Consider the following 57,671-nt stretch of genomic DNA (forward strand, 5'->3'; position numbering starts at 1 on the left):
TTGCTGACTACACGTGCATGACGGACGTCAAGCTGCGTTCGAGCATGGAAGTGGAACGCGGACTGTACATGGCGGAATCACACAATGTGATCATGCGGGCACTTGAGACGGGGCATCACCCGCGCTCATTCCTCATGGCGCCGCGCTGGCTCGAGCAGATGGAGCATCTGCTGGCATCCTCGACAGGAAGTGTTGACGGTGGTGACGTGCCCGTGTATATCGCCTCCGAAGAGGTGCTCGAACACATCACCGGATTTCACCTGCATCGCGGGGCTCTTGCCGCTATGCAGCGTCCCGAGCTGCCGGACGTGTCGGACCTCTTGGCACGTTCGCGCCGGATCGCTGTGCTGGAAGACCTGGTTGATCACACGAATGTCGGTGCAATCTTCCGTTCTGCAGCTGCTCTGGGTGTTGACGCTGTCATCGTCACACCTCGCTGCTGTGATCCGCTGTATCGGCGCTCCGTCCGTGTCTCCATGGGCACGGTCTTTCAGGTGCCGTGGACTCGGCTGGATACCTGGCCAGCCGTTGACGTGCTGCGCGAGGCGGGCTACTGCACGGTCGCCTGCGCACTCAGTGATGACTCACTGAGTCTCGATGAGTTCGTGGCGAACCCTCCGGACAAGAAGGTGGCATTGCTCTTCGGTACTGAGGGCGACGGATTGTCGCGCCGCACCATTGAGCAGACAGATCTGACGGTGCGTATCCCGATGGCCGGCGGTGTGGATTCGCTGAATGTGGCTGCTGCGTCAGCAGTGTTTTTCTGGGCGACTCGCGCACTCAATTAGCTGCGCGATCACCTCAGCACACTGCTCCCATCCTGACACTGGGATCGTCGTGAATCCTGCGGCTTTCACCGGGTAGTCGTTGCCACCCTCGTCAAGCCTGTCCCCGACAAACACTATGTCGCTGGCGGCGATACGTGTTGCCTCGACCAGGTGGCGCATGCCGAACGCCTTGTCAACACCCTGTCGGGTGATATCGACGGATGTGGACCCGCCACCGCGTACCGACAGTTCAGGAACGTCGCGGGCGACCCGCTCAGCCAGTGCAACTTTCTTCGTTCCGTCCGGGTCCCATGCGCGCTTGGCCTCCAGGGGCGCTTCCTGCCCCAGGGCAGAGAAGGTGATCTGTGATCCTCGATCTTCAATAATGTCTCCCCAGGTGTGGCTTTCCCAAATTCCCAGGTCGTGTGCGTGCCGAGTCAGGGACTCGATGGCCCGCTGGCGCTCGTCTGCGCTCAGATCCATCGCGTAGATCTGGTGCCACTGCTGGTCGCGATACCTGAAGTAGCGGGTTCCACACGTTGGCATCAGGTGCAGGCGCTCAAGCTGCGCGTCGTCAGCGTGCAGGTGCGCCAGGACCTGTGTGCGGAATTGGCCGATGTGTCCTCCGGAGATGATGCACACGTCGGCAACGTCGAGGAGCGCGCACAGGCGCTCGTCCATCAGGGACGGGAGCGGCGACTTCGAGGGGGCTAACGTATCGTCCAGATCGAAAGCTGCCAGTTTCACTCGACAGGCTCCTCAATGGTGTCGTCAACGTCAGGCTGCTTGAGGGTCTTGAGTGCGACGGTCGAGGCGACGAGGCCTCCCCACACGAGCAGGATCGAGATGACCATCAAGATGAGTGCGCTCGCTGTCATTGTTCCAGTCCTTTCGCGCGCGAGTCGAGGGAGTGATGCCACTTGGTCACCGTCATGATAACGGCGAAGACGATGATTGCCAGCAGCATTCCCCAGCCGAACATGCCGACAAAGGAGGTAGCATGCCCGTCATATCCGTGCATCACATAGTCGATGAGTGCGCTGATAAGCATGAAGCCCAGGACGATCGGGCTGACTACACCCACGACGAGGTCCCAGAAAGCGGGAACTCGGATCGATGAGACCGAGTTGAGGTGCAGACGCAGTCCCTTCAGGCGCGGACCGGCGAACGCGGAAAGCAGGCACAGCGCCATGGCGGAGGCAACCACGCCGATGTTGTTGACGAAGGTGTCGATGACGTCGAGGACATTCAGCCCCGAGCGCACACCGAACAGTCCCAGCGACAGCACCATCGCAGGCACACCCATGATCATGGCGGCTTTACGCGGGGTGACTCCGAACTTGTCCTGGATGGAGCCGGAAACAACCTGCAACAGTGACAGCAGCGAGGTGATTCCTGCCAGCGTCAGGGACGTGAAGAACAGGACGCCGAAGATGGGGCCGCCTGGCATCATCGAAATAATCTGTGGGAAGGTCACGAACGACAGGATCGGGCCGGTAAGGCCTTCCAGTTCGTTCACGCCAACCTGTTGAGCATGTGCCATGAAGCCGAGGGCGGCGAATACGCCGATGCCGGCGAGCAGCTCGAAGGATGAGTTGGCAAAACCTGCAACAAGGCCGGTTCCGGTCAGGTTTGACTTGGGCTTGAGATAGGAGGCGTAGGTCGCCATGATGCCGAAGCCCACTGACAGCGAGTAGAAAATCTGTGCAAACGCTGCCAGCCACACATGCGGATTCGTCAGCTGATCCCATTGCGGGGTGAAGAAAGCATTAAGTCCTTCCATGGCGCCAGGCAGGAACAGTGCGCGCACCACCATCACCACGAACAGGATGACCAGTAACGGCAGGAAAATACGGTTCGCCAGTTCCACGCCCTTGGTCAGTCCGCGTCCTACGATGAACAGGACGAACAGCCAGATCACGGCCAGGGGGACCAACACTGACAGGACGGGTGTCCATGACACTGAATCTGATCCGTCGAGTTGGAGGAACGTTTCGAGGAAGAAGGTCTGCGAGTCATCTCCCCATGCCAGGGTGATGGAGTGCCACGCATAGCTGGCCGCCCAGGCAACCACCGCTGCGTAGTAAATGAAGATGACGAAGCAGACGCCGACCTGAAACCAGCCGAGGAATTCTCCGCCGGCTGTCATGCGGCGCAGCGCCCACGGCGGTGAGCCACGCAGTTTATGACCGATCGCGTAGTCAAGAAAGAGGATCGGGATACCGACGCAGACGAGTGAGACGAGGTACGGCACCAGGAATGCGCCACCACCGTTGGCGTAGGCCACGCCTGGAAAACGCCAGATGTTCCCCAGGCCGATAGCTGAACCAATGGCTGAGATAAGGAACGCTGTTTGACCGGACCACGTTTCGCGACGCGGTTTGGTTTGTTGTGAGCTCATTTTCGTCACTCCATCACTTGCGGGATGAAGCTCACGCTAGAGTATTGTCAGCGCGCGGTGAAGAAGTATCCGCATATCGGATGGTCTCGCGCCAGACGAGAACGAAGGAAGGCCCATGTCGACCCCACACATTGCAGCTGAGCCAGGTGATTTCGCCCCCGCAGTCCTGATGCCGGGTGACCCGAAGCGTGCCCAGCGTATTGCTGAAACAATTTTGGACTCACCGCGACTGGTCACTGATGTGCGCGGCATGCTGGGCTTCACCGGCACTGTCGACGGTCAGCCACTGTCAGTGATGGGATCGGGAATGGGTCAGCCTTCCGCAACGATCTACGTCACCGAACTGATGAAGTTCTTCGACGTTCACCGCGTGATCCGCGTCGGCACGTGCGGCGGAATCTCACCGAAAGTTCATGTGGGCGACACGATCGTCGCGATCGGTGCACACACGGATTCCGCAATGAATCAGCTGCGCATTCCCGGTGTCAATTTCAGTGCGGTCGCCTCGTTCAACCTGGCGCGAGCCGCCGTCGAGGCCGCAACCGAAGACGACACTGTTCACGTGGGAACGATTATTTCGCGTGACCACTTCTACTTCGCGCCCGACGGTCAGACACAACGCCTGGCGGACTATGGTGTGTTGGGCGTGGATATGGAAGCTGCCGCGATGTATGGCGTGGCGGCAGAGTGCGGCCGAGAGGCACTGACCGTGTTGACGTGTTCGGATCACCTGCTTGACTCGTCGTCGGATATGACGGCGCAGGAACGTGAAACACAGTTTGAGACGACGCTGCGTCTGGCGGTCGCTGCCGCGCTGTCGTGATCTGTCTAAACCAGAGCCGCAAGGTGGAAGAGCCAGGCGATCAGCACGGTCACCGGCAGTGACATGATCGTGGTAATCAGCACAGTGCCCTGCGCGATGTGATTGCCGACGCCTGCCCGCGCTGAGGCGATGAAGGCATTTTGCGCGGTGGGCATCGCGCCCATCACCGTGACTGCCAACAGCGCGTGCCCGTCCATGCCCAGCAGCAGTCCTGCTCCGAACGCGCACGCCGGCTGAACCATGAGTTTGAAGCAGCTGGCGAGTATCACCATGTGCCCGTCCTGGGATCGCACAGTCAGGCGCTGCCCCACCAAGGAAGCGCCAAAACTAATCAGGACCAGCGCCGGCGCGGACTGCCCGATCATCTCGGTCGCGTTGGCGATCAGTGGCGGCACATCCAGGCTCACCGCTGCGCACAGGAATCCGAGGAACGCCGCGATCACCATCGGGTTGGTCACCACGGAGCGTACGATGGTCACAATCGACAGCGTGATACCCGGCGTACACAGGTCGATGAGGACGAAGAACATCGGGGTGAAGAAGCCCAGCTGAAACACCATGATCGGCACGCCGTGTACTGCTGACCCCAGTACGTAGATTGCGATCGGGATGCCGACGTAGGCCGCGTTGTTCAACGAGGACGACATTGCGCCGACCGTCAGATCGCCAATCGTCGGCCGCATCGTCAGGCGAGCGATCAGAGCGAACACGCTGGCGGTGACAACACCGCTTGCCGCTGCCGCGATGAGGGGACGGCCGATGACAACATCGAGGTCAGCTGATGCGATCGTGGAGAACAGGAGTGCGGGCGCGGCGATCCAATACACCAGGTCAGTGATGTGTCCAGTAGCATCGGTCTTGAGGATTTTCGTTGCGCGCGCGATCCATCCAACAGCCATAATGACTGCGATGACTGCGATGCCCTCGATGACTTGTCCCACGCGTCTACATTATGACCACGACCAGGAAAGCGAAAGTCATGTCATGGATTGATCACATGGTGTGGTGGCACGTCTACCCGCTGGGAATGTGCGGCGCCCCCATTCGTCCTCCGTTCGGGGCCGACGCGTCGGCGCACCGGATCACCATGCTGGAAAACTGGCTGGACTACCTGATCGAGCTGGGAGCCAACGGCCTGCTTCTGGGCCCGATCTTCCAGTCAACATCACATGGCTACGACATTCTTGACCACTTCGCAGTTGACCCGCGCCTGGGAGATGAAGCTGACTTTGATCACCTCATTGCCGCGTGCCACGAGCGCGGCATCCGCGTGGCATGTGACGGTGTCTTTTCTCACGTCAGCTCTCGGCACCCGCTGGTCAGCGAGGTTCTCGCTGCCGGCCCCGACAGTGAGCACGCGGACTTATTCGACATTGACTGGGAGGACCCCGCAGGTCCGACTCCACGCATCTTTGAAGGTCACGGTGAGCTGGTTCGGCTCAATCACGCCGGTGCACAGGCGCGCACATACGCCACCGACGTCATGACCTACTGGCTTGAACGCGGCATCGACGCCTGGCGTCTGGATGCCGCCTACTCTGTGCCGAGCGATTTTTGGCGCGACGTCATCGACCCCGTTCGGGCGCGTTTCCCTGAAGCGTGGCTGATGGGTGAAGTAATCCACGGTGACTACACCGACATGATCGAGCAGTGCCATTTTGATTCACTGACCCAATACGAACTGTGGAAGGCAATCTGGTCGAGTATCTCGGATCGAAATTTCTTTGAGCTGCAGTGGTGCCTCGATCGTCACAACCATTTCCTCGATTCCTTCACCCCACAGACATTCATCGGCAACCACGACGTCACGAGAATTGCCTCGCAGATCGGGAGCCAACATGTCGGCGTCGCTCTCGCCATTGTCATGACTGTCGGCGGGATCCCATCGATCTACTATGGCGACGAACAGGGCTATACCGGAATCAAGACCGAGGAGCTCGGCGGCGACGATCAGGTGCGTCCCTCGTTCCCTGATCTGCCCGACCACCTGTCGAATCTGGGCGAATCAGTGTTCCAGACCCACCAGGCGCTCATTGCGCTGCGTCGCCAGCATCCGTGGCTTGTCCATGCGCGCACGCAGGTGTGCGAGGTAACCAACGAGCAGCTGTCGTACCGCTCCAGCGCGGATGGACACACGATCTGCGTTTTTCTCGACCTGCATGATTCTGACGCGCCGCACGTCACGATCACCGAGCCCGGCGGGCAGATTCTTTTCGCATTCTAATTAAAGCCGAGGACGGCGCGGGCGATGCGGTAGATCGATAGCGGGATGACGCGTCCGGGCGTTCCCGGCAGCGAGATCAGCCGTCCGAGCAGACCTGATCTGACCTGCCGGGTGACCTGCGGGTAGTTTCGGTCAGCTTCCGCCCACAGGCGTTCTTTCTCCTGGACGTGTTCTGGTGTGCCAGAGAGCAACAACATCAGGGAGCACACGATGAAATTGATGCGCAGGTAGTGAATCATGTAGCGATACAGGTGTGCAGGGACAGTGGATTCGTCAGGGGTGCCGGCAAGCATCCCCGCGTTGACGCGCAGCAGCTGGTCGATACGTGAAATCATGACTTTTTCGTTCACTGACTGGTCATCGCGGCCAATGAAGTAGCGGTACAGATTCGCATCGATGTAGCGCAGCGTTCGCACATGCGGCAAGGGCACGTAGGAATACAGGTAGTCCACGTAGAAGGTATGCTCCGGCAGGATCATCCCGGATTGTCTGACCAGCTCGGTGCGAAAAATGAGCGTGTGCATCATGAGGTACTGGTCGTAGCGGCACGCACGCATGTCATCCCACCCAATGATGCGATCAGCAGGAAGAACGTTGAGGAAGCGGACCGCATGCTTATGAGATTTTCCTTGTTTCTCGTAGACGTAGTTCGCCACGTACATGTCGACGTCGTCGCCGCGGTCCTGGTCTGCGGCCATCTGATCCAACACGCGTGTCAGCGAGCGCCGGTCGAGCCAGTCGTCAGAGTCCACGACTTTCAGGTAACGGCCAGTGGCCTCGCGGATGCCGGTGTTGAGGGCGCCGCCATGCCCTGCGTTAGCCTGGTGGACTGCGCGGATTTCAGGGAATCTGCGCGCCAGTTTGTCGGCAAGTTCGGGAGTCTTGTCACTCGATCCATCGTCGATGATGAGGATTTCGATGGGGTGCGCATAGCCGATCAGGGACTCGACACATCGGCGCAGATAATCTTGCGAGTTATACGCCGGGATGATGACGCTCAGCAGTGGCTGATGAGATATGTCCACATTGGTCATAGTACGTGATCGAGAATGATCTGAGTGGCAGGAACGGCATCTCGCAGCACAGCTTCGTGGCCGTGATCCTCGATCGACGCGTACGTGCCGTGTGGCAGCAGTTGTGCCACGCGCTTCGTCCAGTCGTGCGGACACACCAGGTCGTCTTCTCCGCGCATGACCAGTGTGGGTGTGGGCACCTGCGGGTAGATGCGTTCAACGCGGTGATCCATCATGGCGCGAATCGTTCGGAAGAACCAGACTGGGCCGGCACGCAGATAATTCGCAACACCCACTGCCATCACGTGCAGCCCATCGTCGGCAAAGTCAGTAATCAGATCCCATGCCTGTTGGTGGAGGGTCCGCCTGGCGGGGTTGATGGTCGGAGCAATCAGAACCAGCTGATCGATCAGGTCGGGCCGTTGCTGCGCCACTTCCACTGCGACCTGGGTGCCCATCGAGTGACCAATCACGATCACGTGACGCAGCTTGTTGTCCCGTATGAAAGCGGCAACGAGTTTGCCGTACTGAGCCATCGACGGGGGGCGCTTCGGAGTGGGTGAATCACCAAAGCCTGGCAAGTCAACCGTATAGGCAGTGCCGTGAGGTGCCAGTTCCCTGGCCAGTCCAGCCAGTGCTCGCCTGCCCATCCCCACGCCGTGAATCATGACGAAGACAGGGCGGGAAGGATCCGGCGCATGTTCCTCGACGCGGTTATCACGCATGGCGTAGACCATGCGGATACGACCGCGCTGGTAGGTGCGTACTTCAACGTCCGAGTCTTCCTGAAAGACCGGGTCGCCCGAGGAATCATCGGTTCCGATATACGCCATCGCTTCTCCTTATTTCAGCTGACCATTCTTCCACAGGTATGACACACTGCCTAATACGAAGGAGGTACCGTGGCTCGACTCGTTCTGATTGATCTTGACGGCACGCTGCTCACACGGACGCAGGACGTGCCACCATCTGCTCAAGCTGCCTGCCGCGAGGCACGCGAGGCCGGACATATTCTGGCCATGTGCACCGGCCGATCCACTCCAGAAATCTACCCGTGGCTGTGGGATCTGGGCTTTTCCGCAGTAATCGGCGGATCAGGTGCCTACGTTGAGGTCGATGGTCAGGTGATCCGAGATGAACGCATCGACCGTGCGGACATTGAATCAGTCAACGAGGTGCTGAGCCGCAATGAGTGTTTGTGGGTGTGGCAAAGTTCCGAGGCCATGCATCCGTCTGCCGACTATTTGTCAGTTTTCCCCGGCAAAGATCCCGACTGGGTGCCGTATATGCGCCAGATCGAACCGTACCTGCGCTCCGGGATACCCGATTCGGCCTCGAAATGTGCGTTCCTGGCACCTCGCGCCGGAATATTTGAGGCGATGAGCAGCCAGCTGGATGAGCGTTTCGACATCATCGGTGGATCGGTGGGTACGGCCGATGCGCGCGTCGGTGAAATCCTCAAAGCACAGTGTCACAAACTGACGGGCGCCCATGTGCTGTGTGGTCACCTTGGAATCAGCATCAGTGACGTTGTAGGAATCGGTGACTCCCCCAATGACCGTGAGCTTCTGGCGGGTGTGGGCACGAGTATCGCGATGGGCAATGGAAGCGAAGACGTCAAGGCGATCGCCTCGTGGGTGACCTCCCCCGTTGACGAGGATGGTCTGGCGCGCGCTTTTGAGTACGCCGGATTGATTACGCGGTAGTTTCCGTTTCGGGCAGGTCATGCAGCAGTGTTGACCGGCGGGCAATCTCCGAGGGGCTCTGAATTGGCAGTCCTCGGATTTTGTCGATCACGATGCAGATAGCAGCCAGGATGGCAACTGGCAGGATCCATGACAGTCCCTGACCATACAGCGGCAGCTTCATGATGGCGGGGATCGCCCGACCAATTTCAATGTCGAAGGAACGCAGAAGGTCGTTGAGTGCGAAAACCGCCGCGAGCGCAACCGGCAGGCGATAGGCCCACACCAGGCGGAAACGCAGTGCGGCCTGGATCAGCGTGAGGAAAATCAGCGTAACGGCTACGGGGTAGAGGAGCGCGTTGAGAGGAGCCGCAATGTCGAGGATGACGGTCAGGCCCAGGTTCGCCATCAGTGCGCCGATGATGGTGAAGATGATGCTCCACCCTCGGTAGTCAACAGCAGGGATCAGGGTCGCGAAATAGGAGGCGGTCGAGGTGATCAGGCCAACCGCCGTCGTCAGACATGCCAGAAGGACGATTCCGGAAAACACCCACGATCCTGCTGATCCGAGGGCGACGTGCGAAGCGTAGGCAAGCAGTTCTGCACCGTTGTTGAATTGCTGGCCAACGGAGCGACCCAGATGCCCCAGCCCCAGGTAGACAAGTCCCAGCAGTACTGCCCCGACCACACCTGACATGATGCAGGCGATGACGGAGGGGCGCCCCGCGGGTACTCCACGCGAGTACAGCGACAGCAGGACAACAATCCCGAAGACCAGTGCAGCCAGCGAATCCATCGTCAGGTAGCCCTCCAGGATGCCGGACGTGAAAGGCGAGGACGCGTATTCCTCGCTCGGCGCACTGGGAGCAGCGCTCAGGCGCGCGGATCCCACGATCACCAGGATGACGATCAATGTCAGAAGGGCGGGAGTCAGATACTTGCCCAGCGCGTCGACGATGCCGGCGCGGCGCAGTGACAGCCATAGGCTCAGAGCAAAGAACGCCACGACGAACAGGAGCAGCGCCACTGTGCCCGATATTCCGGTTGGCCCGACAAACCCCATTTCGTACGCAACGTTCGCAGTACGCGGGATCGCGTAGAACGCGCCGATCGACAGGTAGATCAGTGCCGGGAAGATCATCGCGAAAACCTTGCCGGTTCGCTTGGCAATATCTCCCAGCCCGGCGCCAGACACTGCCACCGCAATAATCGCCAGCATCGGCAGAACCACACCGGTTGACAGGAAACCAAGGATCGCCGGCCAGTAGTTCGTTCCAGCCTGCTGTCCCAGTTGTGGAGGGAAGACCAGGTTTCCCGCTCCGAAGAACATGGAGAACAGCATCAACCCCACGACAATGATGGTGGTCGGGATTCCTGCACGCTTCGCAGATGTCACTGGGCGCCTTTCGATCAACTTTCCTGTGCTGCAGACAGTTTAGCGCTCTCTCCAGCTGAGATGTTCACTCCTTCCGGCGCCACGAGGGTATCTGCCACGGTCACGGTCGTGGCATCGATGGTGCCGTACAGGCAGGTCAGTGTGAGGCCTCCCTCGTCGCGCGTCAGCGTGCCCCAACCGGTGCCCGTCATCACGACGAGGCTGCGGCGCGGCTCGCGGGCAATCCTCAGTTCGCCGGTGAACTGGTTCCACGTGATCCCTGTGAGCTCATCGAAGACGCTCCAACCGGACAGCGCGCGCGTGTAGTGGTCACCGCATTCGATTTCGTTGTACGGATTGCGTGTCGTGCCGTCGTAACGCGCCCACAGTCCGTGCAGGACCGCATAGCCTTCGTCGGTGAGCCCTTCGTGCAGGCAGTGTGCCGCCACCTGATATTCGATGCCCGTCCACACTTCGTCGCAGTATCGTGTGGGCACATCGGGTCGCCCACCGGTCGGCCATGAGCACATCAGCAGACCCGTTTCCTTGCCGGTAGCGAATGAGCGGTAGGGGTGCTCGAAGTCGTCAAAACCGGTGCGTAGGTTCAGGCGTACAACATTCTTCAGCGCCGTCACCACGTGGTCGCGTGGCAGCAGGTATCCCAGGTCAAGCTGGTGCGCCCACCATTGGCCGATGAGCTGGTCAGACAGGCACCCGTCCTTCCACTGGAAGTCGTCGCGATCCCCTTCTTCGAGGACCTGGCGGTAGTACTCGCCGGTGAACAGCGCCTCATCGTAGGCACGTGAGGATGCCTCGAAGCGTTCGCGGTAGTGGCTGGCGCGCTCATCGTCGCCCAGAAGTTTGGAAATCTCTTCCATCGCGCGCAGTGCTGCCAGCCAGTACGTTCCCATGTAGGAGTTAATGCCACACAGGTCAATGTCGTGCGTGGAGGGCTGAATGCCGTGGAGCAGTCCGGTTGAGTCGGGGTCCCATGTGTTTTCGATGTAGTCCATCAGCCGCACCAGGTTCGGCCAGTACTGCTCCAGCCATGCGCTGCCCGCCTGGTAGCGGGCTTCGCGGTAGGTGCGCAGAACGATTGACAGCATTCCGTCAAGCGCCGGATCGCCCGGTCCTCCGATTTCCCGATCCCAGATCTGTGGCGTCTCCAGTGGCAGCAGGACGCGGTGCGGGATGAATCCTTCGGGTGCCTGCGTGATGGTGAACTCTGTTTCGCGCATGGAGCGTTCCATGCGTGGGAAGAGCTTGGCTGTGGCTTGCGCGTAGGCGTGCACGTGCGTGCAATTGAGCGGACATGACCCGCCGACGAATCCAGCCCACATCGGCGTGGATGCGCCCAGGACTCCCTCGAAGGCGAATGTGCGGTCATCAGCACTTTGGAAGTAGCTCGGGGAGCGCACAATTGCGGCCTGTGTGAGCATCCGATCTGCGACTTCGCCGCCCGGTTCGTCGGCCAGGTCAGAGTTCGTCATGGCATCCACCCATGCGCGTGAGTGGTGTTCGAGGGTGTCCCAGTTTTCGTGTACGTACGCGGTGACCTGTGAGGCATCCGACCAGCGTGTGGTGTAGCGGTTTCCCAGCCAGTGTGTGGCCGGAGCGTAGGTGGGTTGTACGCCTCCAAATTGAACGAAGTTGACGTATCTGTTCGGGAAGTGCCATGTGATCGCGACGCGCACTGTGGTGGTTTCACCCGGTTCAAGGAAGAACTGCGAGACCACTCCCCCGTTCCATGTTGATCCTGACGGGCTGGGCATGGGACGCGCTGTGATGCCGTTGGGCTGCGGGTCAGGCAGGTCATCTGGAACACCGTTCCATTCGTCGGGGCCCACCGGCTGGCGTGTCGCCATGAAGTCCATGAACTGCGCCGGATCAGTCCACTGAGGAAGGGAGCTGACGCGCGTGCCTGACACGCTCAGGCTCATGGTGCCTGCGCCGGGATCGCGCGGGGCGGATTCGTTTAAGGAGGGGTTGGTCATGGTGAGTTCGGTCCAACCGTCTGCGCGGTGGACGGTGTTGACGTTGCCGCCGTATCGCGGTGAGTGGACGCCTACCGGGTTGGTCATGCCGTCATGACCGATGGCGTTCTGCAGACCTGCGCCGAGCCAGCCGTTGAGCCCGGTCTTGGGGTCAGTGTTCGTGAAGGTGAAGGTGAAAAGGGCGGCAGGTAGTGCGGAGTCATCTTCGTTCAGCGGGATGAGCGGGGTGAATGCGTCGAGCGTGACTTTCACCGGCAGTGTGTCGTCATCGAATGTCACGGTGCCAAATGGATAGTGTCCTTCGAAGGAGGCACTGGCCATCGGTGAGAAGTCCTCGAGCAGGTCGCGCTGCCAAGTCGGTACGTCATCATCGTTGACCAGGACTGTTGGTTCGTGCGGCTCACCTGGTTGGGCGATCAGGACACACTGTTCGTTGAAAGGCGGCTCCCACTGACTGATGCGTAGGGCAAAGAATGATCCGGGTAGCGTTCCCGTGTGATTTCCGATGTTGTGCAGCTGCCATTGTTTGAGTGATCCGTCCGCAGCGAGCGCTAGGTTTCCCGTTCCGATCCCGCCGAGGGGCAGAGCAGTGAATGGATGTGGGGTGGTCATCGTCGGCCTTTCATGCAATCGATTACATTTTAGGCTAATATTGCTGACAGTCCACGTCAAGACGGGTCTGCAGTGGCGCAGTCATTACACTTGACAGCAACACTGGTTGGCATTTTGCGGAAAAGACACTATGAAAAGAAAACATCAATCCATCGATGCTCCCCAACGCGTGCGCATGATCGATGTCGCTCGCGCCGCAGGGGTGTCAACGGCGACCGTCTCACGCGTGTTGAGCAATGCAGGCACCGTTAAGCCTGACCTCGCTGAACGGGTGATGGAAGCTGTCAGGCGCACGCATTATGTCCCCGATTCAACAGGTCGCGCCCTGCGCCGCCAGCGCTCGGATGTGTGGGCTGTCATCGTGTCGGATATTCAGAACCCGTACTTTTCGCGACTGGTCGCCTCCATTGAGCAGATCGCCACCGCCAACGGCCTGTCGATCGTGTTGTGTAATACGGGTGAAGATCTGGACCGCGAGCGCCGCTTTATTGCCAATGCCATTTCACAGCGCATGTGCGGAGTGATCCTGACCGCGGCGTCGGAAGCTGATGAGAACGTTGAGCTGCTGACCCGGGCCCGCATTGCCACCGTCGTCGTTGACCGGCGTGTCGGATCGTACGAGGGTGACTCGGTGCTCTTGAATAACGTTCTTGTCGGCCGGTTGGCTGCGAATCATCTGATTGAACGCGGCCACCAGCGTGTTCTGTGTTTGTTTGGTCCGTCTGCAGCTTCCACCACGTTTGACCGCTATCTGGGTTTCCAGGCCGCATGGACGGAGGCGCATCGCGATCGTCATGGTTTGCAGCTGGTGGAGACGAATATTCACGCCGGAGGAGCCCGCCAGGCGACCGCGTCCGCTTTGGCTCGAGCCCACCCGCCGACCGCTATCTACGCGGCGAACGCCGTGCTGTCGATGGGTGTGTATCGGGCGGTGCAGGAAAGTGGGCGGCGCATGCCCGAGGATGTGTCACTGATCGGCACCGATGATGCTGACTGGACGACAATGGTGTCACCTCAGGTGACTTTGATTTCGCAGCCCGTGGAGGAAATGGGGACGCGCGCGGCGTCGATTTTGCTGGAGCGGATGGAGGATCCGGACGGGGAGCCACACCATGTGGTCGTGTCGCCATCTCTGATCGAAAGGGAGACGACAGGCGCAACCATCGCGCCTTAGACGCTCATGAGGCGCCTCGCCAGACAGCGCGAGACGCCTCATGAATAGACTCGTCTTACTTGTCGAGAGTCTTGAGTGCTTCCAGCGACTTCTCGACATCAACGACGGGACCGCCGTTTGCCGGTGGTTCCTCATCGATCATGATGTCCTGCTCCAGGACGTAGTATCCGTCAAATCCGGCTTCGTCGAGTTTGTTGACGATCTCGGCGAAATCGATGTCGCCCTCGCCAATGGGTGCGAACATGCCGGCCTTGACGCCTTCGCTCCATGTGAGTTCGCCGGGCAGAAGCTTGTCGGTCATTTCCTTGTGGATGTCCTTGGCGTGGACGATGTCGACGCGGTCGGCGTACTTGTTGACCAGTTCGACTACGTCTGCGCCACCGCAGGCGAGGTGGCCGGTATCCAGGCACAGGCCGACCTTCGAGTTGTCCAGGACGCGCTCGACTTCGTCAACGTTTTGCACCATGGTGCCCCAGTGCGGGTGCAGGCACGCGATCACGTTGCGCTCGGCGCATGCGGCTGAGATACGGTCAAGGTTGGTGAACAGTGTTTCCCAGCCCTTTTCGTCCAGGACTGGACGCTCGTCATAGCCTTCAACGCCGGAGTCAGCTGCGAGGATCAAGTATTTGCCGCCTGCGACCTCGAACGCATCGAGTTCTTTCTGGACGGCGGGAATCGGGTCGGTTTCAGGGTCATGCATGATGGCCAGGAAGAATGCACCGACGACGTCGAGTTCGTATTTGGCGACCTCGGTGGCGCGGGCTTCTGCTTCGAGCGGCAGCCATCCCTGGGGGCCGAATTCTGTGGCGGTCAGACCGATCTGCTTCATTTCCGTTAGGACGCGCTCCGGGCTCATCTGGTATCCCCAGCCTGGAACTTCACATACACCCCAGCTGATCGGGGCTCCTGCAATTTTCATCGTGTCAACCTTTCATGTCGTGTGGATATGCGGGCGATTCAGGACAATGTAATGGATGTGCCGGTCAGAGCGGATTCCTGTGCTGCTTCAGCGATTTGCAGCGCCTTGATCCCATCGGTGACGTTCGGGGTCGGTGTCTGGCCGTGTGCAATCGCGTCGAGGAAGGTGTTGAGCTCATTGCTGTATGCCTGGGCGTAGCGTTCCAGGAAGAAGTTGAGGTAAGGCTCTTTCGATGCGGAGAAGTTCGAAGTGGACAGCTCAACGGTTGTGGCGCGCACATTGTCGGCATTGAGCACACCGTCGGCACCGAAGACTTCCAGGCGCTGGTCATATCCGGGGGCGCAGTGGCGCGAGTTGATGATGGTCGCGACAACGCCGTTGGCGTTGCGCAGCAGGATCATTGTTGCGTCGAAGTCGTTGGCTTTCTTGATCTCCGGGTCGAAGTTCTGGCCGTAGGCGAATACCTCGACAATGTCGCCGAGGAAGAAGCGCGCCATATCGAAGTCGTGGATCGTCATGTCCTTGAAGATGCCGCCTGAGGTGGCCACGTACTGCGGGCTGGGAGCTTCGGGGTCACGCGAGGTGATGGTCACCTGCTCAACCTGGCCGATCTCACCCCGATCGACGAGGGCTTTGATCGCGGCGAAGGACGGGTCGAAGCGGCGGTTGAATCCGAGCATGATGGTCGGGTTGAGGCCTTCGAGGTCCTTCTCGAGCTGCTTAGCTGCCTCGTAATCCAGGGCGATCGGCTTTTCGCACAGTGCGGGCAGGCCGGCTTTGGCGGCGGCAATGATGTGCTGTGGGTGCTGCGGTGTCGGGGAGCAGATGACGACTGCGTCTAGGTTGTCGAGGGCGAACAGGTCCTGCGCGTCGGACAGAACCGTTGCGCCGAATCGCCCACCCAGTTCCTGCGCTGCCGGCTGATACGGATCAGCAATTGCCACAAGCTGTGCGTTGGGGTTGGCAGCGATGGTGTTGGCATGCACGTGTGCGATGCGTCCCGCACCGATGAGACCAATATTGACCATAATAAGACCTTCCTTATTGTCATGAACAACCGGCGTTGGCTATCCCGTTGTGCCTCTATCCCACGATCCTATCACGGCTTGTTCTGACATTAAACCCCGATTCGGCGTCTTTCGGCACCGAATCGACGACAGATGACAGGTCTTTGCGAGATCCTCTACACAAGTAGATATGCCGCAGAAGCAATAGTTAGGACAATAACAATGGCGTTGAAGACATTTTGATTGATCCTGTTGGCGACCAGCTTGCCAACGGCACAGCTCGCAATGACGACGGGAGCCAGAATCAGCGCTATTGTCACAACCTCACGCGTTACCAGGCCTATTCCTGCTGAAAACGGCAGCTTGACAAGGTTAATGAGAAAGAAAAACCACGCCTGGGTTCCCAGGAACCTCTGAACATCAAAACCGGAGGCTAAAAAGTACATCGACATGACGGGCCCACCCGAGTTCGCGGACATCGTCGTGAAACCACCTAACGCGCCATAGATTCCGCGCACGCCGCTTCGTGCGACCGCTTTCTTCATCTTCTCCCCATAGGCGTGCATGAGCGCGAGCGTGAGGAATGTCAGTGCCAGGACAATAATTCCGATGGAGCGACGCACAACCGTGTCGGAGGCGAAGTACAGGAATGCCGCACCACAAGCCACACCGATGATGACAGATGGGATCAGCCGAAAAAGGGTTCGCCAGTCACATGTCTTGAAGTACACCCACACCGCGATTATGTCCCCTACCAGCAACAGAATCAGCAGGACGGCCGTCGATTCCCTTGCCGGTAATACTGCCGCAAACATTGCAACAGCCACGCTGACCACTCCAGGCAGAGCAGTCTTACCCAGACCTACAAATATCGACGCGATCGCTAGGACGATCCACGCTCCCGCTGACAGATCCAACTGACTTCACCTCCCTACATCGCTTTGTCCTCACAAATAATGGTAGATCTTACATGCGAGTACACACCTCTTCGTCGCAGGCAATCTATCACCTCTGAGACCAATTCACACAAACCCCTTTGTTTCTTCAAGCATTTGTGACGACATTAGTGTGCGAATACGATCTTTTGCAGAACTTTCTGCCGCCAAAACCTCCAGATATCATGACAAGACTGTTACGAAGCTTACAAGAGTGTGCTACTCTCATTCCTATCGGGTATTAACGCGCGTTAACATAGATGTTGTACTTCGCACAATATTCGAGAATGCGACTCACAACGAAGAGAGTGGATACATGACTAATCAATCGCCTCAGCTTTCGCCTCGTGAGATCGAGGACCTTGTCGAGAAAACTCCAGCATCAGGTAAACACCGCGGTATAGGCGCGTTGCAGCCGTAGCGACCATTGGTTCGTTCCTGTTCGGCTACGACACGGGAGTGATTTCCGGAGCTCTCCCCTACATGCATTTGCCGTGGGATGCAGGCGGAATGCACCTGAACACCATCCAGGAGGGATGGATCGGCGGGACCCTCCTCATCGGTGCGGCAATTGGTGCACTGTTGGGCGGACGACTTTCTGACCGATTCGGACGCCGTCACAACATCATGCTGCTCGCCGCTCTTTTCTTGGCAGGCGCTTTAATGGTCACCCTCGCTCCCAGCCTGTGGTTCATGTACGTGTCCAGATTTATCCTTGGCCTGGCCGTCGGAGGGACATCAGCAACCGTACCGGTATATCTTGCTGAGACGGCTCCCAGAAGAATTCGTGGAACAATCGTCGCAATTGACCAATTGATGATCGTAACTGGTCAGCTCGCTGCGTTCGCATTCAACGCCGTCATCAATCAGGTTCTCGGCGGCCCAAAGCTGACGGTGCAGGCCGATCCGCTTGGCTGCATCGAGCCCGGAACATACAACTGGCAGGACATCTCCTCGTGGATCTACCTCAAGGAACAGGTCAGTGCTAGCTGTACTCTCAACGCTCAGTCAGACCTGATTGCGTGGGCAGATTCGCTCACTCTCACGTCCGGAAACGGGTCCGGATGGCGCTTCATGATTGTTCTGTGCACGATACCCGCAATCGCCTTGTGGTTGGGTATGCGTCTGATGCCGGAGTCGCCGCGCTGGTACGCGGCAAATCAGCGGTACCTTGAAGCAACCGGTGCTCTTAAGCGGGTTCGTGATGATCGCGACGAGCCGCGTTCAAAGGAATTCACAGAAATGGTTTCCGCGACCGAGCGTGACGTCCATATAAAGAAGGGCACATGGAGTGAGATGATCCGGACCAAGTGGCTTCGACGCCTCCTGGCGATCGGCATCCTCATTGCAGTGGGCAACCAGCTCACCGGCGTCAACACCGTTATGTACTACGCGCCGAAGGTCCTCGAACTTGCCGGCATGTCAACAGCTGTAGCCATTACCGCCCAGGTTCTTAATGGAATCTTGTCTGTCGCCGGGTCATCGCTGGGCCTTTACCTGATCTATCGCTTCTCTCGTCGCGGACTGCTGGCGTGGAACGTGGCGGGCATCGCGGCTTCACTGCTCCTGATATCAATCCTGTTCGGCACGCTGATCGAACCTCATATTGAAGCTGGAACGCTGCCGGATCCCATCGCCGCCTACGGAGTTCTCGGGTGCATGGGAATCTTCATGCTCTTCGTCCAGTCCGGAAACAGTGTCGTGTGCTGGACCATGATGGGCGAGATGTTCCCCGCTCGTTTCCGCGGTCTCATGAATGGCACTGCCGTCTTCTGCCTGTGGGTGTCAAACGCAATCCTGACGACCACATTCCCCTGGCTCATGGCGAATCTCGGCGGAATGGTGACATATGCAGTGTTTGCGGGTATCAACGCTTTGGTTCTGCTCGGGCTCTACTTCTTCATGCCGAAAACGTCCGGCAAGTCGCTTGAAGAGATCGAAGAGGAAATGAAGGAAAACTATTCACAGAGCTGGCGTTACCGAACGGAGCGTACACGCTAAACCTGACGTTATACAGAAAGGCTGTGGGATCGAAATGATCCCACAGCCTTTTCGATGTCTGGTGTCACAACGACATGTCGACCACTGCACGACCCTGAATGTTGCCGACAGCCAATTCGTCATAGCCCTTGCCTGCATCTTCGAGCGAGAAACGCCTGGTGACGATCTGCGAGTAGTTGATGTAGCCGTTGGCGGCCATCTCGACAACCTTGGGCAGATCAACTCGTGTACGTGCACCATAGGAGCCGAGAATAGACTGTCCGCGGCGCACCGTGCGGTTGATTTCAACGCCCGCGGTCTGCACACCGGCGCCCAGCCCAATCGGCACCATCCGCCCACCATCTGACAGAGCATTCAGTGCGGACTCCCATGTTTCGGGACGTCCCAGTGCCTCGAATGCAACGTCGACGCCCTTGCCGTCGGTGAGTGCGAAGACTGCGTCGTGAACATCTTCCTTGGTGGAATTCACAACGTCCGTGGCACCCAGTTGCCTGGCCGCTTCGAGCTTGTCGTCGGCCACGTCAATCGCGATGATCTTGCTGGCGCCGAATGCCTTAGCGATCTGGATGATGTTGGAGCCAACGCCTCCGGTCGCCACGACGGCAACAGTTTCACCAAAGCGCAGGTCTGCTCCGCGGCGCACCGCACCGTAGGCCGTCATCGCCGCGCACCCCAGAATCGCGCCTGGGACAAGGTCAACGTCGTTAGGCAGAACGGCAATCGATGTCGACGGAATGACGCAGTACTGAGCCAGCGCGCCCATCGAGTACATGGCGATTTCCTCGCCGTCGGTGCCGAACAGTCGAGTCTGACCGTCGTAGAGTTTTCCTTCCAAACGGTTGAGGTTAAAAAACGTGTCGCACAGGTCATCACGGCCTTCTGCACAGTGATCGCACTGGCCGCACGGCATCAGGAATGCTCCGGCGACCTTTTGCCCCACTTCCAGGTCAGTGTGGTCGTTGTCGGGGCCTACCTCAACAATTTCTCCGGTCACTTCGTGGCCGAGTACGCACGGGTACGGGAAGGCGATTTTGCCGTGAATAACATGCAGGTCGGAATGACACATGCCACATGCTGCGACCTTGATCAGAACTTCTCGGCTCCGTGGCTTAGGCGTCTTGATCGTTTCTATCTGCATGCCTTTGGCAGGGTCACGCAGTACCGCAGCCTTCATCGTTTCTGGAATTGCCTCTGACATTTTTCCTCCATTGGATTCAGACACTTCTCACTGCCGACGCACCGGATTGTGCTTTCCGGACCGTACATCAATTCTATCCTCATTTGTAACATTTGTAAATGGAATTGAACGTACAAACTATCGATTACCGAGGGAGTCTACCGATCCGCTGTTCGGAGGACATACGAAACGGCGGGCCAGAGCCGAAGCAAATCGGCCGCTAGCCCACCGTCTCATATTGACTGAGTTGAGTCAGTTGTCTTCGTTCAGAACGTCACACGTTCCGGCGTTGACCGCCTTCCAGATTTCTTCTTCGGTCGGCATTGCCGTGGAGCATTCCAGACGCGCTGCCACGATCGCACCGGCACCGTTGCAGCCCTGAATGATCTTCTCCAAATCCCAACCCTGCAGTAGACCGTGCACCAGCGAGCCGCCAAATGCGTCACCAGCACCTGCGCCATTCATGGGCACGCACGGCAGTTCAGGCACAACCAAGCGCTCGTCGGCCGTCTTGGCCAGTGCGCCGTCGCGCCCCTGCTTGACGATGGCGATCTTAACGCCGCGTTCCAAGAGTGCATCTGCAGCACGCTCGGGGTCCTTCTCCCCTACTGCAATTTCGCATTCGGTGCGGTTACCCACTGCCACGTCGGTGTATTCGAGACACTCGGCGTAACGCTGTCTAGCGAGTTCAATGTCGTCCCAGAAGATGGGCCGCCAGTCCATATCGAAAATTGTGTATGGCTTGTGGCCGCGCATCTTCAGTGCGTCAATGTGGGTGGTGTAGGAAGGATCCTCTGACAGGCCGGTGCCGCTGAACCAGAAAATCTTGCAGTTCTTCACGGTTTCCTCGGGCAGATCGGAAGTCCTGATCTGCAGGTCCGGAGCCGACGGCTCGCGGTAGAAAAAGAACGGCGCGTCGGGAACAAGCTCGCAGAACGTCACCGGTGTGTTCAGGTTCGGATCGGTGATGACGAATTCATCGCTGACACCTAGGCGACGCATTTCGTCGCGAACATACTTTCCGAATGGATCGTCGCCCACACCTGTCAGGATTGCCGCATCTTCACCCAGTTTTGCCGCTGCCACCGCGACATTCATCGGCGATCCGCCGAGGAACTTTTGAAACGTCTTTACTTGATCAAGGGGCGTGTTCACCTGAAGGGGGTAAACATCCACGCCACTGCGGCCAACGGTTAGAACGTCGTGAACTGCCATGACCTTTCTCCTCACTTCGTCGTGCTATTCAGCTTGGACATTTCCAGTGTACGACAAAGTCGAGCATTTGTCACTACATTTAGCGACTATGCTCAGCTTTGTTCAGTGATCAGTCAGTCTCACAGGCCCTTGGCGGCCTCGATCAGCGTCTGGGCGCTCATCTCGAGTCCCTTGATCATGTCGTACTGGTTGTCCTCATGTTCGACAGAGACGTTCATATCCGGGTTGATCGCCGCGACTGCCTGGCAGAACTGCGTCCAGAAGCTGACGTCATTGCCACCACCGAGATATACGAAACGCCATGCAGGATCCTGCGGCCAGACCTGGCACCAGTGTGCCATTGCGCTGGGGTAACGATCGTCCTCATTTTCCGGCCAATGGCCGAATCCTGTATCCAAGACGCCCTTGGTTGCCACCCCTGCCTCGATCTTCGTGTCCTTGGCATGGACGTGCAGAATGTGGTCACCCAGCAGGTCGATGCATGCGAGAATGTCCATCTGCTGCCACATCAAGTGGGACGGATCCAGGTTCACACCGATGTTGCGCACACCGGTACGCTCGACGAAGTCGAGGAATCCGTGTGGGGTGAAGATCGTGTTATGAGGGTGAAGTTCCCAGGCGATCTTCACGCCCGCATCGCCGGCACGCTGATCGATCTCCTTCCAGTAGTCGGCAAGGACATCCAGCTGGTATTCCAGCACCTCCCCATACACGCCGTCCCACGGGTTGACCACCCACGAGGGGTAGCGTGCACCGGGGTCGGAGCCGGGTGCGCCCGACATTGTGACAACCTCGTTGACGCCGAGCAGGCCAGCCAACTTGATGGCTCGTTTAAGGTCATAATCATGTTTGGGACCGACGTCGGGCAAAGGGTTGACGGGGTTACCGTTTGCATTGAGTCCGGCAAGTTTTATCTCCCTGTCAGCGAAGATGCCGAGGTATTCGTCGCGTGCCGTCTGCGAACTCAGAAGCAGATCCACATGCGCGTGCGGGCTGGGTACGAAGCCGCCGACGTTGACCTCGGCACCGTTCAATCCCATTGACTTGGCGATATCGAGTGCCTCTGCCAACGGGTAGGAGCCGAGGCACTGCGTGTAGAAGCTCAGTGTTAAAGACATGGTGTTCCTTCCGGTCGTTGAGAATTACTGTGACTATTTGATGTCGACGCTGGCGCCGCCATTCGCGGCAGATTCTGCGACAGCTGCCTGGATACGCATGGCGCGGTAGCCGTGGTCGAATCCGGGAACCTCGGGAAGTCCCTCGTCGATGCCGGCAACCTGGTCAAGGAATGCGCGTGCCTGGTAGGTGAACTGGTCGATCTGGGTGACACCGACGCCTGCGAACGCCATCGAGGAGCCATCCTTAAAGTACGGGAAGTCGGGTCCCACCAGTATGCGGCGCGATCCTGTCAGGCCGCGCGCTCCTGCGTTGTCAGCCAGCTTGATTTCTGCTGCGCGTGACATATCAAAGGCTGCCTTGGCTTTCGTGCCGCTGACTTCGAATTCAAGCTGGTTCGGATCGCCCACAGTGATGCGTGACACCGCCAGCGATCCGACCGCGCCGGATTCAAAGTGCGCGGTAAAGATGGCCGCATCGTCGTTTTCCACCTTTTCGGTTGCCTTCGCATCGGTGGAAATCCCTCGACCTCCGGACACACCCTGCACTGCCGGTGGACGCATGGTAATCGCAGTGGCGAATGCGGCACCCGAAACGGACTTGATCTGCCCGCATACAAATTCCGCGGTGTCGATCAGGTGTGACCCCACATCTCCGAGGGCGCCTGACCCCATCGGCCCCTTGTACCGCCATGCGATCGGGGTGTTCGGATCGGCTCCGTAGTCGCAGGTGTAGCGACCGGTGAAATGGACGATATCGCCCAGCGCTCCATCCTCGGCCAGTTTGGCAATTTCAGCGATGCCAGGCTGGCGACGGTATCCGAACCCAACGCCTGTAACGACGTCGGCCGCAGCAGCAGCTTCTGCCATTGCACGGGCATCGTCGAGGTTGTCCGTCAAGGGCTTCTCACACAGGACGTGCTTTCCGGCCTTGATCAGTTCCAGGGCGATTTCACGATGCAGTGCATTCGCGACAACGATCGAGACCACGTCGATTTCCGGGTCTTCTGCAATTTCGTGCCAGTCAGTGACGGTCTTGTCGTATCCGTATGCGCGTGCGGCATCTTGCGCGAATGGCTCATAGGCATCGCAGATTGCAGCATATCGAAGCTGCGGCAGCTTATGTGGATCGTAGATAGTCGTGGCCTGCCGCCACGCGTTGGCGTGCGTGCGACCAGCCATTCCTGCGCCGATAACAGCTACTGAAATTGTGTGACCATTCATCATGACTCCCTCGTCGATCATCTGTTGGTGAGTCACCGCCCCGAGCTACGCAAGCGGTGAATTAACGGCGCTATTCATACGCTAACGCGCGTTAACTACGAGTAATAGTATGGTTTGTTCTCACAACTGTCAAGGCGAATCGTAAAGTGAGTCGCACTACGGGCGGGCGAGGTTGCGTGAGGAGGCACGCACGATCAGACGCGGCTCAACGACGCGTTCGGTTCCGACCTGCCGGTTTGCCTCGATCAGGTCAAAACTCAGCTGCGCCTGCTGCGCCGGCTCCTGGTCGATCGAGGTGAGGAGGAACTGCGGATTCTCCGCCAGATAGGTGTTGTCGTAACTCATGACCGGGAAGTCAATACCCGGCCTGGCGCCAGATGCCTTCAGATACGCCACAACATCGATGGCCATCAGATCGTTTTGAACCAGATAACACGTCGCCTCGCGTGACGTCAGTTCTCCTAAACGCCCATCGCGGATCGTGTAGTGCTCCAGTTGCAGCCCAGCCGCATCTGTTTCCTGCTCGATGGCAGCAAGACGATAGCGTGTAGACGCATCGGTCTGATCATTTGTCACGTACACCACCTGCGTACAGCCGGTGTCGACCGCGTGGTGCGCAATCAGGCGCGCTGCTTTGAATTCATCAATATGAACCGTGCTGATGAGCTCATGCGTCAAGGGAACACCGGCGGCAACAACCGGGTAGCGTTCGGCAATCGACTGGTAGATCTGGGAGTCCTGATCGGGGGTGACCAGGATGATGCCACGCACACGTAACTGATCGAATTGGTCCAGCAACCGCTCCAGACGCCCCAGATGCCCGGCAGCTGTCGCGGCCAAGGTGAGCAAACCGCGCCGATCTGCTTCATTCTGGTAGGCGGAGACGAGCGATTCGAAATATGGGTTGCGCAAATTGGGCAGCACCACGCCCACCAGAGTGCTTCGAGCTGATGCCAGAGTCGCGGCCGTGAAGTTTCGGCTATAGCCCAGTTCTCGCGCGACTTTCTGGATTCTCTCCACGGTCTCTGGCGCTACGCGGCCAGAGCCTGACAGTGCGAGGGAGACCAGTCCGCGTGAAACGCCTGCCGCTTTGGCGACATCAGCTTGCCGAACCGGTTTCATGTGACTTCTCCCCTGCTTGTCGATGCACGCTTGACCAACTTGGTCGGCACTGCTATTTCCACGTCATCAGTCCGGCCTTCGCGGCGTTCCAATACCAGCCGAACAGCCAGCTTACTGAGCTGCTCAGCTTCCTGATCCACTGACGTCAATTCGGTTCCAGGGAAACGTGCCAAATATGTATTGTCGAATCCGGCCACACCAACATCCTGGCCGATCGTCAGCCCTGCCTGCAGCAGGACAGAGATGACGCGGAACGCCGTCATATCGTTGTGTGCAACGATTCCAAAGCCTGAGCCATACCGAGCGATGATGTCCTTTACGGTGGTGACGATGTCCTGATCTGAGACCACACGGGTCAGCACGTCCTGTCCGCGTGATGTCACGACTGACGCGTACCCCGCCTGCCTCAGTGAGGCCGTTTCACTCTCCATATCGATGTCGGTACAAATATGGATAACGGGTGCGTATCCCTCGTCCATCAGATCCCCGGTGACGAGGGCACTCCCGCCCTCGTCATCTGCGCGAACCAGATCGATACCGGCAGGCGCTGACGAGGCTGTGAGGATCACAGCGGGTGTTCCCCGTGTCAATGCGGCCAGTTCGTGAGCTTTATGGCGCGGCGACACGAGCAATAATCCGTCGACCCCGAAGTCAAGGAAGCGTTCGATCGCGGATTTTTCGCGTGCAGAATCGGAGGTGGCGATAAACAGCCCCAGGCGTTCAGCGTCGCACGCCTCGCGCGTTTGCTGAGCCAACACGGCATAAAACGGGTTGTTGAGGTTCGGGAGCAGCATTCCGATGACGCCGCTGGATGCTGTCGCCAAGGAGCGTGCTGTCGCATTGACGCGATATCCGCTCTTTTCTATCGCCTTGAGGACTGCCTGGCGTGACGAGGGCGCCACTCTCGGATCATCATTGACAACCAGCGAGACTGTCTGACGGGAAACCCCCGCCATGCGAGCAACATCTGTCTGTGTGATCCGCATGCGGGGGCCTTCCTGTGAGTCTGGACTGTCCTCCAGCTTATCGAGCATCCGGAAACTCGGAGCGCAGACGCTCCAAGACCCGCGTATTCATCTCATCGGCCCATTCATGCCACCCAAAGATGCACACGGAGAAGACTCCATCGAAGTTGACCTCGCGCAGTGCGTCGAACAGTTCGCTCCAGTTGACCTCGCCCTGGCCGATTTCATTGTGCTGGTGGACTCGGGCGTCAACACCGGGCGGGTTGACGATGTAGCGGTTACCGTCATTGGCCGCGTGGTTGTAGGCATCGGCCACGTGCACCTCGCGCAGCTTCGGTGCGCAGTGTTTGATCATCCGTTCGATGTCGCCCTTGCCTTCGGAGATATGGAATGTGTGAGGCCCGCAGTACTCGTAGCCGATCCAGTCCTTGTTGACGCCGCGGATGATGGAATAGGCCTCGTCGTGAGTTTCGACAAAATCGTAAGGGTGCGGCTCCATCGCCAGCTGGATGCCGTATTTTTCGAAGTCACCAGACAGCTCGTCAATCGACTTGTACCACTGGTGTTCACACTGGACGAGGGTGTTGGGGTTGCCGGAGAACTCGGAGACTATTTTGCGCACGTCCAGGCGGTCAGCAGCTTCGAGCAGGGAGCGCCAGTTGCGCACCTGCGCCTGACGTTCCTGTTCGTCAACAGATGACCAGTTAAAGACCGGGTTGAGAGTCTCGATCTTCACTCCCGTATCTTTTTCAGCTTTCTTGAGCTCGTCAATGAGGTCGTCATCCCACTTCGGATGGCGCTGCCAAAAGTGGAACTCTGTGTTGGGTGATAGCTCGACGTAGTTGAAACCAAGCTCACGAGCCTTATGCAGGGTCTGAGCCGTTGACATGGAGCGGTAATACATGTTCGGATCAAGTGCGATGTGAACCATTGCGTCCCTTTCGATGTGAAAAATGTGCGGTGTAAGGATCTGACTCCGTTTGTCGGTCCTGCATTAACGCGCGTTAAATCGGTAGTTCCAATGTAGCTGTTTTACACACGAACTTCAATAGCGCGGCGAGTCCAGCGAGGCGCTCCCAGGTATAAACAGATCCGGTGAGCGCCCCACTGTCTGTCTCAGGCGTAGAAATCAGGCTTGTCGATCATGCTGACTCGAACAACCTCCCCGCCCTTTTCCTGCGATTCCAGTGCTGCGTTGACAACGGCAGTTGCCGCGTACCCGTCCCACGCCGTCGATCCAGTGTGTTCATCGCGCGCTACTGCGTTGATCCACGCCTGTACTTCCGCGTTGAACGCTGTCTGGAAGCGATCAATGTGCGATCGACAGATCGGATTACGGTTGCCAGCCATGTCGCGGATGCGGATGCCCTCCTGATCTCCGAGGCGCACTGCCGCCGTCTCCAGGACGACTTCACACTCGATGGAGTATCCCCACTGCAGACTGACGTTAACTTCATCATCGAGGCGAATGCCGGAATCTGTGTACATGACCAACACGATGGGCTCATGCAGATCCTCGCGCGCCTTGGTGGTCTGACGTACCGGATCGACGCGAACCTCCACGATTTCTTCGCCCGTCATCCAGCGCATGGTGTCGATCTCGTGGATTGCCGTGTCATCGATGAGCATGCGCGATGAGTAGTTCTCTGGCACACTCGGGTTGCGATGCCTGTTGTGCACCATGAGGATCGGACCGTTTTCACCGGCATCGGCAATAGCCTTGATCGAATTGTAGGCAGGATCGAAGCGGCGCATGAATCCCACGGTAGTCAGGCGCTTACCTGCCTTCTGTTCGGCGTCCATAATGGCCAGACAGTCCTCGGTAGTCGTCGCCAGCGGTTTTTCACAGAGTACATATTTGCCAGCTTCGATCGCGTTGATCACGTCGGGGGCGTGCACACGGCCGAAGGTGGCAATCAGCACTGCATCAACATTCGGATCTGCAATCAGTTCCTGGCCTGACGCATACGCTGTCCCACCAACCGCATCTGCGACCTGCTGCGCGGCCTCCAGGTTGACATCTGCGGCTGCAACAATCTGCCCCCCTGACAAGTCATTGATGATGCGCTCGACATGGGCCCGCCCCATTCCGCCGCAACCAATCACACCGATTCGCACGGTCATCGTCTTCCTCCTATTTGTTCCGATTTGCTAGAGCGTGCCAAGGCCAATGGAGGCCAGATATTCGCGCGTCTTAATGGCATTGGGCAGCGGGAAATCAGGTGCACACGGGTACATGTCCTGCTCGCACACGCAGTAGATCTCTCGATCAAGTTCCGAGAGCGCGTCAATGAGCTGAACCATGTCGGGGGCGCCGGCAGGTGGACGCACTGCTGCTCCCTTCGCGACCGCCTCGCCAAATGGCCAATCCTTCTCATGGGCTTCACGTGCAATGTCCATGTCGAAGGACTTGATATGCACATAGGTAATGCGCTCGGGGTACTTCTTGATCATTTCGATCGGGTCGCCTCCGCCGTAGACGATGTGTCCGGTATCGAGGCAGAGGTTGACATACCGAGGATCGGTGGCATCGAATATGCGGTAGATCTCTTCGGGGGTCTCAATGTGGGAATCGCCGTGCGGATGCAGCACCATTTTCAGACCATAATCATCAAGCAGCAATTGTCCCAGCTTGTTGGCGTTTTCGATGTAGAGCTTCCAGGTGTCTGGATCCAGCACACGATCATCCGTCCATTCCCACGTCTTATCATCGCGGTACAGCGGAGGCAGGTGCACCATGTATTCGGCGCCCACCGCGGCAGCCGTTTCCGCCATCTCACGGAAATGGCGCTCAGTTTCTGGCCATGCTTCCTTCTTGTGCAGGATGCCCCACCCTGTACCTGAGACGACCTTGAAGCCAAATTCATCAGTCCACTTGGTCAGCTCCTTGGGATCAGTCGGGAAGTATCCCCACGGTCCGGTTTCAAGAATCTCAAAGCCTGCCTCGGCCATTTCCTTCATCGCCTGGCGTGGCTCGATCTGCTTGTCATCTTCGGCAAACCACACTCCCCACTGGTCGGGACACACCCCCACGACCAATTTGGAGTATTTCGGGTTTTCGGTGTTCCTGGATTTTCCGCTCATCATTGAACCTTTCTCTTCAGCGCACCTGCCTGAATGGGCTCACGTCGCTCTTCTTTCACCCTTTTGGCGCGCGCCAAACGTGTATCGCGCATCACTGACTTATTCAAGTGAAAGTCACACATTTGTCGCTACATTCCCCAAATCCCTCTACATCAGGCTATTTACCATCATGAAGGGCCTCAAATTTGGAGTAGTGCACCACAATTGACACTTTGTACTAGCAATCGCCAGATGTATACGTTACTGTAATGACCGTACGAGCGAGGTGAGCCTCCTCGGACACGCCATGCACTAGGTGGTGCGAATGCCCACCAAGGCATATCGCGCCCGAGTTGAAGGAGAAACGCTTTGCAGATGATGCAGGCTGAGGCTTATGCCCCAGCGATTTCACTCTCATTGCTCAGCCGCGACTGCTCCATATCCCACGGACAGCGCCATTCTTTCACGCCTGCACCTACTTGCTGCAGACGATCCTGAGACGAATTATCCGCGAGGCCTCGCACACTTTCTCAGATCATCCCACTGACTTCCATAAACAGAATCCGCTATGCCTGGAACCTCAGACGTGAGGGAAGAAACGACATTAATCACGAAAAAACGAGTCTGAGACGGCATATTCAGAAAGGAAAATTCCACAATGACTGCACTCGTTGACACCAGCATGACCATGCCAGCAATCCGCGAGCAGGAGTACGCCCACAGCGGCACCTTTACAATTGTCCTGACGGTTCTGCTTGCTCTGGCCGCCGTCCTGGCAATCGCCGGCCTGTTCGTTAACCCAGCGCTGACCATCGCAACCGGTCTGGCCACCTCGATCCTGACACCAGTCGTGGTCGTCCGCCAGATCCTGAAAGCGGCTGACCAGATCTGATCTGGTCGCACGACGCATCAAGCGCGGCAGCAGGAACACACCCGTTGCCGCGCTTGCTTTATGTCTTAAGACGCGAGCAGCGGTAGGCGACTGAGCCCAGTCCCCTACCGCCCGCTCGTCATCTTCACAGGTAAAGGCGCTGCGTTGCCTTCTTCTCTTCGTACTCCTTGCGAGCCTCGGTGGTCGAATCGATGCGCGAAACCTCGGCCACTGCAACATCCCACCAACTTGAGCTCGGCGGGTTCGGTCCGTACAGGTCAGTTTCGATGTGGATCATCGTCGCCCTGTCGGATGCTTCGGCCTTGCGGTAGGCATCGCGGAACTCGTCCATCGTTGTCACGCGCAGTACGTCCAGGCCCCATGATTCAGCATTCTTGGCGATATCGACCGGCAGGTTGTCACCCGGCTCGTTGTGCGCATTGCCTGCACCCATCGTGTAACGGGTGCCGAACCTCTGGGATCCGTGCGACTCTGACAGCGCGCCGATCGAGGCGAAGCCGTGGTTCTGCAACAGGACATAGATGACTTTCACGCGCTCCTGAACGACGGTGGCCAGTTCCATCGGCAGCATCTGATAGGTACCGTCACCGACGATTGCGACAACCTCGGAATCAGGATGAGCCAGCTTAACACCCAAGCCGGCTGGGATTTCATATCCCATGGTCGAGAAGGCGTACTCCACGTGATACTGCGTCGGGTTCTTCGCCTGCCACAGTGCCTGCAGGTCGCCGGGCATAGATCCGGCAGCGTTGATGACGATGTCGTTGTCACCCATCATCTCGTTCAGTGCGCCGAAGACCTCCAGCTGGGAGGGCAATGGCTGATGATCAAGGTGGTACAGCTCCTTCGTGGTTTTCTCCCACGCTGCCTTCTCATCAGCGATCCTGTGCGAGTACTTATCATCGACATGCCAGCCATCAAGCGCGCCGGTCAGTGCGACAAGTGCCTCTCGCGCGTCAGCCACCAGCATTTCTCCAGCATTCTTCACTGCATCGAAGGGCTTGACGTTGATGTTGACAAATGCGACATCCGGGTTCTTGAACTGGGTGTGCGAAGCTGTCGTGAAGTCCGAGTAGCGTGTGCCCACACCGATGATCAGGTCAGCTTCGTCAGCCAGGTGGTTCGCACTGTCGCAGCCCGTCGATCCCACGCCGCCGACGGCCTGAGGGTGATCGAAGTTGATCGCACCCTTGCCTGCCTGAGTGTCAGAGACCGGCATCCCGGTCGCGGCCGCAAAGTCACGCAGGGCCTGGGATGCCTCGGAATACTTCACCCCACCGCCGGCAACAACCAGCGGCTTTTTCGAAGCCTTAATGGCGTCAACCGCACGATCCAGCGACGCCTGGTCCAACGGAGCGCGACGAATGTGCCACACGCGCTTGCGGAACGCCTTGACCGGGAAGTCATACGCCTCGGCCTGCACGTCCTGAGGCAACGCCAGCGTCACTGCACCCGTATCGGCCGGGTCAGTCAGCGCACGGAAAGCCTGCATGAGTGACGGGAGCAGCTGTTCAGGACGATTGATCCGATCGAAGAACACGCTGACCGGGCGGAACGCATCGTTGACCGAGGTATCCAGTGTCTGCGCGTTCTCAACCTGCTGCAGCACGGGATCGGGGTAACGGGTGGCGAAAATATCACTGGGGAACAGCAGAACCGGCAGACGGTTCGTCGTGGCCAGTGCGGCGCCTGTGACCATATTCAGTGCGCCAGGTCCGATCGAAGACGTGCATGCGAAGATACGCTGACGGTTGGTCGCCTTGGCGTAGGCGGCAGCCGCGTTGACCATTCCCTGCTCGTTGCGCGGCATGATGTAGGGCAGGGATCCGCCATCGGGTTCGGGGTCCAGCTCGTTTTGCAACAAAGCCTGTCCGATTCCCAGGACGTTGCCGTGACCGAAAATGCCGAATGCACCGGAGACAAAGCGATGTTCTTCCCCGTCATGCTCGACGTACTGGTTCACCAGGAAACGGACGATTGCCTGTCCAACTGTGAGGCGTACTGTTTCTTCGTTGGCCATTACTTCACCTCTGATTCTTTAATCGGGAAGAACGGGACTCGTTCGTCAATGTCGAGCCCTTCCCATTCCTGTCGCATCCACGTGTGGACCGGGTCATCTGTCATGAGCCATACTGAGTCTTCAGCCGGGCCGCCCATCACGTTGAGATAGTACATGTCGTATCCGGGCGCAGCTGCCGACGGACCGTGGTAGCCATGAGGCACGATAACGGTGTCACCGGAGCGCACTTCGGTACACACATCGATCGGGTGTCCCGGCGAATCATAGACGCGCTGCAGGCCCAGGCCCTCAGTTTTTTCGTCGCTGCCGGACAGGCCACCCTCGCGAATCTCGAAGTAGTAAATCTCTTCAAGGACGCGTTCAGTCTCTGTGTGCTCATCGTGCTTGTGAGGCGGGTAGGAGGACCAGTTGCCGCCGGGGGTCAGCACTTCGGTGACCAGCAGGTGCGACGTTTCCACCTCATTGCCGAGGGCGTAGTTGTTCACCTGTCGAGTCCAGTTCCCGGAACCACGAATGCCGCTGTTGACTTCGTCAATCGGGCAGTACCGCACGGGCAGATCTCTGGCCGCCTTGGTTGCCGGCAACGCAAAGCGGCCGTCGGTCGTTGCGGTGAGCGTGAATTCCTTGCCGCGCGGGATGTAGATGTAGTCGGTGACTCCGGTCCAGATGGATTCGCGGCCAGCTAGCTCGTAGCGTTCGCCGTCGACCTCGACGGTTGCTGAGCCTTCGAGGGGAAGAACCAGCAGTTCTTCGCCCTCGGTGTCGACTTTCTGGGACTCGCCTGCTTTGAGCGCGACGACGCGCAGCGAGCACCATTCCCAGCCAGCACGTTCAGCGGAAATCGAGGTCTGGAACTTGCCTTCGGCCGTGGATCCGGCCTTGATGACGTATTTTTCGTTGTCGTTCACAGTAACTCCACAGTATTGTCGACAGCTTTGGTGACATCGCCATCGGTCGGGAACAGAAGGGACCGCCCGATGACCAGGCCAAAGACGTTCGGTTGTTGCAGGGCGACGTGCCACTTCTCCAGTGTCACGTCAGCATCCTTGGACACCTCGCCGCCCAGGATCAGCGACGGTAGTGTCGCAGCTTCCATGACGCGCTCCATGTCATCGACACATGGCAACTTCAACCAAGTATAGGCGGATGTGCGACCCAGGCCCGAAGCAATAGCCATCGACTTGATGACGGCATCAGGAGTCAGGTCGTTCACGACGGAGCCGTCCACCCACTTCGACATGAAGGGTTCGATCATGGTGACCAGTCCCCTGTCCGACATTGCGTTGATTGCATCGGCTGTCGCCTTGAGGGTGTTGGCCGTGGCGGGGTCTTCCAGGCAGATACGCGTCAGCGTCTTGCCACCGTCCAGCCTGGCCTTTTCAATGCCGTCCGGATCGTAGCAGTTGAATTGGTCGTCCATTTCGAACTTCGAGCCGCGCAAGCCCACGCGGTTCATCGAGCCGTAGACAAGTTTTCCGTCCAGAGCTCCCAGCAACGTGAGATCCTCAATCATGTCAGCCGTACCCAGGAAGCCGTTGACACCGGGTCTGCTCAATGCTTCCACGCAACGCTCGAGCACGTCGATGCGGCTGGCCATCGCCATGTCATCGCTTCCTGCTCCCAGCGCGCCGCGCGCAGGGTGGTCACAGGCGATGATCATGAGCTTGTCGCCTTTCTTCAACTCGCCCGGCTTGCGTGATTCCAAAGCTTGCGCAATCCGCTGCGGTTCATACATCCTGATCTCGGGAATTTCCCTGATAGCTACCATTTCTTCTCTCATCGTCCTACGAGCCCTATTGCTCACGGTCACTCCACCAGGATCGGTCGGGCCAGCGTTGTGCCCGTCCGGCTCTTGGTTCTTGACTACACTCATTATCTCTCACATAGTTCCCATCGTCAAGATTTTGTCAGTACAATTTAAGGTTTTCCTGTGCAGTTAGATACAACAAGAGGATTTTGACACTGGGTGAACTTCCTTTTTATTTGTCATCTCCAACCCCTTCAAAATGAGGTATCATTCGGAGTTGACATGACTAGCGTGTACACAACATGACGTGGATCCTGGCTAATGCTCCTTCACCATCGTGGCTGATGAGCACCTTTACCGCGAGAACACGACAACAGGCAGTGGGAGATTGACATGACAACTACCAAGTCAGACGAGGAACACCTCGACGAGCCCTTTATCCTCGAAATCACCATTAATCGTGACTCGCCGGTTGCTCTGCATCAGCAGATTTCTGTACCACTGGAACGCATGATCACCAAGGGTGAGATCCTGCCCGGCCAGACAATTGAGGACGAGGTGTCACTGGCGAACCGCTTGCAGATCTCCCGCCCGACGGTTCGACGCGCATTCCAGGATCTGGTGACGAAAGGACTGCTGTCGCGACGTCGCGGTGTCGGAACGCGGGTCTCCCCCAGCCCGGTTCAACGCCAGGTGAAGCTGTCAAGTCTGAACGAGGACCTCATCAAAGCCGGCCACACCACCCGCACGGAAGTCCTGCGCTACGAGGTGCGTTTTGCTGATGAGGACATCAGTAAGAAACTCGCGTGCGATGAGGGGACGGAAATTGTGTTCTTCGAGCGTTTGCGGTGGCTCGATAACTCTCGCCTTGCCTTGATGCAGAACTACGTGCCCTCCGACATTGCCCCGTCGCTGACCGACCTGGCACGCGACGGCTTCTACCATTGCCTGGCCCAATCTGGTGTCCACCTCCAGTCGGGCTATCAGCAGATCGGAGCGAAGAATGCCTCAGACTATGAGGCGGAGATTCTGCACGTTGATCCGTCGGCTGCCCTCGTCACCATGAAGCGAACGTCGTATGACGAGTCGGGGCGGATCGTCGAGTACGCGACGCACTGCTACGACGCTGCGCAGTATGCCGTGACGATGCCGCTGGTGACGGCCTAGCGCCTTTTGCCGCTTAATTTTGCGGCCAGAAAACGTAGTTGTTTCCGCCGCGAGGCTCGCCCACAGGCAGGCTGACGTCAGTGGGCAGTCGCAGATCACTGAGCCCGACGATCACGCGCTGGCCGTCAAATTGGCTCCAATATTTCAGAGTCTCGTTCTCTGAGTCGCCCTCCCAGTCGGATTCAACCAACAAAACACAGTGCGCCTTGGCCGCTTGTCTGGTTTCAATACATAGTTGACAGGTGTGTCACGTCATAGTTGACACGGTGTGGGGGCGATGTGTCGGGTCATCGTTGACAGGTGTGTCACGTCATCGTTGACACATGATTGAAACAAACAAAAACGAAGTAATCGTCTCCAGCGTTATCGAAGCAGGCATGAACATCAGCGAGGCCGTGAAGCGTTTCGGCATCTCACGCCAATGGGTCTACACCCTGATCCAGCGTTACCAACAAGACGGCCTGACAGGCCTGCAGTCCCGCTCATGCAGACCCCACCATCACCCCCACCAATGCCCACCCCACGTGGTGGATCACGTGCTGCGGTTACGCGCCACGCTGATCGAGCAAGTTCTTGATGGCGGGGCTGAAAGCATATGGGCGCGTCTTGACGAACACGAACGCCCCAGCGTGAGCACGATCTGGAGAATCCTCAAAAAGCACAACTGCGTTGTGCCTCAACCCCACAAGAAACCACGATCAGCATGGAAACGATTCGAAGCCGCAGCACCTAATGAAATGTGGTAATCCGACTTCACGCACTGGCACACTCAAACCGAGCAAGTCGAGATCATCTCCTGGCTTGATGACCACTCACGTTCCTCCTGCACGCAAGCGCACACCCGCGCATCACTGGCCCCATCGTGGTGGAAACCTTTACCACCACGACGCGCACCTACGGGTACCCGCGCTCCACACTGACCGACAACGCCATGGTCTACAGCACGCGCCACGCGCGCGGAGCACGCGCCCAAAACCGCCAACGCAACGCGTTTGAACAACTCCTTCACGACCTGTGCATCATTCAGAAAAACGGGCTCCTCGGCCATCCCACCACACAAGGAAAAATCGAACGCTACCACTACACGCTCGAAAAATGGCTCGCCGCCCAACCACCAGCCCCAACCATCACCAGCCTGCACAACCAACTCGACACATTCACCCGCATCTACAACTACGAACGCCCCCACAGAGTCTTCAACAGGCGCACCCCACACACCGTGTACACAACCACACCACCCGCACACCCCACCACCGAGCTATTCGAGAGGATCTGGCGAATATGACACGACAGTGTCGCCATCGCAGGCAAAGTCACCATGCGCCACTCAGGAAAACTCCTCCGCCTCGGCATCGGCAGACCCTACGCACACCACCCAGTCCTCATCCTCATAGCAGGCAACGACACCATCACCATCGACCGCACCATCGGAGAAATCATCGCCGAACACACCATCGACCCCACACACAAAAAGACCGGGACACCGCCAACAAACTGTCAACAATGTCCCGACACATCACAGTGGTAGGCCCAGGGGGAATCGAACCCCCAACCCACAGATTAAAAGTCCGATGCTCTGCCAACTGAGCTAAAGGCCCCTGTTACTCCAACTACAGCAGCATAGCGGCCCCACGCCCCGCCTCCAAGTTCACGGGGCACACCTCACGCACGCGCGCGGCGAGAAACAGGCAAAAAATGTGACCCCTGACCAGGCGGTGTCAAGAATGTGTCAGGAAAAATCGGCGCCGCGTCAAGAACGCGTCAGTTTTCATTCGGGCCCGGGCGACCTCGACGTTCAATAGCAGTGCCGCTCAACCGAGCGACTTCGCACGCCGGGTACCCCGGTTGCGGATCCGCCACGCCGGAGGGTTTCCGGCAGCATCATTCAGGAGCCATACCGTGCTCGACATTGTGTTTGTCGTATTGACGACCGTATTCTTCGGAGGATGCCTGGGCCTCGCATCGGCGGTGAGCCTGCTGTGACCATCCTCGATATCGCCTGGCTGCTCATCTGCGCAGCCGCAATCGTGTACGTGACCTATGCACTCATTCGACCGGAAAGGTTCGGGTAGTCATGGCGTTCATTCAAATCCTCGTTCTCATCGCGGCACTCGTCGCGGTGCATCGACCGCTCGGCGCGTACATGGCGCGCACCTTTACCTCTGAGCGCCACCTGTGGCCGGAGCGGCTCGTGTACCGCTTCGCGGGGATCCGAACAGACCGAGAGCACTCGTGGCGAATTTACCTTCGCAACATTCTCGCCGTCTCCCTCCTGAGTGTGCTCGGCCTCTACATCCTGCAGCGCGTTCAGCAGTGGCTGCCCATGGCGCACGGCCTCGGCCCCGTCGAAGAGACGCAGGCGTGGAACACGGCAACCTCGTTCGTGACCAACACGAACTGGCAGTCGTACGGCGGTGAAACGACGATGTCCCATCTCACGCAGATGCTGGGCATGTCGTTCCAGAACTTCATTTCGGCCGCCGTCGGAATCTGCGTGGCTATCGTGATCATCCGCGGTATTGCCCGCCACGGCACGGATAAGCTCGGTAACTTCTGGGTTGACCTCGTGCGCTGTAACTTCCGCATCCTTTTGCCGATCGCGTTCATCGGCGCGATCCTTCTGATCGCCGGCGGCGCCATCCAGAACTTCAACGCCGCCCAGCACGTGCACACCCTCACCGGTGGAACACAGATCATTCCCGGCGGGCCCGTCGCGAGCCAGGAAGCGATCAAGGAGCTCGGCACGAACGGTGGCGGTTTCTTCAACGCGAACTCCGCGCACCCGTTCGAGAATCCGAACGGCCTCACAAATCTCATCGAGATCTTCCTGATCCTGCTTATCCCGTTCGCCCTCCCCCGCACCTACGGAATCATGGTGGGCGACAAGCGTCAGGGCTGGGCTGTTCTCGGCGCGATGGCTGTTCTCGCGATCGGTTCGCTCGCCGCCACGACCTCCCTCCAGCTTCACTTCGCGGGCGATCATCTCGCCGCGATGGAGGGCAAGGAGGCGCGCTTCGGGATCGTCGGTTCGAGCCTGTTTGCGACCGCGACGACGCTCACCTCAACGGGCGCCGTGGACTCGATGCACTCCTCCTACGAGCCGATTTCCGGCGGCGTGTTGATCTTCAACATGCTTCTCGGTGAAATTGCGCCGGGCGGCGTCGGTTCCGGCCTGTACGGGATGCTCGTCATCGCGATCATGAGCGTGTTCATCAGCGGGCTCATGGTGGGCCGCACGCCGGTCTACATGGGTAAACGCATCGGCCCGACCGAGGTCAAGCTTTTGAGCCTGTACATCCTCGTCGTGCCCGTGCTCGTGCTCGTGGGATCGGCAGTCGCCATCGCCCTGCCGTCGACGGCGGCGTCGCTCGCCAACGGCGGCCCCCACGGCTTCAGCGAGGTGCTTTACGCGTTCACGTCGGCGTCCAACAACAATGGTTCCGCCTTCGCGGGCCTCAATGCGAACACGCCGTTCTTCAACGTGGCGCTGGGCCTCGCCATGCTGCTTGGCCGCTTCCTGCCGATGCTGTTCGTGGTGGCGCTCGCGGGCAAGCTCGCCTCCAAGAAGGTTGTCGCGACCAACCGCGGCACCCTGCGCACTCACACACCTCTCTTTGCAGGCGTCATGACCGGCATCGCGCTCATCGTGACCGGCCTGTCTTTCCTTCCGACGCTCGCTCTTGGACCACTTGCTGAAGGACTCATGTAATGACTCAGGTACAGGTGACCGACCGCGTTTCTTCGCAGCCTCACGAGGAGAAGACCGCGAATTCCGGATCAGGCTTCACGCCGCGCGCTCTTGCCAAGGCGCTCCCACAGGCGCTGCGCAAGTTGAACCCCGCGCACATGGTGCGCACGCCCGTCATGTTTATCGTCGAGATGGGCGCGCTCATCACGATCATCGTGGGCTTTTTCAAGCCGAGCGTGTTCGTGTTCTCGCTCGCGATCTGGCTGTTCCTCACGGTCGTGTTCGCGAACCTCGCCGAGGCTGTGGCTGAGGGTCGAGGTAAGGCGCAGGCCGATGCGCTCCGTTCCGCGAAGACAGCGGCCGTGGGCCGCGTGCGCCGCGAGGATGGAAGCATCGAGGAGGTTTGCGCCGCGGGTCTTCGCCCCGGTGACATCGTCGTGGTGTGTGCGGGCGAGACGATCCCGGGCGATGGCGACGTCGTCAAGGGTGCCGCGACGGTCGATGAGTCTGCGATTACGGGCGAATCTGCTCCCGTGATCCGCGAAAGCGGCGGCGACCGTTCGGCGGTCACGGGCGGCACGCGCGTCCTTTCGGACGAGATCGAGGTGCGCATAACCTCGGAGCCGGGCAACACGTTCGTGGACCGCATGATCGACCTCGTCGAGGGCGCGCAGCGGCAGAAGACCCCGAACGAGATCGCTCTTTCGGCGTTCCTTTCGGTGCTCACGCTCATCTTCTTGTTCGTCGTCGCAACGCTCGTTCCCATGGCCGATTACGCGGGCGCGAAGCAACCGATCGAGGTTCTCATCGCCCTGCTCGTGTGTCTTATCCCCACGACGATCGGCGCGCTCCTTTCGGCGATCGGTATCGCCGGCATGGATAGGCTCATGCGCCGCAACATCATGGCGACGTCGGGCCGTGCGGTCGAGGCCGCTGGCGACGTGACAACTCTGCTGTTGGACAAGACCGGCACGATCACGGTGGGTGATCGCCAGGCGAGCGCGTTCATTCCCGCCCAGGGCGTGAGCGAGGACGAGATTGCCTACGGCGCGCTATTGTCCTCTCTCGCGGACGAGACCCCCGAGGGTCGTTCGATCGTGGAGTTCGCGACGACGACCATGGGCGTTGGCCCGATTCCCGAAAACGAGTATCGAAACGCTGAGTTCATCCCGTTCAGCGCGGAAACGCGCATGAGCGGCGTGCAGCGCACTCCCGAGCACTGCATCGTCAAGGGCGCGGCTTCCGAGATCCTCAAGTGGGTCACCGCGAAGCGCGGAACCGTCACGGAGGATGTCAACGAGACTGTGCGGGAGATTTCTTCCGACGGTGGCACGGCCCTCGTCGTGGCCGAAGAGAAGGCCGGGGCCCGCCGCGTGCTCGGCAGCCTGCACCTCAAGGATGTCATCAAGGAAGGCATGACGGAGCGCTTCGCGCACCTTCGCAAGATGGGCATTCGCACCGTCATGATTACGGGCGACAACGAGCTGACGGCGCGTGCGATCGCGAAAGAGGCCGGTGTTGACGACTATCTCGCGGGTGCAAAGCCCGAGGATAAGATCGCGCTGATCCGCAGTGAGCAGCGCGGCGGCAACATGGTCGCGATGACGGGTGACGGCACGAATGACGCTCCGGCGCTTGCGCAGGCCGACGTCGGCGTGGCCATGAATACGGGCACGCAGGCCGCGAAGGAAGCGAGCAACATGGTCGATCTCGATTCGGATCCGACCAAGCTCATCGAGATTGTCGAGATCGGCAAGCAGCTTCTCATCACGCGCGGTGCTCTCACGACGTTCTCGATCGCGAATGACGTCGCGAAGTATTTCGCGATCGTTCCCGCGATGTTCGTGAGCGTGTTCCCCGGCCTCGATCTGCTCAACGTCATGCGCCTGAGTTCACCCGAGTCGGCGATCCTCTCGGCCGTGATCTTCAACGCGCTCATCATCGTTGTGCTCATTCCTCTCGCGCTCAAGGGCGTGAAGTATCGGCCGGGTTCTGCAAACCAGCTCCTCGGCCGCAACCTGCTCATCTATGGCCTGGGCGGATTCATCGTTCCGTTCATCGGGATCAAGCTCATCGACCTCGTCGTGAGCATCATTCCCGGGCTCTAACCATGAGGGCCGAGCCGCGAGGGCACCGCTTCTCGTGACCTCTCCGGCTCGGCCCCACCACCACTGTCGTTTTTCTCTCGATTGGAAAACTCATGAACTCGACACTCTCGGGCATCGTCTCCGCCATGTGGCGCTCCACGCGCATTCTTCTTGCCCTTCTCGTTGTGCTTGGCCTGTTTTATCCAGCGGCCGTGTGGGGCGCTGGCCGGGCGTTCGCTCACAATGCCGACGGTTCCATGATGAGCCTCGATGGCCGCACCGTCGGGTCGTCCCTGATCGCTCAGGACACGTCGAAGGATCCCGCCCTGTTCCACCCCCGGATGTCGGCGGACGACTACGACGGTTTGGCTTCGGGCGGCTCGAACTTGAGCCCTGTCGGCGAGGAGATCACCGCGCAGATCGCTGAGCAGCGCGCCCTTATCGCCCGCGAGAACGGCGTTGATGAGGCCGTTGTCCCCGCGGATGCGGTGACCGCGAGTAGTTCCGGTCTCGACCCGCACATCAGCCCGGAGTATGCTCTCATCCAGATCGAACGAGTGGCGAAGAACTCGGGGCTTTCGCGGTCAGCTGTTGAACAGCTCGTCAAGAAGCACACCCAGGGGCGAACCCTCGGCTTTGCAGGTGAAGAGGTCGTCAACGTCAATGACCTGAACCTCGACCTGCTTGCGGCGAAGGACCGACATGAACACGGTGCGCGGTGTACTCAAGGTGTATCTGGGGGCTGCCCCCGGCGTAGGTAAGACCTGCGCGATGCTCGAGGAGGCCCACGACCGCCTGAAGGGCGGGGAGGACGTCGTCGTGGGCGTCGTTGAAACCCACGGGCGTTCGGGGACCGCCGCGAGGCTTGAGGGGCTGCCGGTGATTCCGCCTCGGCGGGTGAGCTATCGCGGCTCGACGTATGACGAGCTTGATGTTCCGGCGATTATCGAGCGTAAGCCCGACGTCGTTCTCGTGGACGAGCTCGCTCATACCGTGCACGGCGAGGATACGACGGCGAAGCGCTGGCAGGATGTGCACCGTTTGCTCGATGCGGGCATCAACGTCATCTCAACCGTGAACATTCAGCACCTCGAGTCCCTCAACGACGTAGTCACGAACATTACGGGCCACGTGCAAAACGAGACGATTCCCGATCCGGTCCTGCGCGAAGCGGAGGAGGTCGAGCTGATCGACCTGAGCCCCGATGCGCTGCGCGTGCGGCTGCGGCAGGGGCAGGTGTACGGGCCCGCGACCGTGGATGCGGCGCTCAGCAAGTTTTTCCGCAAGGGGAACCTCACGGCGCTTCGCGAGCTCGCGCTTTTGTGGCTCGCCGATCAGGTCGACGATGGTCTCGAGAAGTACCGCAGCGAGGAAGGCATCAAGGAGCCGTGGGCGGCGCGCGAGAGGATCCTCGTGGCCGTGGGCGGCGGCCAGAAGACTGCCGCCCTCATTCGCCGTGGCCGCCGCATCGCCGGGCGGATCGCCGGCCGCGAGCTCCTCGTCGTTCACGTCCTCGCGGCGGATGGCCCGCCGCGCATGTCGCCCGAACAGATGAGCGAAGCGCGTTCCCTCACCGAATCTCTCGGCGGCTCGTGGCACGTGCTTTCGGGCGATGACGTCCCGCGCACGCTCCTCGATTTCGCCACGACCGTGAACGCGAGCCAGCTCGTTGTGGGAGCTTCGCGTCAGGGCTTCGCGCAGCGGCTGCTCATGCGGTCCACGAGCGCCACGATTATCGACGGTGCCGGCGACATCGACGTGCACATCGTCGCCGTAGACCCGCCCGCCACGCACTGGTCGGCTCCTGCGCCGTCCACGAGCCTCTCCCCCGCGCGGCTCGCGACAGGCTGGGTACTCGCGACCATTCTCACGATCGTCGTCACCCTCGCGAACCTCGCGCTCGGCGATCCCACGGCGCACCTGCCCACGGCGATTATGAGCTTCGTGCTCGCGTCCGTCGTCGTCGCCCTCGTGGGTGGCCTGTGGCCGGCTCTCGCGACGGCCATCGGCGGCGCGCTATTGCTCAACTGGTTTTTCACCGCGCCCACGCACACGCTGTCCATCACGGAACCGAAGAACATCTTCCTGCTCATCGTGTTCGTGCTCGTCGCGGTCCTCGTCGCCCAGGTCGTCGACGGCGCTGTGAGCCGCCAGCGCGAGTCCCAGGAGGCGCGCCGGCACGCGCAGCTCATGACGGAGCTTGCCCGCTCCGTGATCCGCGACGGGATCGGCATTCAGGAGATCCTCGAGCAGATCGCCACAACGTTCGGCCAGGATGGCGTCGCCCTCGCCACCGTCGAGGGCACGACGCTCGTGCCCGAGTACGAAGTGGGCATCCGGATCGAATCGGTCACGCTCGCCGACGAAGCCTTTTCGCTCGACGACCAGCACGTTCTCGCCCTCGTTGGCCGCCCGCTCACGTCGAGTGAGCAGCAACTCCTCGAAGCCTATTCGGGCCGGCTCGTGAGCCTCATGACCCAGGAGCAGCTCAACCGGACCCGCACGCAGGCCCGGCAGCTCGAGGCCGCGAACTCCGTGCGTACGGCGCTTTTGACGGCCGTCTCGCACGACTTGCGCACCCCGCTCGCGACGATTAAAACGGCCGTCTCCGGTCTCCTCCTCGACGACGTTGATCTTCCCCGCGACGCACAGGTGGAGCTTCTGCGCACGATCGAATCGTCCTCGGACAGGCTGGATCGGATCGTCGCGGACCTCCTGGATATGTCGCGCATCCACACGAATAAGCTCAAGGTTAAGGCAGTCACCATCGGACCCGCCGAACTGGTTGCCCAAACCCTCCGCCACATGGACCCCTCCCTCGTGCCGCCTTCGCTCGACGAGCGCGTCCCGCGCGAACTGCCGGCAATCACGACGGATGCGGCGCTCATGGAACGCGTGCTCGAGAACCTCATCAGCAACGCCGCCAAACACACCGACTCGGGGGTCACGATCGACGCGACACAGGATGACGAGCGTATCCTCATTCGCGTGATCGATTACGGACCCGGCCTCACCGAGGAGAGCAAGGCGCGCCTGTTCACGCCCTTCACGCGCTTCGGTGACACGACGAACAGCCACGGGCTTGGCCTCGGCGCCGCGGTTGCGCGCGGGCTCGCGGAAGGCGTGGGCGGCACGCTCACCGCCGACGATACTCCAGGAGGTGGGCTCACAATGGTGTTGTCACTGCCGCTCACGATCACCCCAGCCACCACCGACAGTGTGCCCACCCCCGCACACGAGACCACCACCGTTGGGAGCGCGTCATGATTCTCATCGTCGAGGACGATCCGGCACTGGCCAGGGCCATGACCGTTAACCTCACGGCCCGCAAATACCAGGTGCTCACGGCAACGACCGGGGAGGAGGCGCTCGTCATGGTCGCCGACAACCCGATCGAGGCCGTCCTCCTCGACCTCGGCCTGCCGCACATGAGCGGCCTCGACGTCATCGACGGGATCCGCGGCTGGTCAGACGTCCCGATCATCGTCGTGACCGCCCGCCACGAAACCTACACGAAGATCGAGGCGCTCGATCGCGGCGCCGACGACTACGTGACCAAGCCCTTCGCGCTCGGGGAGCTCCTTGCGCGTTTGCGCGCCAACCTCAGGCGGCGAACGTCGGGCTCCCCCTCCCCCGTCGTGACCACCACCGACGGTCGCCTCACGATCGACCTCGCCGCAAAAACCGCGACCGTCAACGGCACGCCCGTGCGCCTAACCCCGCACGAGTGGGGCATCGTGAGCTACCTCGTGAACCACCCCAATCAGCTCGTGCGCAAGGACGAACTGCTCGAGAACGTGTGGGGCCCCGAATACACGAACGGGGCCGGCTACGTGCGCGTCTACATGTCGCAGATCCGCCAGAAACTCGAGGAGGATTCCTCCGCCCCGCGCTACTTCCTCACCGAGCCGGGCCTCGGCCACCGCTTCGTGCTTGGCAGCTAGCGTCAACGCGGTGAGTAGCTCGCGACCAGTCGCGCACACATCGCGCTATAAAGCGTTGCTCACAGGCTGGCTCCGAGTCTTGAGGTCTTCCCACGAATCGGAATCAGCAATGTCATCTTCATACGCGATGAGATAGCCCCATCGCTGGCCTTCGAAGGCATCCTCGGCGACCAATCGACGGACGAGCGATTCCGCAGCCTTGCGCTTTTGCTTGCACAACCGCGTCTTCTCATCCCTTCTCGGATTTACCCTCGATGATCCAGTGGACACCATCGGTGTCAAGGGCAACGAAGTCCGGGAAGTAGCGATCCTTCGGGTTGTAGTAGACGAATGCACCTGCGTGTGGGTGCAGGCGATGCCACCACACAATGCTTGAGGAGGTGTTCAGGAGCTTCGCCAACACGTACTTTCCGCTGTAAGAGTCGAATGATTCAGACTCCATTAGGGACTTGAACCAGCCACCATAGGTGCGGCGCACCACGAAATCGGCGCGGCCCTCAACCTGATCGTGGATCGTTTCTCCGATCGGCAGGCTGTGGTCCTCGATCCGCATCACCTTTGGATAGACCTTAGGCACCTCACGAGTAGACTGCAGAATCTGGTGCACGTACCCCTGAATGAGCTGTTGAAGTTGATTTTGTGCCGAGTCCAAGGTATCTGCCCTGCCGGTGACTGGACGCGGTAGGTGGCGGCGTTGACCGTCAGTGTCATCGCCCCGGTGCCTTTGATCGTGATGATCGGTACCGCGTCGAGCAGTCCGGGGTTGGTGACCTGTCCAGAGGCGGTGAGCGTGTGGGGATAACGCTGCGATGGAATCTTTCTTCGCTCTTGTACAAAAGAACGTTCTTGATCGTGGCTCTTGGAACAGGCGCCGTGAATTATCTGCCGCGATCACTCACTGGATTGAACGGACATATCACAGGAAAAGACGGCAACGAGCACTGGGTAAATTGACACCAATCGAATACGAAACAATCATGGAATCAGCCGCATCCCTTGCGGCCTAAAAATCAGAAGGAAAACTGTCAACCAGACCCTCAGCAGACCCAAAAGACAGCGTTGGATGTGACTTTCAGGCCAGGTCAAACGTAGTGCTTTGATGATGCCTACCCCGCCATCGGTTACCACTACCGTCGGGGCTGGTAGCCGGTTCATTAATGCTTGGTAGGCGGCAGAGTTTTCCCGTTGGCACCACTGCCAAGCGATAATCTTTTCCCCGTTGGTAGCGGTGATTAGACACCAGCCGTAGGCAAGATAGATTCCATCAAGTAGCACCTGATCGTAGACCTCGCCAGTGACCGATGGCTTGGGCACCTCGACTTGCCAACACCAGGCGCATTTAGTGGCAAAAGAGGTTTTAGCTACCCCGAGTTGGCTAACCGAATAGCCTTCTAGCAGCCATTTTATAAACAGGTCTGCTTGGGCTCTAGCGCTCATATCAGGACGTGATTTAACTGCCGAGGACCCGCAGGCCAGGCAACGCCACCTAGTTCGCCTAGAGCTAGTCTTACCGTTCTTTACAAGCCTTTGTCCGCATACACCACAAACCGGTCGATTACAAGCACTCTTCACACAATATGCTCTCAAAGCATATTCAAACCGTCATAACCCTTGATCAAACCCCAAAAAAATAACGAATTTATACACACAATTCAGGTATTAACCCGGGAATGACTTGGTGGATCTTTTTACCCCACTTTCGCAAGCCGACATCGATACCGCCAAAATCAACCAATTGTTGAACGAACTTAAACAAGCAGCGGACAAATGCGCCCAGGTGCCCCCGGCGACACTTCCGTCATTCCACCAGTGCCAGTTGCTTACTGAACTAGCGAACAAACAGGGCATCACCCTGCAGCAGCTGTCCGAAAATATCACCAAGGGTCAAGGCCTGCTGGCGATCGCGGACAAACTTTCCCAGGCTGATCCACAAGAAATGAAGGCGAAGCTGAACGCAGCAGATCAAGGAGTTAAGGAACTTAGCCGGCAAACCGCCCTTACCCCACAGGCTCGACCGGAAAGCAAAAACCGACTCTAAGAGATGGCACTTATGCCTTGGCGAACGGATTAGACCAGGCGCAACGGGGGGTTCAGAAACTTTCTGCCGGAGCCTCTACCCTAGATAAAAATTCCGGACAGTTACGCACGGGGGCTAATGCTCTCAGCGGCGGCCTTGATTCGCTTTCCCAGGGTGCGGGCAAAGCCTCCGAGGGTGGAAAACAGTTAGCGGGAGGAATCGACAAGTTAACCACCGGTGCTTCCAGCCTAGAAGATGGACTACGTGATGGCGCTGAGCAGGTTCCCACTGTAGATAAGGGACAGGCGAAAAAAGTTTCGAAGGCCGCTAGTGGGGTCACGGACGTGAAATCGGTACGCCAAAATCCGGTTCACGATAACGGTGCCGGATTCGCCCCCTTCTTCATGGCGCTATGTTTGTGGATCGGCGGGATTGCTATCTTCTTGATTTTCCCCGCCCTGGATTTGCGGCGTCACCCCGAAGAGAGCTTCTGGAGATGTGGTTTCCGGTCTATGGCTATCGGGGCGCTCTTTGGCGCTCTGCAAGCAGTTACTGTAGCAACTGGGCTGCAACTGTTCCTAAAGCTAGATGCCCAAAACTTCGGGGCCTTAATCTTGATAGCGGTACTGGCTTCTATCGGATACCTGGCAGTGAACCAGGCTTGCGTAGCCGCCCTCGGATATCGAGGACGCGCCCCTTCGGTAATCCTGCTCTGCCTGCAAATCACCTCTACCGGAGCTACCTTCCCGGTAGAAACCGCCCCTAGGTTCTTCCAGTTCCTCAGCCCACTGCTCCCCATGACCCATGTGGCGCGCACTATTCGCGCGGCGATTGCGGGCGGAGAACTGCACTTAGGTAAGGCGCTAGTGGTATTGGCAATCTGGACGCTACTGTCCTGGGTGGCAACTCTTATTTCAGCGGCACGCCGCAAAGGTCAGCGCCCCATGCCCTATGATCCGGCACTGACTTTTAAGAAGGTTCCTTCGGTGTCTTCGCCCTTGGGGGCAAACTCTGCCAATAACGTTGAGGACTTTGACCAAAGCACCCGCCAAGCCAAAGAAAACCTGCCTAGCTGATTGTGCCGGGGAGCGTAGGTATTAAGCGGGACAAAAGATCGGTTCCTGTAAAACTTGCCCACCCCACCATTATGCACGGGAATAAGTTTTATCCGAGTCGGCTAGGCGGGCGTTAAATCCGAAAAAGACGCTGTCTTTTTCGGATTTTGGGCAGGAGGAAAAACTTATTCCCGTGCTGGACGGAGTGGGAGGTGCCCGGTGTGCGCCTGGCTACATGACTTTCGTTTTTTCGACCTCTTTGGCAATATCGTGGATCCGCCCGGCAATCGTATGCCGTAATACCAGACCGAGCACTAAGTTCGGAATCACAAACACCAGGATCATCACCAGGTTATAGGCAAAATCCCCTGCATAAATCCCGGCGATAGCTGAACGCATCAAATTAATCGCATAGGTGGCGGGCAGCCAGGGACTGATGTTTTGGAACCATTGCGGCAATAGTTCCAACGGATAAGCTCCACCAGCGGCAGAAATCTGTAGCACCAGTAACAACACTGCTAAGGCTTTACCCGCATTAGCCAGTGCCACCACCAGCGTATAAACGATAACGGTAAAGACGGTGGAAATAACCCAGCCTGCCAAAATCAGCAGGAAGGGATGGGCTGGTTCAATCTCCACAAACACAATCAGCCCGACCATCAGCAATGTGGATTGTGCCATCCCAATTACCCAGAACATAAAGTAACGCCCCAGATATTCTTGCGCCCCGGTAAATATAGACTTTTTTTCTGCGGCTTTCGCGGCTGTTTTCGCATCGGGAGTAGGTGCGGTTTCACTTGCCTTCGTTTCCGCCCCTTCCGACCGGGACAATTCCTCTGCATTCGCATCCGCACCGGCGACTGCATCAGGATCTTTCCGGACTCCCCTGCTGGCCAGATAGCGTTTAGCCACATTCTCAGAAACATCAGTGCGCAGGAAAACCCCCGCCAGGAGCGCCCCCACCCATAGAGCGATAACGGTGAAAAGCGGAGTCATCCCCACCCCAAAGGTGGCGACTGGGAACACCGCATTGCGTTTTACCGCTATCGGGGACGAAATTAGTCGGGCAAAATCTTTGGGGTCAGCTCCTAACGTGGTGACGATTTTTTTCAAGTCCCCTTGCGACTGGGCAGACGAAATCTGTTCCCGAGCCTGATCCAAGCGGCGGGCTCCCTCACGCATCTTTGTCGCGGTATTGTCCAGGCTATTTTGAGCCCGACGCATACTCGCTATCATCCCGCCCGCACTTTCCGACAGATCGGTTTGCACCGCCTGCAGATAGGAGCGGAAAATCTTCACATTTTTCCCGGCAGAATCCAGGTTCTTACGCAGGCTCTCAATTCTTGGCTGTAAGTTTTTCTCAAAATTGGATCGAGCGGTGGCAATAGCCTGTTGCGCGTCTGCTATGGCTTGGCGGGCTTTCTCTCTCAGGTCAGAATCGAGGGTTACTCCCCTGCGTAGGTCAGATGCAATACTGCCCAGTCGCTCGGACAAGGTTTGTTGGCGAGCTATCGCCGCGTCCAGCTCGGACAGCAATCGGTCAACGGCTGGATCCTTCCCTTCTAAATCCGCCCCGTCCGGTCCCAGTGCCTGCTCGAGTGCGTCCCGTGTTTGTTGGAAGCCAGCGATTTGTTTATCCAACAAAGTTTTCAGCTGTTCGACTGTGTCCGCACTGCTCTGGCTGGTGCTATTGGCCGAATTCAGCAACTCGTCTAACTGCTTTTGCAGATCGGAGATATTGCCTTCTGCCAGTCTCACAGCATCGTCGAGCCCAGAGGATACGGATGCGAGGGGATTGGTTGTTCCGCCGGCACCTTTTTTCCCGGAATCAAATGTGGAGTCAACAGCCTCCTCAAAGGAATCCTGCACCCCTGCAGCCAGCTGTTTTGCTCCGGTGGCGAGTGGCACCGCCGAACCTATCAAGGTAGACAGAGAACTAACGGTGTTCGCCCCGGAATTCAGTTCTGCAGAGAGGGTTTGGAGGTGGTTGCTCAGCCGATCCAGAGCTGCCTGAGTATCAGCATGCTCTAGATAAGAGGACACGTCCTCAGCGATAGCCACGGTGGCTTCTGCCAAGGTTTGCGAAAACACCGTGTTGATCTGCGCGGTGACTCCCTGGGCGCCTTGCGTGGTGAGATTGGCTGAGAGCGGGTTCTTCTTTTCATTGGTGTGCAGCGTGATATTTGCCGGGGCTGCTCCGCCGGCATAGAAGGTAAACATGGACTTTGAAAAATCCGCCGGTAACACAATTGTCGCGTAATATTCCCCCGAGCGTGCACCCTCCAAAGCCTGATCTTTACTGGTTATTACCCAATCAAACTGGTCGTTTACTGCCAGTTCCTTAAGTACCGTGTCTCCCACATTTACTTTGACGTTCAGTATCTTGCTGGTGTAACCGTCGTCGGTGTTAGCCACAGCAATCTTCAGCTGTCCCGAATTTGAGAAGGGATCCCAAGTAGCCAACACGTTGAACCAGGTGAAGAACATGGGCACGACAATCAACAGGACCAGGGAAATCCGAACCATAATGCTGCTGCGAATCTGACGGAAATCGTCTCGGATGATGAAAAGTACTTCGTTCATCGCGTCTCCTCGCTGGTTGCGGAGGCATCGGATTCGCCAGCCGACTGCTCAGAACTATCATCCGCAGCGTCTACCCGCACAGACGCGCCAATGAGGCGACGTTTACTGCGACTGCGGTAATGTTCGCTGCTCAGGTTCTCCGACCGATTTGCGGTTTTGATAGCATGCGCGTCTCGCTGGCGAGCTAGGCTCTCGAAAAGTTCATCTTCCGTCAGATGCGACAGTCCCTCGGCTCGTTCGATTGAGCTCTTTAGTACAACTACGCCAACCAGAGTCCCCATGATGGCCACTCCCCAAACCGCTACTAATCCCAGGAGCACGGGTTTACTGGCGGAGGTGAGCCAGGAAATCATCCCGAGCACAACCAGTACCAAAATCCCCACGCTACTCAGTCCCTTAATCAAAGCGGGATAGCGGGCATTGAACTCTTCTTGACGTCGCCGGATACGGGTGGAAAATTCTTTTCGGTTCGCCAGCAGCGCAATGATGTTACTCAAGCGGTAACCCCGACTTTGTAGCTGAACGTCTTCATTCACGACCAGTTCAGTGCGAGCCAAATCATCGTAGAACAGCTGGGTGAAGTAACCGAAACGACGCCTCCCCACAAACCCTAGAAGGAACATGGTGACGCTCATGAGCAATAGAACCGCCATAACATGCCAGAATCGCCCGTGATAGAACCCGCCGATAGTCTCTCGGATCGCGTTGATGCCGTAAGAAAACGGGAGCATCGGGGAAAGCTGGCGGAAGAATCTGGGCATGAGCTCGATCGGATAAATGCCCGAGGCACCGGGAATCTGCAACACCACCAGCAAGATTGCCAGGGCTCGTCCCACGTGACTGAACGCGGCTGCTAAAGCATAGATAATTGCCAAATAACACGGGCCGATCAGCATAGAGGTAGCAATGAAAGCGGGAGCGTTGGCGGCTTTCACTCCCAGCAGCAAACTGCCTACGCTGACAATTAACCCCTGCCCTATGGACAGCACCCCGGAGAGCATGAAGCGCCCCAGATAAGCCGAGCGCAAACTCAACCAGTCAAAGCCTTCTTTATCGACTTCTACCCGGAAAATTATGACCAGGATGAGCGCACCAATCCACAGGGACAGATTGAGGAACATAGCCGCCATTCCCGAACCATATGAGTTGATGGGAAAGAGGGGCTTCTGGTCGAATTTTACTGGTGAGGTTAAGTAGCGTCCGATATTGGTCGGATCGAGCCCAATGACTGTTTTCAAAGTTCCCGTCCGAAGCGCGGTAGCCAGAGTCGCCACATCGTTTTGCGCCCCGCTAGCCGTATTGGACAGCAGGTTCAGGTCGTCCTGCACCTGATCAAGCACCTTTTGGGTGTCCCCAATCTGGTCATCGATTCCGCGGGTAAGCGTAGAAATTTCTTTAAGGGAAATCCGCGCGGTACTCACCGCGGAGTTGATGGCTCCCAGCTGCGCCGACAGCTGCGTTACCTGGGAGTTTAACTGAGATGCGGTTCGAGTGGACTCTTCCCGCAGACCAGTGGCGCCGTGTTGCGCGTCCGTCAGAGCCTGATTAAAGGATTTCATCAGTGCCTGCAAATCCTTGCTAGCCTTGGTGGCATCCGCCCCGGTTTTCCCGACCTTGTCGAGCAAATCCTGCATCTCGTTCAGCTGAGATTTCAACTCTGCAGCGAGCTCTTGTGTCTGCGGGAATCTTTCTAAAATCGCAATCTGCTCACGCATTTTCTCTATCGAGGTATTCGCTCTTTTAATTCCGGATTGCAGCTGCGAGTCTATTTCGGTAAGTTTATTTGTCGCATTGGAGACCGCCGAATCCGCCGCCGCCGAGGATTCATTGAGTGCTTTTTGGGCGTTAATACTGGCTTGTCCCGCCTGAGCAGCAAACTCGGAAGCATCAGAGACGACCGTCCCTAAAATTCCTTGCGCATCACTTAAAGCCGCGGAAACATCAGCCAATGCCGGGTCAGCTGCAGCCAGCGTAGCCCGGACTTTTTTCATAGTCTGTAAGGAACCCGTCACAGACGCACTGGCGGAATCCAAGGTGCCTTGCGCATCGACCAGATCCCGGTTAATACCGCTCAAGGCATCTAAAGCACTGCCCTCAGCACCAGCAATATTTGCGTCGATCTCTAGGGCACCGTCGCGCAAAGCTTGCGCAATGGCCTCGCCTACCTTGCCCCGGAAAGTTGAGGTGATTTGAATATCGAGTTCATTTGCTCCCGCACCGGTAATTTTGGGGGCAATGGCGCCTTTCTTTTCATTCACGTTGTATTCGATGGTCGGCTGATGGAGCTGGCCGCTGAAAATATCAACTAAATCTTTACTAAAGGTCTTAGGGATGACAAAAGTCGCATAAACTTCCCCGGTTCTGATTTTGTGATTGGCTGTGGCTTGATCAGTAAACTGCCAGCCCAGCTGCTTATTCTCTGACAATTTGTCGACTACCAGGTTGCCAACATTTAGCTGACCAGTTAGTGCGGATTCCGTTCCCACATCGTTGTTCACTACCGCTATGGGTAGGTTTTCCGTCGCGTTGTAGGGGTTCCAAAAGGCCAAAATATTCAGCCAAGTGTACAGGGCTGGGGTGACCAAGATACCGATGACCATAATCAGGGATCGCGGAACCGCAAAAATCCGCTTTACGTCACGAGCAAACACCCGGCAGCTATCTTTCACCCTGCCATAATAACCTTGTGTTCAGATTCTGCAATTTCGCTCTATATCCCATTCAAAATCCCACGCGGAGGAATCCTAGTTTGCGAAAGTTTTACGCGTTCATCGCGGGATTTAGGTCAGGCAGACCCGCTCTAATTACATCCCTAAGAACTCTTTGACCTTTGGGAGTTCCCCTCGCATCTGTTCGTATCCGGCGGCGAAGCTTTCTTCCAGTTTCTCGGGATTATCTTCAAAATTCGCCACCCCCATATGCTGCGGATAAAACACATAAGCCTTTCCCTCGGACTCCAAACGGTCTAGTTCGGCTCGGGTTCGGTTGTAATTTATAGGGCGTTCAATAAGACTCTGAGCTGCCTGCGGGTACCGCGCTAGCAAGCAGCGGTACGCCAAATCAGGTAGGCGATTTTCTTTCACGTATTCCCGCGGTCGGGTCAATAGAACCAAGAACTTTTCGTAACCATCTGCCTGCGCCACGTCCAAAGGAATTCCGCCAGAGCGTCCTATTGCTCCGTCCATGTACGCCTCACCTGCAATATAAGTGACTGGTGTAGCTATAGGCATGGATCCCGAAGCCTTGCATACGTGGGTTAGTTTTTGCTCCGAATCCACCTGAATCTGTGAAAAATATATTTCTTCTCCGCGCTGCGCGTTATATACACCTATCCGCCATTCGGCTGGATTTGCTACGAAACGCGCATAGTCCAGCTCGAGCATCCCCCCAGGCTCGGTCATGTCGTAGTAAATGTGGTAAGTGTCGAAAATCCCCCTACCTTTTAGCGCGCAGGTGGATTATTACGAGCACTACATCAAAAATCACGACGGCTGGCAATACGTCGACATCTACACCGATGAAGGAATCTCTGGCACTTCCACGAAACACCGCGAGGGATTCAACCGCATGATCGCCGACGCCTTAGCTGGTCGCATCGACATGATCGTCACCAAGTCCGTGAGCCGTTTCGCCCGTAATACCGTCGATTCTTTGACAACCGTGAGGAAATTGAAGGATAAGGGTGTGGAGGTGTTTTTCGAGAAAGAAAACATCTGGACACTCGACTCCAAAGGCGAACTACTCATCACCATCATGTCGAGCCTTGCCCAAGAAGAATCCAGATCTATCTCCGAGAACGTCACGTGGGGTCACAGGAAGCGTTTCCAAGACGGTAAAGTTTATATGCCCTACGGTAACTTCCTCGGATACAATCGCGGCCCAGACGGCAAGCCCGTAATCAACCCTGAGCAAGCCCAAATCGTGCGCCGCATCTACCGCCAATACCTCGAAGGCATGAGCATCCCCCAAATAGCGACATCATTGGAAGCGGATGGGATTCCCACACCGATGCGGCGGGCAAAATGGAGCCACACCACCATCCACTCCATCCTCACCAACGAGAAATACAAAGGCGATGCACTCTTGCAAAAGCGTTTCACCGTAGATTTCCTCACCAAGCAGCGCAAAACCAACGAAGGTGAAGTCCCACAATATTACGTGACCGGATCTCGCCCAGCCATCATCGATCCTGAAACCTGGGAACTCGTGCGCTACGAGCTAGCAAAAAACACGAACCAAGGCCGGCGCGAGCGTGCCTTCACCGGTATGGTCTACTGCGCTCACTGCGGCGCAGCCTACGGCAGTAAGACCTGGCATTCCACTGATAAATATCGGACTATCGTCTGGCAATGCAACCAGAAATTCGCAGTTCCTCACCCAAAGAAAATGCCCGTACTACGCGATAGTCAGTTGCAGACAATCTTCCAAACAACACTCGCCAAGCTCATCAAAAGCCAGCAACTCATCGACTGGGACTACCTGATTACCACCACATCAGACACCACCGATTTAGAAGAACAAGCCTTACAGCAAGCAAGTGAAATCGAGGTAACTACCAGGCTCATCAACCAAGCCATCACCCGCAACGCTCATCACTCCCAAAATCAAGACGACTACCAAGAGCGCTTCACCCAGCTCAAAGCCCGCCAACGTGAAGCCATTACCGCCTACGAAACAACTCAGGTAGAAATTGAGCGCCGCCACGGTATCAAAGCCAAACTCACCAGGTTTAAGAAAACCATCCAAAACGCCACCCTCAGCCAAGACTTTGATCGAGCAACCCTGCGTGCTCTTTGCCAGCACATCCAGATCACACCATCGGGCAAGGCGAGCGTAATCTTTGCTGACGGCACCAAAATAAAAATCCCAGCAGACAGCTATTAGAGCCACGCAAAACAAAAGGGCTGACCACCACTCAGGTAGTCAGCCCTATTTTTATGCCTGCGAGCAGGACTTTTAGATTTTGCGCGCGTTTTCAAATTTTGCGCGCACCTTTGCGCAAAACCCTAGTTTTGCGCAACTGTATCAATTCAGTGTGCTCGTGGTGGAGCTAAGGGGATTCGAACCCCTGACCTCTTCCATGCCATGGAAGCGCGCTACCAACTGCGCCATAGCCCCAAATGGGTGTCACCAAAGGCGACCTGTTCACTATAGCGAATCAGGACGCCATCGCACAATTCACACGATGTGCAGGTGATCACGCCCCGATTGCCTGCTCGCTCCACCCCACATTGTGCGCAGCCAGCTGCCAGCCACCGTGCTTGCGATCGGGAACAACCTCCGACCAGTGGCAATTATCCAAGCCCCGCAAACCGCGGAAAGAACCCGCATCCAGACCGAGCAGTGTTGTCACCCCGCGGGAGATCGCCGACCCGTGCGCCACGACAATCAGCACGTCCCCCTCGTCCATGCCCTGCGACACGTCGGCAACGCCTGCAGCAAAACGCTCCCCCACCTCGCCGGACGGCTCGATACCCGCACCCGCAGACTCACCGGTAGCGGACCACTGGTCGAAAAACACCGGCATTAAAGAACGGATCTGCTCAATCGTCGCACCCTCAAAACGTCCATACGAACGCTCGATGAAGCGCTTATCAGCATGAACACCGTCAACCGTCGTCCCACGCTGACGCAGCGCCGCCGCGACGATCTGGGCAGTTTCAGCCGCTCGCTTCAACGGTGAGCTCGCCACACGCACGCGCACAGCCGCCCCAGCAGCGGACGCTGAAATACCGACACTGGCAGGCGCACTGGTCACGCGCTGAGCAAGCACACCGGCTGCACGCCTGGCCTGCTCGCGACCATACTCATTCAACGGCACATCGGACATGCCCTGGAAACGCCGAGCCACATTGTGGTCCGTCTGTCCGTGACGCATACACACGATACGGGCAGGTGACATGGCACAGTTCCTTGAATCCGACGCCCTTACGCGCCGAGCGCTTCCAAGTCCCGGTCCGCGTCAAGCTCAGTAATCGGCTGGTCAGCCCACAAGGACTCCAATGCGTAATACTCGCGATCCTCATCGGTCAGGACGTGGATCACAACATCCGCGTAGTCAATCAGAACCCAGTGCCCCTCGGTGCGTCCCTCAATGCGCTCGGGGTAAAGATCCAGCTGAGCTGCCAGCTCATCCATGATGTTCTCTGCAATGGCACTGACCTGGCGTGCAGATGAAGCCGAACAGATCATAAAGGCTTCGGACAGCGGCATACGTGCGCGCACGTCAATCATTTTCATGTCGGAGGCAAGTTTGTCAGACGCGGCCTGAGCCGCAACGGCGATAAGTTGGCTTGTGTGACTGCTGACTGTCACAAACACTCCCTACTGTTGGTGAACTCCCCTGACACCTCCAGTGTGCCACGACTACTGCTCGTATGGGTCATCAATCCCAGTTTGTGGCGCAGATGTATCCCGATACAGCCCATACTTCGCGATGTACTGCACCACGCCGTCAGGCACCAGATACCACACAGGCTTGCCCTGGTTCACGCGATTACGGCAGTCAGTCGACGAGATCGCCATAGCGGGCACCTCAAGCAGGCGAATATTCGAATGCGGCGTCAACGGCTTCTTCAGCTCATGTCCAGGTCGCGTCACGCCGACGAACTGAGCCATCTCAAAGAGCTTGTCGGAATCCCGCCACTCAGCAATACGTTCGAGGGCGTCCGCACCGGTGATGAAGTAATAATCCGCATCCGGATCCTGGTTCTTCAGATCAGTGAGGGTATCGATTGTGTACGTGATCTTTCCACGATCAATGTCCACGCGGGACACTCCGAAACGCGGGTTCGAAGCTGTAGCGATCACCGTCATCAGATAGCGATGCTCAGCCGGAGTGACGCGCCGCCCCTTCTTGAAGGGCTGAACGGCGGTCGGCACGAAGATCACCTCATCGAGGTCGAATTCGCTCATCACTTCAGAAGCTGCCACGAGGTGGCCGTGGTGAATTGGGTCGAATGTTCCGCCCATGATACCTACGCGTCGTCGCTGTGTCACAAAGATCCCCTTTAAGTAAATCCCAGACCGGTGAGTTCACACTAGCCCAAGCCACGGCTGCGCAGACGCATTCCGGTCACATGTCATGAACGGATATGCCCATCACCCTCGATAATCCACATCGTGCTGGTCAGCTCCTCCAGGCCCATCGGGCCGCGGGCGTGAAGTTTCTGCGTGGAGATCCCGATCTCAGCGCCCAGTCCCAGCTGGCCGCCATCAGTGAAACGAGTCGACGCGTTCACGGCGATCGCCGCAGCATCCACCTCACGACTAAAACGGTTCGCCGCAGCCAGCGAACGCGTGCAGATGGCCTCAGTATGTCCGGTCGAATACGTTCTGATGTGCTCGATCGCCTGATCCAGATCATCCACCACGCGCACGGCCAGATCCATCGACAAGTACTCGCGCGCCCAGTCCTCCTCTGTTGCTTCCTCCAGCATCGCCGAGTCAATCGATGGGTCGGATGCGTACTGCAGCGTCTGTGCATCGCCGTGGATGCGCACGCCCGCAGTCGTCAGGCGCAACAAGGCACTGGCCAGGAACTTTTCAGCGACCGCGCGGTGCACCAGCAATGTTTCGGCCGCATTGCACACACCCACGCGCTGAGCCTTCGAGTTGAGGATGATTTTCTCCGCCTGAGCCAGATCGGCATCTTCATGGA

The 57,671-nt window shown here is 58.2% G+C and carries 51 protein-coding genes, 2 tRNA genes and 3 pseudogenes (2 of these 56 cut by a window edge); 20 read left to right on the top strand and 36 right to left on the bottom strand.

Features of this window, described 5'->3' with window-relative positions; genetic code table 11:
• Nucleotides 1-788: the 3' portion of a TrmH family RNA methyltransferase gene (locus AC1EJZ_RS03775; protein ID WP_480294099.1), read on the top strand. Its footprint begins 67 nt before the window's first position; only the last 788 of its 855 coding nucleotides appear in the window; its start codon lies beyond the left edge, outside the window; its stop codon occupies nt 786-788.
• Here the strand turns inward: AC1EJZ_RS03775 and AC1EJZ_RS03780 are convergent.
• From AC1EJZ_RS03780 to AC1EJZ_RS03790, 3 genes are read right to left on the bottom strand one after another with little or no spacing between them, the layout of a single operon-like run.
• On the bottom strand, nt 750-1,514 hold the full coding sequence (locus tag AC1EJZ_RS03780; RefSeq protein ID WP_480293984.1) for an HAD-IIB family hydrolase: 765 nt from the start codon (nt 1,512-1,514) through the stop codon (nt 750-752). The genes AC1EJZ_RS03775 and AC1EJZ_RS03780 overlap by 39 nt on opposite strands.
• Nucleotides 1,511-1,645 (bottom strand): methionine/alanine import family NSS transporter small subunit, encoded by a 135-nt coding sequence (locus tag AC1EJZ_RS03785; protein WP_092648501.1) that lies wholly within the window; start codon nt 1,643-1,645, stop codon nt 1,511-1,513. Before AC1EJZ_RS03785 ends, AC1EJZ_RS03780 begins: the two co-directional genes overlap by 4 nt.
• Complete coding sequence (locus AC1EJZ_RS03790; protein ID WP_092648500.1) at nt 1,642-3,168, bottom strand: sodium-dependent transporter; 1,527 nt, start codon at nt 3,166-3,168, stop codon at nt 1,642-1,644. Before AC1EJZ_RS03790 ends, AC1EJZ_RS03785 begins: the two co-directional genes overlap by 4 nt.
• Nucleotides 3,169-3,283: 115 nt before the next feature.
• On the opposite strand from AC1EJZ_RS03790, the gene deoD reads away from it, so the two are divergent.
• Nucleotides 3,284-3,991: a purine-nucleoside phosphorylase gene (gene deoD / locus AC1EJZ_RS03795; RefSeq protein ID WP_092648499.1), complete on the top strand. Its 708-nt coding sequence runs from the start codon at nt 3,284-3,286 to the stop codon at nt 3,989-3,991.
• Between the two features lie 5 nt (nt 3,992-3,996).
• Here deoD and AC1EJZ_RS03800 read toward each other — a convergent pair whose 3' ends face one another.
• A complete protein-coding gene (locus tag AC1EJZ_RS03800; RefSeq protein ID WP_092648498.1) occupies nt 3,997-4,932 on the bottom strand; it encodes an AEC family transporter in 936 nt (311 codons plus the stop codon).
• 38 nt (nt 4,933-4,970) lie between these two features.
• Between AC1EJZ_RS03800 and AC1EJZ_RS03805 the strand changes: the two genes are divergently transcribed.
• Nucleotides 4,971-6,215, top strand: coding sequence for an alpha-amylase family protein (locus AC1EJZ_RS03805; protein ID WP_480293985.1), 1,245 nt, complete (start codon nt 4,971-4,973; stop codon nt 6,213-6,215).
• On the opposite strand, the gene AC1EJZ_RS03810 is transcribed toward AC1EJZ_RS03805, so the two are convergent.
• Both AC1EJZ_RS03810 and AC1EJZ_RS03815 read right to left on the bottom strand, forming a co-directional pair.
• The gene (locus AC1EJZ_RS03810; RefSeq protein ID WP_257590413.1) at nt 6,212-7,240 is read right to left on the bottom strand and encodes a glycosyltransferase family 2 protein; all 1,029 of its coding nucleotides are present in this window, start codon (nt 7,238-7,240) and stop codon (nt 6,212-6,214) included. The two genes, AC1EJZ_RS03805 and AC1EJZ_RS03810, sit on opposite strands and share 4 nt — an antisense overlap.
• Nucleotides 7,241-7,245: 5 nt before the next feature.
• Nucleotides 7,246-8,061, bottom strand: coding sequence for an alpha/beta fold hydrolase (locus AC1EJZ_RS03815; RefSeq protein WP_058236541.1), 816 nt, complete (start codon nt 8,059-8,061; stop codon nt 7,246-7,248).
• 69 nt (nt 8,062-8,130) lie between these two features.
• Here AC1EJZ_RS03815 and AC1EJZ_RS03820 point away from each other — a divergent pair, with 69 nt between their 5' ends.
• A complete protein-coding gene (locus tag AC1EJZ_RS03820; RefSeq protein ID WP_480293986.1) occupies nt 8,131-8,934 on the top strand; it encodes a Cof-type HAD-IIB family hydrolase in 804 nt (267 codons plus the stop codon).
• Here the strand turns inward: AC1EJZ_RS03820 and brnQ are convergent.
• Both brnQ and AC1EJZ_RS03830 read right to left on the bottom strand, forming a co-directional pair.
• A complete protein-coding gene (brnQ, locus tag AC1EJZ_RS03825) occupies nt 8,924-10,309 on the bottom strand; it encodes a branched-chain amino acid transport system II carrier protein (protein ID WP_092648493.1) in 1,386 nt (461 codons plus the stop codon). The genes AC1EJZ_RS03820 and brnQ overlap by 11 nt on opposite strands.
• Nucleotides 10,310-10,323: 14 nt before the next feature.
• The gene (locus tag AC1EJZ_RS03830) at nt 10,324-12,894 is read right to left on the bottom strand and encodes a GH116 family glycosyl hydrolase (protein WP_058236538.1); all 2,571 of its coding nucleotides are present in this window, start codon (nt 12,892-12,894) and stop codon (nt 10,324-10,326) included.
• 130 nt (nt 12,895-13,024) lie between these two features.
• Here AC1EJZ_RS03830 and AC1EJZ_RS03835 point away from each other — a divergent pair, with 130 nt between their 5' ends.
• Nucleotides 13,025-14,068, top strand: a complete 1,044-nt coding sequence (locus AC1EJZ_RS03835; RefSeq protein ID WP_082628506.1) for a LacI family DNA-binding transcriptional regulator — start codon at nt 13,025-13,027, stop codon at nt 14,066-14,068.
• A 55-nt stretch (nt 14,069-14,123) separates the two neighbouring features.
• On the opposite strand, the gene AC1EJZ_RS03840 is transcribed toward AC1EJZ_RS03835, so the two are convergent.
• The 3 genes from AC1EJZ_RS03840 to AC1EJZ_RS03850 form a co-directional block, all read right to left on the bottom strand.
• Complete coding sequence (locus AC1EJZ_RS03840) at nt 14,124-14,987, bottom strand: sugar phosphate isomerase/epimerase family protein (protein ID WP_058236536.1); 864 nt, start codon at nt 14,985-14,987, stop codon at nt 14,124-14,126.
• A 38-nt stretch (nt 14,988-15,025) separates the two neighbouring features.
• On the bottom strand, nt 15,026-16,015 hold the full coding sequence (iolG, locus tag AC1EJZ_RS03845; RefSeq protein WP_058236535.1) for an inositol 2-dehydrogenase: 990 nt from the start codon (nt 16,013-16,015) through the stop codon (nt 15,026-15,028).
• A 155-nt stretch (nt 16,016-16,170) separates the two neighbouring features.
• Nucleotides 16,171-16,911: a sulfite exporter TauE/SafE family protein gene (locus AC1EJZ_RS03850; RefSeq protein ID WP_058236534.1), complete on the bottom strand. Its 741-nt coding sequence runs from the start codon at nt 16,909-16,911 to the stop codon at nt 16,171-16,173.
• A gap of 334 nt (nt 16,912-17,245) precedes the next feature.
• Between AC1EJZ_RS03850 and AC1EJZ_RS03855 the strand changes: the two are divergent.
• Nucleotides 17,246-18,930 (top strand): annotated as a pseudogene (locus AC1EJZ_RS03855) (MFS transporter).
• Between the two features lie 64 nt (nt 18,931-18,994).
• Here AC1EJZ_RS03855 and AC1EJZ_RS03860 read toward each other — a convergent pair.
• From AC1EJZ_RS03860 to AC1EJZ_RS03900, 9 genes are all read right to left on the bottom strand, one after another.
• Nucleotides 18,995-20,104: a zinc-binding dehydrogenase gene (locus tag AC1EJZ_RS03860; RefSeq protein WP_058236877.1), complete on the bottom strand. Its 1,110-nt coding sequence runs from the start codon at nt 20,102-20,104 to the stop codon at nt 18,995-18,997.
• Nucleotides 20,105-20,359: 255 nt separating this feature from the next.
• Nucleotides 20,360-21,322 carry a 5-dehydro-2-deoxygluconokinase gene (gene iolC / locus AC1EJZ_RS03865; protein ID WP_070726535.1) on the bottom strand — a complete coding sequence of 321 codons (963 nt, stop codon included), beginning with the start codon at nt 21,320-21,322 and terminating at the stop codon, nt 20,360-20,362.
• 119 nt (nt 21,323-21,441) lie between these two features.
• The gene (locus AC1EJZ_RS03870; protein WP_480293987.1) at nt 21,442-22,440 is read right to left on the bottom strand and encodes a sugar phosphate isomerase/epimerase family protein; all 999 of its coding nucleotides are present in this window, start codon (nt 22,438-22,440) and stop codon (nt 21,442-21,444) included.
• Between the two features lie 33 nt (nt 22,441-22,473).
• Entirely contained in the window at nt 22,474-23,697 is a 1,224-nt protein-coding gene (locus tag AC1EJZ_RS03875) for a Gfo/Idh/MocA family protein (protein ID WP_480289770.1), read from the bottom strand.
• A gap of 120 nt (nt 23,698-23,817) precedes the next feature.
• A complete protein-coding gene (locus tag AC1EJZ_RS03880; protein ID WP_058236531.1) occupies nt 23,818-24,783 on the bottom strand; it encodes a LacI family DNA-binding transcriptional regulator in 966 nt (321 codons plus the stop codon).
• A complete protein-coding gene (locus tag AC1EJZ_RS03885) occupies nt 24,780-25,769 on the bottom strand; it encodes a LacI family DNA-binding transcriptional regulator (protein ID WP_074026178.1) in 990 nt (329 codons plus the stop codon). The genes AC1EJZ_RS03880 and AC1EJZ_RS03885 overlap by 4 nt, the downstream gene beginning before the upstream one ends.
• A gap of 37 nt (nt 25,770-25,806) precedes the next feature.
• On the bottom strand, nt 25,807-26,679 hold the full coding sequence (locus AC1EJZ_RS03890; RefSeq protein WP_070726532.1) for a sugar phosphate isomerase/epimerase family protein: 873 nt from the start codon (nt 26,677-26,679) through the stop codon (nt 25,807-25,809).
• A 185-nt stretch (nt 26,680-26,864) separates the two neighbouring features.
• Nucleotides 26,865-27,872 (bottom strand): Gfo/Idh/MocA family protein, encoded by a 1,008-nt coding sequence (locus AC1EJZ_RS03895; protein ID WP_480293988.1) that lies wholly within the window; start codon nt 27,870-27,872, stop codon nt 26,865-26,867.
• Nucleotides 27,873-27,899: 27 nt separating this feature from the next.
• On the bottom strand, nt 27,900-28,832 hold the full coding sequence (locus AC1EJZ_RS03900; RefSeq protein WP_058236875.1) for a TIM barrel protein: 933 nt from the start codon (nt 28,830-28,832) through the stop codon (nt 27,900-27,902).
• A 637-nt stretch (nt 28,833-29,469) separates the two neighbouring features.
• Between AC1EJZ_RS03900 and AC1EJZ_RS03905 the strand changes: the two genes are divergently transcribed.
• Nucleotides 29,470-29,703, top strand: coding sequence for a hypothetical protein (locus AC1EJZ_RS03905; protein WP_058236527.1), 234 nt, complete (start codon nt 29,470-29,472; stop codon nt 29,701-29,703).
• Between the two features lie 124 nt (nt 29,704-29,827).
• Here AC1EJZ_RS03905 and iolD read toward each other — a convergent pair whose 3' ends face one another.
• The 3 genes from iolD to AC1EJZ_RS03920 are packed head-to-tail and all read right to left on the bottom strand — an operon-like array spanning nt 29,828 to nt 33,491.
• On the bottom strand, nt 29,828-31,723 hold the full coding sequence (gene iolD, locus AC1EJZ_RS03910) for a 3D-(3,5/4)-trihydroxycyclohexane-1,2-dione acylhydrolase (decyclizing) (protein WP_070726528.1): 1,896 nt from the start codon (nt 31,721-31,723) through the stop codon (nt 29,828-29,830).
• Nucleotides 31,723-32,631: a 5-deoxy-glucuronate isomerase gene (iolB, locus tag AC1EJZ_RS03915; protein WP_070726526.1), complete on the bottom strand. Its 909-nt coding sequence runs from the start codon at nt 32,629-32,631 to the stop codon at nt 31,723-31,725. The genes iolD and iolB overlap by 1 nt, the downstream gene beginning before the upstream one ends.
• Nucleotides 32,628-33,491 carry a Cgl0159 family (beta/alpha)8-fold protein gene (locus tag AC1EJZ_RS03920; RefSeq protein ID WP_058236524.1) on the bottom strand — a complete coding sequence of 288 codons (864 nt, stop codon included), beginning with the start codon at nt 33,489-33,491 and terminating at the stop codon, nt 32,628-32,630. Before AC1EJZ_RS03920 ends, iolB begins: the two co-directional genes overlap by 4 nt.
• Before the next feature lie 372 nt (nt 33,492-33,863).
• Between AC1EJZ_RS03920 and AC1EJZ_RS03925 the strand changes: the two genes are divergently transcribed.
• From AC1EJZ_RS03925 to AC1EJZ_RS03935, 3 genes are all read left to right on the top strand, one after another.
• Entirely contained in the window at nt 33,864-34,637 is a 774-nt protein-coding gene (locus AC1EJZ_RS03925) for a GntR family transcriptional regulator (protein WP_070726524.1), read from the top strand.
• A 323-nt stretch (nt 34,638-34,960) separates the two neighbouring features.
• On the top strand, nt 34,961-35,383 hold the full coding sequence (locus AC1EJZ_RS03930) for a helix-turn-helix domain-containing protein (protein WP_092648490.1): 423 nt from the start codon (nt 34,961-34,963) through the stop codon (nt 35,381-35,383).
• Nucleotides 35,384-35,499: 116 nt separating this feature from the next.
• Complete coding sequence (locus AC1EJZ_RS03935) at nt 35,500-35,922, top strand: integrase core domain-containing protein (RefSeq protein WP_480293989.1); 423 nt, start codon at nt 35,500-35,502, stop codon at nt 35,920-35,922.
• 42 nt (nt 35,923-35,964) lie between these two features.
• Here AC1EJZ_RS03935 and AC1EJZ_RS03940 read toward each other — a convergent pair whose 3' ends face one another.
• Entirely contained in the window at nt 35,965-36,087 is a 123-nt protein-coding gene (locus tag AC1EJZ_RS03940; RefSeq protein WP_257590411.1) for a hypothetical protein, read from the bottom strand.
• 72 nt (nt 36,088-36,159) lie between these two features.
• Nucleotides 36,160-36,235: transfer RNA gene (locus AC1EJZ_RS03945), tRNA-Lys, on the bottom strand.
• A gap of 348 nt (nt 36,236-36,583) precedes the next feature.
• Here AC1EJZ_RS03945 and AC1EJZ_RS03950 point away from each other — a divergent pair.
• The 6 genes from AC1EJZ_RS03950 (at nt 36,584) to AC1EJZ_RS03975 (ending at nt 44,356) form a co-directional block, all read left to right on the top strand.
• Complete coding sequence (locus AC1EJZ_RS03950; protein ID WP_082628504.1) at nt 36,584-36,709, top strand: potassium-transporting ATPase subunit F; 126 nt, start codon at nt 36,584-36,586, stop codon at nt 36,707-36,709.
• Nucleotides 36,710-36,711: 2 nt separating this feature from the next.
• Nucleotides 36,712-38,346 (top strand): potassium-transporting ATPase subunit KdpA, encoded by a 1,635-nt coding sequence (gene kdpA, locus AC1EJZ_RS03955; protein WP_058236519.1) that lies wholly within the window; start codon nt 36,712-36,714, stop codon nt 38,344-38,346.
• Nucleotides 38,346-40,433, top strand: a complete 2,088-nt coding sequence (gene kdpB, locus AC1EJZ_RS03960) for a potassium-transporting ATPase subunit KdpB (protein ID WP_480293990.1) — start codon at nt 38,346-38,348, stop codon at nt 40,431-40,433. The genes kdpA and kdpB overlap by 1 nt, the downstream gene beginning before the upstream one ends.
• Before the next feature lie 92 nt (nt 40,434-40,525).
• A complete protein-coding gene (locus AC1EJZ_RS03965) occupies nt 40,526-41,173 on the top strand; it encodes a potassium-transporting ATPase subunit C (protein ID WP_480293991.1) in 648 nt (215 codons plus the stop codon).
• Nucleotides 41,115-43,679 (top strand): DUF4118 domain-containing protein, encoded by a 2,565-nt coding sequence (locus AC1EJZ_RS03970; protein WP_480293992.1) that lies wholly within the window; start codon nt 41,115-41,117, stop codon nt 43,677-43,679. The genes AC1EJZ_RS03965 and AC1EJZ_RS03970 overlap by 59 nt, the downstream gene beginning before the upstream one ends.
• Entirely contained in the window at nt 43,676-44,356 is a 681-nt protein-coding gene (locus AC1EJZ_RS03975) for a response regulator (protein ID WP_092648488.1), read from the top strand. The genes AC1EJZ_RS03970 and AC1EJZ_RS03975 overlap by 4 nt, the downstream gene beginning before the upstream one ends.
• Before the next feature lie 229 nt (nt 44,357-44,585).
• On the opposite strand, the gene AC1EJZ_RS03980 is transcribed toward AC1EJZ_RS03975, so the two are convergent.
• On the bottom strand, nt 44,586-44,909 hold the full coding sequence (locus tag AC1EJZ_RS03980; RefSeq protein WP_058236514.1) for a hypothetical protein: 324 nt from the start codon (nt 44,907-44,909) through the stop codon (nt 44,586-44,588).
• Nucleotides 44,910-45,144: 235 nt separating this feature from the next.
• Between AC1EJZ_RS03980 and AC1EJZ_RS03985 the strand changes: the two are divergent.
• A pseudogene (locus AC1EJZ_RS03985) lies at nt 45,145-45,363 on the top strand (integrase core domain-containing protein); the annotation flags it as partial.
• Here the strand turns inward: AC1EJZ_RS03985 and AC1EJZ_RS03990 are convergent.
• On the bottom strand, nt 45,332-45,793 hold the full coding sequence (locus AC1EJZ_RS03990; protein ID WP_480294105.1) for a hypothetical protein: 462 nt from the start codon (nt 45,791-45,793) through the stop codon (nt 45,332-45,334). The pseudogene AC1EJZ_RS03985 and the gene AC1EJZ_RS03990 overlap by 32 nt on opposite strands.
• A 33-nt stretch (nt 45,794-45,826) precedes the next feature.
• A pseudogene (locus AC1EJZ_RS03995) lies at nt 45,827-45,928 on the bottom strand (transposase-like zinc-binding domain-containing protein); the annotation flags it as partial.
• Nucleotides 45,929-46,034: 106 nt separating this feature from the next.
• Between AC1EJZ_RS03995 and AC1EJZ_RS04000 the strand changes: the two are divergent.
• Nucleotides 46,035-46,394 carry a hypothetical protein gene (locus tag AC1EJZ_RS04000; protein WP_092648486.1) on the top strand — a complete coding sequence of 120 codons (360 nt, stop codon included), beginning with the start codon at nt 46,035-46,037 and terminating at the stop codon, nt 46,392-46,394.
• Between the two features lie 17 nt (nt 46,395-46,411).
• Nucleotides 46,412-47,449, top strand: coding sequence for a YhgE/Pip family protein (locus tag AC1EJZ_RS04005; protein WP_092648485.1), 1,038 nt, complete (start codon nt 46,412-46,414; stop codon nt 47,447-47,449).
• Between the two features lie 210 nt (nt 47,450-47,659).
• Here AC1EJZ_RS04005 and AC1EJZ_RS04010 read toward each other — a convergent pair whose 3' ends face one another.
• The 3 genes from AC1EJZ_RS04010 to AC1EJZ_RS04020 all read right to left on the bottom strand — a co-directional run bounded on the left by AC1EJZ_RS04010 (nt 47,660) and on the right by AC1EJZ_RS04020 (nt 53,412).
• A complete protein-coding gene (locus tag AC1EJZ_RS04010; protein ID WP_480293993.1) occupies nt 47,660-50,011 on the bottom strand; it encodes a YhgE/Pip domain-containing protein in 2,352 nt (783 codons plus the stop codon).
• Nucleotides 50,008-52,680: a YhgE/Pip domain-containing protein gene (locus AC1EJZ_RS04015; protein WP_092648483.1), complete on the bottom strand. Its 2,673-nt coding sequence runs from the start codon at nt 52,678-52,680 to the stop codon at nt 50,008-50,010. The genes AC1EJZ_RS04010 and AC1EJZ_RS04015 overlap by 4 nt, the downstream gene beginning before the upstream one ends.
• A 135-nt stretch (nt 52,681-52,815) precedes the next feature.
• Nucleotides 52,816-53,412 (bottom strand): DUF6363 domain-containing protein, encoded by a 597-nt coding sequence (locus AC1EJZ_RS04020; RefSeq protein WP_480293994.1) that lies wholly within the window; start codon nt 53,410-53,412, stop codon nt 52,816-52,818.
• Nucleotides 53,413-53,431: 19 nt separating this feature from the next.
• Here AC1EJZ_RS04020 and AC1EJZ_RS04025 point away from each other — a divergent pair, with 19 nt between their 5' ends.
• Nucleotides 53,432-54,895, top strand: coding sequence for a recombinase family protein (locus AC1EJZ_RS04025; protein ID WP_257590409.1), 1,464 nt, complete (start codon nt 53,432-53,434; stop codon nt 54,893-54,895).
• A gap of 158 nt (nt 54,896-55,053) precedes the next feature.
• Here AC1EJZ_RS04025 and AC1EJZ_RS04030 read toward each other — a convergent pair.
• The 5 genes from AC1EJZ_RS04030 to AC1EJZ_RS04050 all read right to left on the bottom strand — a co-directional run.
• A tRNA-Ala gene (locus AC1EJZ_RS04030) sits at nt 55,054-55,129 on the bottom strand.
• Between the two features lie 79 nt (nt 55,130-55,208).
• Complete coding sequence (locus AC1EJZ_RS04035) at nt 55,209-55,913, bottom strand: histidine phosphatase family protein (RefSeq protein ID WP_092648482.1); 705 nt, start codon at nt 55,911-55,913, stop codon at nt 55,209-55,211.
• 26 nt (nt 55,914-55,939) lie between these two features.
• A complete protein-coding gene (gene rsfS / locus AC1EJZ_RS04040; protein ID WP_480293995.1) occupies nt 55,940-56,326 on the bottom strand; it encodes a ribosome silencing factor in 387 nt (128 codons plus the stop codon).
• A 51-nt stretch (nt 56,327-56,377) separates the two neighbouring features.
• Complete coding sequence (gene nadD, locus AC1EJZ_RS04045; RefSeq protein ID WP_227469192.1) at nt 56,378-57,010, bottom strand: nicotinate-nucleotide adenylyltransferase; 633 nt, start codon at nt 57,008-57,010, stop codon at nt 56,378-56,380.
• An 83-nt stretch (nt 57,011-57,093) separates the two neighbouring features.
• On the bottom strand, nt 57,094-57,671 hold the 3' portion of the coding sequence (locus AC1EJZ_RS04050) for a glutamate-5-semialdehyde dehydrogenase (protein WP_092648481.1). 703 nt of this gene lie beyond the right edge of the window; 578 of the gene's 1,281 nt are visible here — the last part of the coding sequence; the start codon falls outside the window, past its right edge — the gene reads right to left on this strand; it ends in the stop codon at nt 57,094-57,096.

It is taken from the genome of Pauljensenia sp. C0170B5 (assembly GCF_056590195.1).

Excerpts from the sequence above, each read along its gene's own strand:
- iolC (WP_070726535.1), bottom strand. The coding sequence starts at position 21,322 with ATGGCAGTTCACGACGTTCTAACCGTTGGCCGCAGTGGCGTGGATGTT.
- kdpB (WP_480293990.1), top strand. The coding sequence starts at position 38,346 with ATGACTCAGGTACAGGTGACCGACCGCGTTTCTTCGCAGCCTCACGAG.
- AC1EJZ_RS03785 (WP_092648501.1), bottom strand. The coding sequence starts at position 1,645 with ATGACAGCGAGCGCACTCATCTTGATGGTCATCTCGATCCTGCTCGTG.
- AC1EJZ_RS03920 (WP_058236524.1), bottom strand. The coding sequence starts at position 33,491 with ATGGTAGCTATCAGGGAAATTCCCGAGATCAGGATGTATGAACCGCAG.
- AC1EJZ_RS03925 (WP_070726524.1), top strand. The coding sequence starts at position 33,864 with ATGACAACTACCAAGTCAGACGAGGAACACCTCGACGAGCCCTTTATC.
- AC1EJZ_RS03870 (WP_480293987.1), bottom strand. The coding sequence starts at position 22,440 with ATGTCTTTAACACTGAGCTTCTACACGCAGTGCCTCGGCTCCTACCCG.
- AC1EJZ_RS03860 (WP_058236877.1), bottom strand. The coding sequence starts at position 20,104 with ATGAAGGCTGCGGTACTGCGTGACCCTGCCAAAGGCATGCAGATAGAA.
- iolD (WP_070726528.1), bottom strand. The coding sequence starts at position 31,723 with ATGGCCAACGAAGAAACAGTACGCCTCACAGTTGGACAGGCAATCGTC.
- AC1EJZ_RS03835 (WP_082628506.1), top strand. The coding sequence starts at position 13,025 with ATGAAAAGAAAACATCAATCCATCGATGCTCCCCAACGCGTGCGCATG.
- AC1EJZ_RS03970 (WP_480293992.1), top strand. The coding sequence starts at position 41,115 with ATGAACACGGTGCGCGGTGTACTCAAGGTGTATCTGGGGGCTGCCCCC.
- AC1EJZ_RS04010 (WP_480293993.1), bottom strand. The coding sequence starts at position 50,011 with ATGAACGAAGTACTTTTCATCATCCGAGACGATTTCCGTCAGATTCGC.
- AC1EJZ_RS03790 (WP_092648500.1), bottom strand. The coding sequence starts at position 3,168 with ATGAGCTCACAACAAACCAAACCGCGTCGCGAAACGTGGTCCGGTCAA.
- AC1EJZ_RS04020 (WP_480293994.1), bottom strand. The coding sequence starts at position 53,412 with ATGACCGAGCCTGGGGGGATGCTCGAGCTGGACTATGCGCGTTTCGTA.
- AC1EJZ_RS04035 (WP_092648482.1), bottom strand. The coding sequence starts at position 55,913 with ATGTCACCTGCCCGTATCGTGTGTATGCGTCACGGACAGACGGACCAC.
- AC1EJZ_RS03900 (WP_058236875.1), bottom strand. The coding sequence starts at position 28,832 with ATGAGCGGAAAATCCAGGAACACCGAAAACCCGAAATACTCCAAATTG.
- AC1EJZ_RS03930 (WP_092648490.1), top strand. The coding sequence starts at position 34,961 with ATGATTGAAACAAACAAAAACGAAGTAATCGTCTCCAGCGTTATCGAA.
- AC1EJZ_RS03840 (WP_058236536.1), bottom strand. The coding sequence starts at position 14,987 with ATGAAAATTGCAGGAGCCCCGATCAGCTGGGGTGTATGTGAAGTTCCA.
- AC1EJZ_RS03885 (WP_074026178.1), bottom strand. The coding sequence starts at position 25,769 with ATGCGGATCACACAGACAGATGTTGCTCGCATGGCGGGGGTTTCCCGT.
- AC1EJZ_RS03905 (WP_058236527.1), top strand. The coding sequence starts at position 29,470 with ATGACTGCACTCGTTGACACCAGCATGACCATGCCAGCAATCCGCGAG.
- AC1EJZ_RS03980 (WP_058236514.1), bottom strand. The coding sequence starts at position 44,909 with ATGCGGATCGAGGACCACAGCCTGCCGATCGGAGAAACGATCCACGAT.
- AC1EJZ_RS03880 (WP_058236531.1), bottom strand. The coding sequence starts at position 24,783 with ATGAAACCGGTTCGGCAAGCTGATGTCGCCAAAGCGGCAGGCGTTTCA.
- deoD (WP_092648499.1), top strand. The coding sequence starts at position 3,284 with ATGTCGACCCCACACATTGCAGCTGAGCCAGGTGATTTCGCCCCCGCA.
- AC1EJZ_RS03805 (WP_480293985.1), top strand. The coding sequence starts at position 4,971 with ATGTCATGGATTGATCACATGGTGTGGTGGCACGTCTACCCGCTGGGA.
- AC1EJZ_RS03975 (WP_092648488.1), top strand. The coding sequence starts at position 43,676 with ATGATTCTCATCGTCGAGGACGATCCGGCACTGGCCAGGGCCATGACC.
- AC1EJZ_RS03890 (WP_070726532.1), bottom strand. The coding sequence starts at position 26,679 with ATGGTTCACATCGCACTTGATCCGAACATGTATTACCGCTCCATGTCA.
- kdpA (WP_058236519.1), top strand. The coding sequence starts at position 36,712 with ATGGCGTTCATTCAAATCCTCGTTCTCATCGCGGCACTCGTCGCGGTG.
- AC1EJZ_RS03990 (WP_480294105.1), bottom strand. The coding sequence starts at position 45,793 with ATGAGCGCTAGAGCCCAAGCAGACCTGTTTATAAAATGGCTGCTAGAA.
- AC1EJZ_RS03815 (WP_058236541.1), bottom strand. The coding sequence starts at position 8,061 with ATGGCGTATATCGGAACCGATGATTCCTCGGGCGACCCGGTCTTTCAG.
- AC1EJZ_RS03895 (WP_480293988.1), bottom strand. The coding sequence starts at position 27,872 with ATGACCGTGCGAATCGGTGTGATTGGTTGCGGCGGAATGGGGCGGGCC.
- iolG (WP_058236535.1), bottom strand. The coding sequence starts at position 16,015 with ATGGTCAATATTGGTCTCATCGGTGCGGGACGCATCGCACACGTGCAT.
- AC1EJZ_RS03950 (WP_082628504.1), top strand. The coding sequence starts at position 36,584 with ATGCCTGGGCCTCGCATCGGCGGTGAGCCTGCTGTGACCATCCTCGAT.
- AC1EJZ_RS03830 (WP_058236538.1), bottom strand. The coding sequence starts at position 12,894 with ATGACCACCCCACATCCATTCACTGCTCTGCCCCTCGGCGGGATCGGA.
- AC1EJZ_RS03965 (WP_480293991.1), top strand. The coding sequence starts at position 40,526 with ATGAACTCGACACTCTCGGGCATCGTCTCCGCCATGTGGCGCTCCACG.